The organism is Banduia mediterranea (assembly GCF_031846245.1).
Taxonomy (GTDB): domain Bacteria; phylum Pseudomonadota; class Gammaproteobacteria; order Nevskiales; family Nevskiaceae; genus Banduia; species Banduia mediterranea.
On sequence record NZ_JAVRIC010000018.1, the window covers coordinates 1 to 57,409 of the forward strand.

At 63.2% G+C, this 57,409-nt stretch carries 53 protein-coding genes, 1 tRNA gene and 1 pseudogene (1 of these 55 cut by a window edge); 40 read left to right on the forward strand and 15 right to left on the reverse strand.

What is annotated here, in order from left to right:
* Positions 1-60: 60 nt before the first annotated feature.
* Positions 61-1,068 (reverse strand): DNA-binding protein, encoded by a 1,008-nt coding sequence (locus tag RM530_RS12355; protein WP_027485184.1) that lies wholly within the window; start codon positions 1,066-1,068, stop codon positions 61-63.
* Between the two features lie 168 nt (positions 1,069-1,236).
* Between RM530_RS12355 and RM530_RS12360 the strand changes: the two genes are divergently transcribed.
* The 21 genes from RM530_RS12360 to RM530_RS12460 all read left to right on the forward strand — a co-directional run bounded on the left by RM530_RS12360 (position 1,237) and on the right by RM530_RS12460 (position 21,702).
* A complete protein-coding gene (locus RM530_RS12360) occupies positions 1,237-2,400 on the forward strand; it encodes a tyrosine-type recombinase/integrase (protein ID WP_063107725.1) in 1,164 nt (387 codons plus the stop codon).
* A complete protein-coding gene (locus RM530_RS12365; protein WP_063107726.1) occupies positions 2,397-2,705 on the forward strand; it encodes a hypothetical protein in 309 nt (102 codons plus the stop codon). The genes RM530_RS12360 and RM530_RS12365 overlap by 4 nt, the downstream gene beginning before the upstream one ends.
* A gap of 61 nt (positions 2,706-2,766) precedes the next feature.
* On the forward strand, positions 2,767-3,129 hold the full coding sequence (locus RM530_RS12370) for a hypothetical protein (protein ID WP_311365544.1): 363 nt from the start codon (positions 2,767-2,769) through the stop codon (positions 3,127-3,129).
* 58 nt (positions 3,130-3,187) lie between these two features.
* Positions 3,188-3,592 (forward strand): hypothetical protein, encoded by a 405-nt coding sequence (locus RM530_RS12375; protein ID WP_168149682.1) that lies wholly within the window; start codon positions 3,188-3,190, stop codon positions 3,590-3,592.
* A gap of 114 nt (positions 3,593-3,706) precedes the next feature.
* Entirely contained in the window at positions 3,707-5,494 is a 1,788-nt protein-coding gene (locus RM530_RS12380) for a copper resistance system multicopper oxidase (protein WP_311365545.1), read from the forward strand.
* Positions 5,491-6,774, forward strand: a complete 1,284-nt coding sequence (locus RM530_RS12385; RefSeq protein ID WP_349256234.1) for a copper resistance protein B — start codon at positions 5,491-5,493, stop codon at positions 6,772-6,774. The genes RM530_RS12380 and RM530_RS12385 overlap by 4 nt, the downstream gene beginning before the upstream one ends.
* Positions 6,775-6,785: 11 nt before the next feature.
* Positions 6,786-7,895, forward strand: a complete 1,110-nt coding sequence (locus tag RM530_RS12390) for a c-type cytochrome (protein ID WP_056763428.1) — start codon at positions 6,786-6,788, stop codon at positions 7,893-7,895.
* A gap of 26 nt (positions 7,896-7,921) precedes the next feature.
* Positions 7,922-8,449, forward strand: coding sequence for a DUF411 domain-containing protein (locus RM530_RS12395; RefSeq protein ID WP_395121386.1), 528 nt, complete (start codon positions 7,922-7,924; stop codon positions 8,447-8,449).
* 45 nt (positions 8,450-8,494) lie between these two features.
* Positions 8,495-10,843, forward strand: a complete 2,349-nt coding sequence (locus RM530_RS12400; protein WP_168149680.1) for a heavy metal translocating P-type ATPase — start codon at positions 8,495-8,497, stop codon at positions 10,841-10,843.
* 197 nt (positions 10,844-11,040) lie between these two features.
* Complete coding sequence (locus tag RM530_RS12405) at positions 11,041-11,427, forward strand: hypothetical protein (protein WP_311365548.1); 387 nt, start codon at positions 11,041-11,043, stop codon at positions 11,425-11,427.
* Positions 11,428-11,488: 61 nt separating this feature from the next.
* On the forward strand, positions 11,489-12,799 hold the full coding sequence (locus RM530_RS12410) for a TolC family protein (protein ID WP_168149678.1): 1,311 nt from the start codon (positions 11,489-11,491) through the stop codon (positions 12,797-12,799).
* A complete protein-coding gene (locus RM530_RS12415; RefSeq protein ID WP_168149677.1) occupies positions 12,796-14,094 on the forward strand; it encodes an efflux RND transporter periplasmic adaptor subunit in 1,299 nt (432 codons plus the stop codon). Before RM530_RS12410 ends, RM530_RS12415 begins: the two co-directional genes overlap by 4 nt.
* Positions 14,091-17,267 carry an efflux RND transporter permease subunit gene (locus RM530_RS12420; RefSeq protein ID WP_027485196.1) on the forward strand — a complete coding sequence of 1,059 codons (3,177 nt, stop codon included), beginning with the start codon at positions 14,091-14,093 and terminating at the stop codon, positions 17,265-17,267. Before RM530_RS12415 ends, RM530_RS12420 begins: the two co-directional genes overlap by 4 nt.
* Before the next feature lie 3 nt (positions 17,268-17,270).
* The gene (locus tag RM530_RS12425; protein WP_027485197.1) at positions 17,271-17,621 is read left to right on the forward strand and encodes a copper-binding protein; all 351 of its coding nucleotides are present in this window, start codon (positions 17,271-17,273) and stop codon (positions 17,619-17,621) included.
* A 126-nt stretch (positions 17,622-17,747) separates the two neighbouring features.
* Entirely contained in the window at positions 17,748-18,089 is a 342-nt protein-coding gene (locus tag RM530_RS12430; protein WP_168149676.1) for a hypothetical protein, read from the forward strand.
* A gap of 28 nt (positions 18,090-18,117) precedes the next feature.
* The gene (locus RM530_RS12435; protein WP_311365549.1) at positions 18,118-18,408 is read left to right on the forward strand and encodes a hypothetical protein; all 291 of its coding nucleotides are present in this window, start codon (positions 18,118-18,120) and stop codon (positions 18,406-18,408) included.
* Between the two features lie 270 nt (positions 18,409-18,678).
* Complete coding sequence (locus RM530_RS12440) at positions 18,679-18,945, forward strand: thioredoxin family protein (RefSeq protein ID WP_168149674.1); 267 nt, start codon at positions 18,679-18,681, stop codon at positions 18,943-18,945.
* Between the two features lie 90 nt (positions 18,946-19,035).
* Positions 19,036-19,458 carry a heavy metal-responsive transcriptional regulator gene (locus RM530_RS12445; protein WP_311365550.1) on the forward strand — a complete coding sequence of 141 codons (423 nt, stop codon included), beginning with the start codon at positions 19,036-19,038 and terminating at the stop codon, positions 19,456-19,458.
* 4 nt (positions 19,459-19,462) lie between these two features.
* Positions 19,463-19,723, forward strand: a complete 261-nt coding sequence (locus tag RM530_RS12450) for a thioredoxin family protein (RefSeq protein ID WP_168149664.1) — start codon at positions 19,463-19,465, stop codon at positions 19,721-19,723.
* Position 19,724: 1 nt separating this feature from the next.
* Positions 19,725-20,420 carry a cytochrome c biogenesis CcdA family protein gene (locus tag RM530_RS12455; RefSeq protein ID WP_168149663.1) on the forward strand — a complete coding sequence of 232 codons (696 nt, stop codon included), beginning with the start codon at positions 19,725-19,727 and terminating at the stop codon, positions 20,418-20,420.
* Positions 20,421-20,505: 85 nt separating this feature from the next.
* Positions 20,506-21,702, forward strand: coding sequence for an MFS transporter (locus tag RM530_RS12460; protein ID WP_168149662.1), 1,197 nt, complete (start codon positions 20,506-20,508; stop codon positions 21,700-21,702).
* Between the two features lie 265 nt (positions 21,703-21,967).
* Here the strand turns inward: RM530_RS12460 and RM530_RS12465 are convergent, their stop codons facing one another.
* Complete coding sequence (locus tag RM530_RS12465; protein ID WP_027485198.1) at positions 21,968-22,366, reverse strand: MerR family DNA-binding protein; 399 nt, start codon at positions 22,364-22,366, stop codon at positions 21,968-21,970.
* Between the two features lie 40 nt (positions 22,367-22,406).
* Between RM530_RS12465 and RM530_RS12470 the strand changes: the two genes are divergently transcribed.
* The 10 genes from RM530_RS12470 to RM530_RS12515 all read left to right on the forward strand — a co-directional run bounded on the left by RM530_RS12470 (position 22,407) and on the right by RM530_RS12515 (position 31,370).
* On the forward strand, positions 22,407-22,763 hold the full coding sequence (locus RM530_RS12470) for a mercuric transporter MerT family protein (protein ID WP_027485199.1): 357 nt from the start codon (positions 22,407-22,409) through the stop codon (positions 22,761-22,763).
* 10 nt (positions 22,764-22,773) lie between these two features.
* Positions 22,774-23,061: a heavy-metal-associated domain-containing protein gene (locus RM530_RS12475; protein WP_027485200.1), complete on the forward strand. Its 288-nt coding sequence runs from the start codon at positions 22,774-22,776 to the stop codon at positions 23,059-23,061.
* The gene (locus RM530_RS12480) at positions 23,051-23,266 is read left to right on the forward strand and encodes a GDCCVxC domain-containing (seleno)protein (protein WP_027485201.1); all 216 of its coding nucleotides are present in this window, start codon (positions 23,051-23,053) and stop codon (positions 23,264-23,266) included. Before RM530_RS12475 ends, RM530_RS12480 begins: the two co-directional genes overlap by 11 nt.
* Positions 23,267-23,433: 167 nt before the next feature.
* On the forward strand, positions 23,434-23,766 hold the full coding sequence (locus tag RM530_RS12485; RefSeq protein ID WP_349256235.1) for a hypothetical protein: 333 nt from the start codon (positions 23,434-23,436) through the stop codon (positions 23,764-23,766).
* Between the two features lie 200 nt (positions 23,767-23,966).
* On the forward strand, positions 23,967-25,157 hold the full coding sequence (locus tag RM530_RS12490) for a TolC family protein (protein ID WP_432276098.1): 1,191 nt from the start codon (positions 23,967-23,969) through the stop codon (positions 25,155-25,157).
* The gene (locus tag RM530_RS12495; RefSeq protein ID WP_168149653.1) at positions 25,154-26,251 is read left to right on the forward strand and encodes an efflux RND transporter periplasmic adaptor subunit; all 1,098 of its coding nucleotides are present in this window, start codon (positions 25,154-25,156) and stop codon (positions 26,249-26,251) included. The genes RM530_RS12490 and RM530_RS12495 overlap by 4 nt, the downstream gene beginning before the upstream one ends.
* The gene (locus tag RM530_RS12500) at positions 26,251-29,385 is read left to right on the forward strand and encodes an efflux RND transporter permease subunit (RefSeq protein WP_168149652.1); all 3,135 of its coding nucleotides are present in this window, start codon (positions 26,251-26,253) and stop codon (positions 29,383-29,385) included. Before RM530_RS12495 ends, RM530_RS12500 begins: the two co-directional genes overlap by 1 nt.
* Positions 29,382-29,711, forward strand: coding sequence for a P-II family nitrogen regulator (locus RM530_RS12505; RefSeq protein WP_168149651.1), 330 nt, complete (start codon positions 29,382-29,384; stop codon positions 29,709-29,711). The genes RM530_RS12500 and RM530_RS12505 overlap by 4 nt, the downstream gene beginning before the upstream one ends.
* Positions 29,712-29,844: 133 nt before the next feature.
* Positions 29,845-30,465 carry a cation efflux transmembrane domain-containing protein gene (locus RM530_RS12510; RefSeq protein WP_027485206.1) on the forward strand — a complete coding sequence of 207 codons (621 nt, stop codon included), beginning with the start codon at positions 29,845-29,847 and terminating at the stop codon, positions 30,463-30,465.
* Complete coding sequence (locus RM530_RS12515) at positions 30,465-31,370, forward strand: cation diffusion facilitator family transporter (RefSeq protein ID WP_043795557.1); 906 nt, start codon at positions 30,465-30,467, stop codon at positions 31,368-31,370. Before RM530_RS12510 ends, RM530_RS12515 begins: the two co-directional genes overlap by 1 nt.
* Before the next feature lie 211 nt (positions 31,371-31,581).
* On the opposite strand, the gene RM530_RS12520 is transcribed toward RM530_RS12515, so the two are convergent.
* Genes RM530_RS12520 through RM530_RS12535 form a run of 4 tightly spaced genes read right to left on the reverse strand, consistent with a single transcriptional unit; the run spans position 31,582 to position 35,442 of the window.
* Positions 31,582-32,151: a phosphatase PAP2 family protein gene (locus RM530_RS12520; protein ID WP_027485207.1), complete on the reverse strand. Its 570-nt coding sequence runs from the start codon at positions 32,149-32,151 to the stop codon at positions 31,582-31,584.
* A complete protein-coding gene (locus tag RM530_RS12525; protein ID WP_027485208.1) occupies positions 32,148-32,771 on the reverse strand; it encodes a cation efflux transmembrane domain-containing protein in 624 nt (207 codons plus the stop codon). Before RM530_RS12525 ends, RM530_RS12520 begins: the two co-directional genes overlap by 4 nt.
* 12 nt (positions 32,772-32,783) lie before the next feature.
* Positions 32,784-34,769 carry a cytochrome c/FTR1 family iron permease gene (locus RM530_RS12530; protein ID WP_051357955.1) on the reverse strand — a complete coding sequence of 662 codons (1,986 nt, stop codon included), beginning with the start codon at positions 34,767-34,769 and terminating at the stop codon, positions 32,784-32,786.
* A 43-nt stretch (positions 34,770-34,812) separates the two neighbouring features.
* Entirely contained in the window at positions 34,813-35,442 is a 630-nt protein-coding gene (locus RM530_RS12535; RefSeq protein WP_027485210.1) for a cation efflux transmembrane domain-containing protein, read from the reverse strand.
* A 65-nt stretch (positions 35,443-35,507) separates the two neighbouring features.
* Here RM530_RS12535 and RM530_RS12540 point away from each other — a divergent pair, with 65 nt between their 5' ends.
* Positions 35,508-35,894, forward strand: coding sequence for a MerR family transcriptional regulator (locus RM530_RS12540; RefSeq protein ID WP_027485211.1), 387 nt, complete (start codon positions 35,508-35,510; stop codon positions 35,892-35,894).
* Between the two features lie 18 nt (positions 35,895-35,912).
* Here RM530_RS12540 and tnpC read toward each other — a convergent pair whose 3' ends face one another.
* From tnpC to RM530_RS19015, 5 genes and pseudogenes are all read right to left on the reverse strand, one after another.
* Positions 35,913-36,281 (reverse strand): Tn3 family transposase post-transcriptional regulator TnpC, encoded by a 369-nt coding sequence (gene tnpC / locus RM530_RS12545; protein WP_068205447.1) that lies wholly within the window; start codon positions 36,279-36,281, stop codon positions 35,913-35,915.
* Positions 36,262-39,283 (reverse strand): annotated as a pseudogene (locus RM530_RS12550) (Tn3 family transposase). The gene tnpC and the pseudogene RM530_RS12550 overlap by 20 nt, the downstream one beginning before the upstream one ends.
* An 863-nt stretch (positions 39,284-40,146) precedes the next feature.
* Positions 40,147-40,770 (reverse strand): bifunctional nicotinamidase/pyrazinamidase, encoded by a 624-nt coding sequence (gene pncA, locus RM530_RS12555; RefSeq protein WP_311365554.1) that lies wholly within the window; start codon positions 40,768-40,770, stop codon positions 40,147-40,149.
* Between the two features lie 137 nt (positions 40,771-40,907).
* Positions 40,908-41,051 (reverse strand): hypothetical protein, encoded by a 144-nt coding sequence (locus tag RM530_RS19010; protein ID WP_311365555.1) that lies wholly within the window; start codon positions 41,049-41,051, stop codon positions 40,908-40,910.
* A 9-nt stretch (positions 41,052-41,060) separates the two neighbouring features.
* Positions 41,061-41,435 (reverse strand): TetR/AcrR family transcriptional regulator, encoded by a 375-nt coding sequence (locus tag RM530_RS19015; RefSeq protein ID WP_311365556.1) that lies wholly within the window; start codon positions 41,433-41,435, stop codon positions 41,061-41,063.
* A 34-nt stretch (positions 41,436-41,469) separates the two neighbouring features.
* On the opposite strand from RM530_RS19015, the gene RM530_RS12570 reads away from it, so the two are divergent.
* Entirely contained in the window at positions 41,470-43,002 is a 1,533-nt protein-coding gene (locus tag RM530_RS12570; RefSeq protein WP_311365557.1) for an alkaline phosphatase D family protein, read from the forward strand.
* Positions 43,003-43,180: 178 nt separating this feature from the next.
* Here RM530_RS12570 and fdhD read toward each other — a convergent pair whose 3' ends face one another.
* Positions 43,181-44,014 carry a formate dehydrogenase accessory sulfurtransferase FdhD gene (fdhD, locus tag RM530_RS12575; protein WP_311365558.1) on the reverse strand — a complete coding sequence of 278 codons (834 nt, stop codon included), beginning with the start codon at positions 44,012-44,014 and terminating at the stop codon, positions 43,181-43,183.
* A gap of 77 nt (positions 44,015-44,091) precedes the next feature.
* Between fdhD and fdhF the strand changes: the two genes are divergently transcribed.
* The 7 genes from fdhF to RM530_RS12610 all read left to right on the forward strand — a co-directional run bounded on the left by fdhF (position 44,092) and on the right by RM530_RS12610 (position 54,424).
* Positions 44,092-47,079, forward strand: a complete 2,988-nt coding sequence (fdhF, locus tag RM530_RS12580) for a formate dehydrogenase subunit alpha (RefSeq protein WP_311365559.1) — start codon at positions 44,092-44,094, stop codon at positions 47,077-47,079.
* A gap of 11 nt (positions 47,080-47,090) precedes the next feature.
* Positions 47,091-47,573: a helical membrane plugin domain-containing protein gene (locus RM530_RS12585; protein WP_311365560.1), complete on the forward strand. Its 483-nt coding sequence runs from the start codon at positions 47,091-47,093 to the stop codon at positions 47,571-47,573.
* A gap of 99 nt (positions 47,574-47,672) precedes the next feature.
* The gene (locus RM530_RS12590) at positions 47,673-48,539 is read left to right on the forward strand and encodes an SDR family oxidoreductase (RefSeq protein ID WP_311365561.1); all 867 of its coding nucleotides are present in this window, start codon (positions 47,673-47,675) and stop codon (positions 48,537-48,539) included.
* Between the two features lie 78 nt (positions 48,540-48,617).
* Positions 48,618-49,352 carry a cysteine hydrolase family protein gene (locus RM530_RS12595; protein ID WP_311365562.1) on the forward strand — a complete coding sequence of 245 codons (735 nt, stop codon included), beginning with the start codon at positions 48,618-48,620 and terminating at the stop codon, positions 49,350-49,352.
* A gap of 495 nt (positions 49,353-49,847) precedes the next feature.
* Positions 49,848-51,182 (forward strand): UDP-glucose dehydrogenase family protein, encoded by a 1,335-nt coding sequence (locus RM530_RS12600; RefSeq protein ID WP_311365563.1) that lies wholly within the window; start codon positions 49,848-49,850, stop codon positions 51,180-51,182.
* Between the two features lie 191 nt (positions 51,183-51,373).
* Positions 51,374-54,208, forward strand: coding sequence for a hypothetical protein (locus RM530_RS12605; RefSeq protein WP_311365564.1), 2,835 nt, complete (start codon positions 51,374-51,376; stop codon positions 54,206-54,208).
* A 141-nt stretch (positions 54,209-54,349) separates the two neighbouring features.
* Positions 54,350-54,424: transfer RNA gene (locus RM530_RS12610), tRNA-Val, on the forward strand.
* A gap of 333 nt (positions 54,425-54,757) precedes the next feature.
* Here RM530_RS12610 and purF read toward each other — a convergent pair.
* The 3 genes from purF to RM530_RS12625 form a co-directional block, all read right to left on the reverse strand.
* A complete protein-coding gene (purF, locus tag RM530_RS12615) occupies positions 54,758-56,278 on the reverse strand; it encodes an amidophosphoribosyltransferase (RefSeq protein ID WP_311365565.1) in 1,521 nt (506 codons plus the stop codon).
* Between the two features lie 3 nt (positions 56,279-56,281).
* Complete coding sequence (locus RM530_RS12620; protein ID WP_311365567.1) at positions 56,282-56,782, reverse strand: CvpA family protein; 501 nt, start codon at positions 56,780-56,782, stop codon at positions 56,282-56,284.
* Positions 56,783-56,954: 172 nt separating this feature from the next.
* Positions 56,955-57,409, reverse strand: the 3' portion of a protein-coding gene (locus RM530_RS12625) for an SPOR domain-containing protein (RefSeq protein ID WP_311365569.1). It continues 250 nt past the right edge of the window; the window shows 455 of its 705 coding nt (coding positions 251-705); its start codon lies beyond the right edge, outside the window; the stop codon is at positions 56,955-56,957.

The following is a 57,409-nucleotide window of genomic DNA, read 5'->3' on the forward strand; positions in this document are numbered from 1 at the left end:
GGGGTCGTGCCCGGATAAGGGTAAAATTGGGTCATAAGCCTCAAACAAGGCTTACGCGTCTCACTTCTTGCCCTGTTTCTTCCGAGGCGTTGCTGGCGACTTCCGTTCGTCCAGCAGCGTACTGATACGCGACTCGGCGGTGATAGCCCGAGTTTCGAGCGACTGCATCGCCGTTCCCAAACCTTCCAATTGCCCGCGAGCTGCGGCCAGTTCGATGGCCATGCGATCGCGATCCGCGACAGCCGCGGCCAATGCCCCCAAGCGGGTATCACGCTCGGCCAGTTCACGACGGTGATGTCCTGCTTCGGTGCGCAGCTCCGCCAAACTGGCTTGTTGTCGCTCCAGTCGTTCTCGCGTTTTGACCATCTGCTGTTCTGCGCGCCGCTGGCCTTCGCGAGCTGTATCGATCTCCTGCAGCATGCGGGCTTGGGCGGCCTCCAGCCGCTCGTTCGCTGTATCACGTTCGACCTGAAAAGCCGCATCCCGGCTCGCAATCACGGCTTGGAATTCTTCGGCCTGGTCAGTTTGCGCTTGACGGATGCGTTCGATCTGTTCGGCGGTGTCGGTCTGGAGTGCGATGAGTTTCTGCTGCAGTGCCTGGCCATCCTGAAGCGCTTGATTCTTCGCGGTGGCCTCGAACTCCACTCGCGTTTGCAGCGTGGTGATCTGCTGTCGAAGTGTTTCGCACTGTTCGGTCAGTGTCGTTGAGGTCGCCAATGCGTCGTCGCGCGCCTGCGTAACCGTAGCGTGCTGCTGCTCCGCATCTGCCACGGCAGCTTCCAAAGTGCTCCGCTGTTCGGCGAACACCACCTCGCCCTGTTCGACGGCCACCACCCACAGGGCACGCATGGCGTCGGCCACAGCAGCCGGGAGATCAGCACCGAGCGCATCGGCCTTCGTACGTTCGTCCTTCCACTGCTTCAGCTCGTCATTGATCGTCGTACGGCTGCCTTGCTGGATGACGGCGTAGATCTGGTCGACGGTGATTTCGTGCGGCCGCTTCGCACCGGCAACGAGTTGGGCGGCGGCTTCACGGGTACGCTGACGGGTATCGCTGACACGGCTCATGGCAAATTCCCAGTCGCTCGGAGGGTCAATTTCGAAGGATAAGAGAATGTATATCATAGTATTACGTTATATACGTAATGATTAAATCAAGAAATTTACGATAACTCCTATAATCGAAAGTCTTTTGGCAGTACGCTGTGTTTTCCGTGGCGTCGGACATCGGAAAGCATGACTGAGCCTGCAGTGAGCCTTTTGGCGTTGCCCCCAACCTTGCCAGCCGCCCTGTCGGGAGGTGCCGGCACCAACCGCGCACCGGCCAGCGTGGCGCGGCAGATCGCGGCCAACGACGACGTGGCCGCGATCGGCCTGTGGCTGGCCGAATATCACGACTCGCCGCATACCTTTCGCAGTTACCGCAAGGAGGCTGAGCGACTGTTGCTCTGGGCCACGCAGGTGCGCGGCAAGCCGGTGTCCAGCCTGACGCGAGAGGATGTGATCGCTTATGAGGCGTTTCTTGCCCAGCCACCGGCGACCTGGTGCGACGCCGGTCTCGCCCGTCGCGGTGAGCATCGGCGACTGTTCGTCGGGCCGTTGGCCGAGCGCAGCCGCCGCCAAGCCCTGGGCATCCTGGCGGGACTGTTCAATTACCTCGTGCGCGCTGGGTATCTTGCGGGCAGCCCGTTCGTCCTGCAGCGCCGACGGGCACGCCGCGGCACCCGCCGCACGATCGAACGCTACTTGGACCGTGCCCTCTGGGAAGAGGTGCTCCGCATCGTCGACGGCTGGCCACAGACAACCGCGCGGGAACGGCAGCGCTACGAACGCGTTCGCTGGGTGCTTCGTTTCCTCTATGAAACCGCCCTGCGGGCCGCCGAAGCGGCCGCTGCCGACGAAGGGGATTTCCAACCTATCCGGGGACGATGGTGGCTGCATACCGTGGGCAAAGGCGGCGTCGAGGGCACGATTCCCCTGAGCAACGGTCTCATGGAGGACTTCGCCCGCTATCGGCGCTTCCACGGGCTGCCGGCGTTGCCCGCTAGCGACGGCAAAACCCCGGCCATTCTTGGCATCGCCGGACGGTCTTCCCCGCTGACGCCCACCGCGGTCTACCAGATCGTCAAGGACAGCTTCCGGCGCGTGGCCGAGACGCTGCAACGCCAGGATGAGATCAAAGCCACGCGGGTACGTCGCGCATCGACGCATTGGCTGCGGCATACGGCCGCCACGCACCAGGCCGAGGACGGTACGCCCATCCATCATATCCAGCAGAATCTGCGTCACAGCTCCATTGGTACGACCTCGATCTACCTTCACGCCGAAGAGGATGCACGCCATGCCAGCACCACGAAAACACGCATCGAACCATCGGTGCCCCACGGAGACGCGTCATGACTGATCCCGACGATCGCTTTGGCATGCCGGACAGTGCGTTCCAGGCCGCCCGGGAAAGCCACGGCTTGAATAGCCCGGTTTTCCGTGCGGGTATGTATGTCCCGACCCGGCAGGAAGTAGCGACCCTTTCTGCCGCGAAACTCCTCCCGATCGTGATCGATTGGATGTGGGAAAGTCCGTCGGAGCTGATTCCGAATAACGATCAGGTTGCGGACCTGCGCGCCATCCTTCTGGCACGCCCCGATGCCACCCAGCTCGAGGTGCGCGAGCTCATCGTGGCCTGTGAGGATTATTTGAAAGTGTAATGGCTGGGTCCGGGCTGGAATTTCAACTTCCGTACACACGTATGGGCCCACGCTTCCACTGTTGCGTCTGGCAACTCATCGTTGGGACAGTCACATGACTATTTCACGCAAATCGCTATGTTCGACGCTTGGCGCTCTGGCGCTGGCTTTGGCCTTCAGTTGCATCGCCGTGGCCCAGGACAGCACGCCCACAAGTGGCATGGACAAGATGGGTGCGATGCACTCGGATATGAAGGGCATGCACGGCAACATGATGGGCATGCATCAGATGCCGGCGACCGTGACGGCGGCCGATGCCAAGACCGGTATGGTCGACGTGACTACCGAAGACATGGCTTTGAAGGTGCATTTTCCACCGTCCGCCATGGCCAGCCTGAAAGCCGGTGACAAGATCACGTTGCATATGGGTTTCAGCAAGCCGTGAGGCCCCTGAACCCACCTCCAGAGTTGAGGGTGTCGGATCACACGGGTAAGCTCGCCCCATGACCTTCTCGCTGCGTCTGCTCGCTCGTTCACGTCGTCTTCGGGCGATGGGTATGCTGGCGTGGCTGATGCTGGTCATCAACTCATTGGCCGCTGCACCGATGGGCATGACGGGAGGTCCTCACTCCCATCCCATGCACGCAACGGTCGCGGCGGTCAGTGAACACTGTCACCACCATGTGGCCGTCAAGGCATCCCGATCCTGTTGCGACGATCAGGCCGGTTGCTGCGGTGGCATGACGGGACACACCTGCAATTGTGCCGCGATGTGCAGTACCGCGTTGCCACCCGGACCAGCAGTTGCCCTGATCTCGACTGCGATCACCGCCCGCTACGCCTTGCCGCTGCCCAGCAGCGCGCCTTCGTTGAATACCGCCCCTCCGTTGCGACCACCGGCGGTCTGACTCTCCCTCGTTGCTAATGAGCTTTGCGTTCGATCGTCGCGTGTCGGCGATCGCAAGCAATCGGCTGTGATCGGTATCGGTAATGTTCGATATCACCTGCCTTGGAGAGATCCCATGAACTTGTTTTCCCCGCCCCCGGCGGATCTGTCGCGGCGTCGTTTCGTGCAAGGCGTGGCCATCGGCGGTGCCGTAGCCGGCCTGGGCCTGCTGCGTCCTTCGAATGCCTGGGCGCTGACCAGCCCCGGCCAGCCCACCGTGCTGAGCGGCACCGATTTCGCACTCGATATTGCCGAAACACCGGTCAACTACACCGGCGCCACGCGTCTGGCGACCACCGTCAATGGCGGCATCCCGGGTCCAATTCTGCGCTGGAAGGAAGGCACTACGGTGAACCTTCGAGTGACCAACCGGTTACGCGTGCCGACCTCGATCCATTGGCACGGCATCATCCTGCCGTTCCAGGAAGATGGGGTGCCGGGTATCAGCTTCGACGGCATCGCTCCCGGCGAAACCTTTCTCTACCAGTTCAAGGTGCGCCAGAGCGGTACCTATTGGTACCACTCGCACTCGGGCTTCCAGGAACAGACGGGTTTGTATGGCCCGTTGGTGATCGAACCGGCCAGCCCGGATCGCCATCCGACCGATCGCGATTACGTGGTGATGCTCAACGACTGGACCGATGAAAATCCCGAGCGCATCTACGCCAAGCTAAAGAAGCAGAGCGACTACTACAACTTCGCCCAGCCCACGGTGCCGGATTTCTTTCGCGATGTGCGCGAGAAGGGGCTGGGCCAGGCCTTGGCCATGCGCAAGATGTGGAACGAGATGCGCATGAACCCGACCGATTTCGGCGACGTCTCCGGCTACACCTACACCTACCTGATGAACGGTGCGGCGCCGGCGGGCAACTGGACCGGCATCTTCAAACCCGGCGAGAAGATCCGGTTGCGCTTCATCAACGGATCGGCGCAGACGATCTTCGACGTGCGCATTCCGGGCCTGAAGATGACGGTGATCTCGGCCGATGGCCAGGACGTCGAGCCGGTGTCGGTCGACGAATTTCGCATCTCGGTGGCCGAAACCTACGACGTGATGGTCGAGCCGCAGGACGAGCGCGCGTACACGCTGTTCGCCCAGTCGATCGATCGCAGCGGCTACGCTCGCGGCACGCTGGCGCCGCGCGCCGGCATGGAAGCAGACGTGCCCAAGCCCGATCCCATTCAGTGGCTGGCCATGCAGGACATGATGGGTGCGATGGCGATGGGTGATGCCGGTCACGGGAACATGCAAGGCATGTCGGGCATGAGCGGCATGCAGGGCATGCAGGGCATGGCCGGCATGGATCACGGTGCGATGCCGGGCATGGCACCTGCGCCAGCGCCTGTGGTGCGCCACGCCCGCACCGAATACGGCCCCGGCGTGGACATGCATGTGGACATGCCGCGTACCAACCTCGACGACCCGGGCATCGGCCTGCGCGACAACGGTCGACGCGTGCTGACTTACGCCGACCTGCACACCATCGGCGGACCGATCGACGCGCGCGAACCCAGCCGGGAGATCGAGCTGCACTTGACCGGCAATATGGATCGCTTCATCTGGTCGTTCGATGGCGTGAAGTTTTCCGACGCCAAGCCGGTGCATTTCAACAGCGGCGAACGGCTGCGCATCGTGCTGGTCAACGACACCATGATGAACCATCCGATCCACCTGCACGGCATGTGGAGCGAGATGGAGAATCCCGAAGGCCAGTTCCAGGTACGCAAGCACACCATCAACGTGCAGCCGGCGCAGCGCATCACCTATGCGGTGTCGGCCGACAACCCCGGTCGGTGGGCCTACCACTGCCACCTGCTGTATCACATGGAAGCGGGCATGTTCCGCGAAGTGGTGGTGTCATGAAAATGAATCGCCGCAGCACCTCAGTCGTCCCGCTGCGTTCCGCGTTGCTGGCCGCAATATTGCTGGCGTTGCCACCGGTGGTCACGGCGCAGAGTGCACCCGCGTCCAGCAGCACATCGTCGATGGACATGAGCTCCATGCCAGGCATGGATCACGGCAGCATGTCCGGTATGGCCATGCCGGCTGCTGCGAGCAGCACGGCGAAGCCGGCAACGAAACCGCCTGCCAAGAAAGCCAGGAAGAAACCCGTCGCAGCCCCGCCGACGCCGGCTTCCCACAACATGGATGGCATGAAGGGCATGGATCACAGCAGCATGCCTGGCATGGATCACCGCGCGATGTCGGACATGCCCACGCCCGCCAAACCTGCCGCATCGGCAGCACCCGCCGGCGACATGTCGGGGATGGATCACTCGTCGATGCCCGGCATGAGCCCGGAAGCGATGCAGGGGATGGACCACAGCGGCATGGCCGGTATGGATCACGGCGCGATGCCGAAGAAGGATCAAGGCGACATGACCGGCATGGGTGCGATGCCGGGCATGACGATGGGCCCGATGCAGGGCGGGAGTCCGCCAGCGAATGCGCGCAGCTCCGACTACTCCGACGGCGTCGGCTACGGCTCCATGAAAGGCATGGACATGGCCGACAACGCACCGCTGGGCAGGCTGTTGATCGACCAGTTGGAAGCCTTCCACGGCCGCGATGCCAACGGCCAGAGTTGGGAAGCCGAAGGCTGGTACGGCAACGACGAGAACAAGCTGTGGGTACGCACTGAAGGCGAGCGCAGCCGCGGCAAGCTGGAAGACGGCGACCTCGAAGCGTTTTGGAACCACAACATCGCCACGTTCTGGAGCACTCAGCTGGGTGGCCGCCAAGACTTGGGCGAAGGCCCCAAGCGCACGTGGGCGGCCTTTGGCGTGCAGGGCCTGGCACCGTACTGGTTCGAGGTGGAAGCGACGGGTTACGTCGGGGCTTCCGGTCGTACAGCCGCGCGTCTGCGCGCCGAATACGAAATGCTCTTCACCCAGCGCCTGATCCTGCAGCCGGAAGCGGAGATCAACCTGTACGGCAAGAACGATCCGCAACGCCGGATCGGTAGCGGCGTGTCCGACATTCAGTTCGGCTTGCGTCTGCGCTACGAGATCCGTCGTCAGTTCGCGCCGTACATCGGCGTGAACTGGGTGCGTCGCATCGGCACCACCGCCGACTACGCGCGGCAGGATCATCAACCCGTTCTCGACCGGCAGATCGTGGCCGGCGTTCGCATCTGGTTTTAAGGGGAAACATCATGAAACAGCACATCAAGCATCACAGCATCACCGTCGCCGTTGTTCTTGGCGTCCTTGCCATCGGTGCAGGCGTGTTCGTGTACTCCGGCCTCTACAACATCGGGGCCGACGATCACCACACCAAGCCGGTCTTCGCGGTCATGCAGACCCTGCGCGAGCGCTCCATTCATGTCCGCTCGGAAGACCTCACGGTTCCGGATCTCAACGATCCCCAGCTGATCCTGAAAGGGGCCGGCCAGTACGCGGCTATGTGTACCCAGTGCCACCTCAAGCCGGGCATGAAGGACTCGGAGCTTCGCCCCGGACTGTACCCGCAGCCACCGAATCTGTCACAGACGCGGGTCGATCCGAAGGACGCGTTCTGGATCATCAAGCACGGCATCAAGATGAGCGCGATGCCGGCATGGGGTGGCAGTCACGACGATCCCACCATCTGGAGCATGGTCGCGTTCCTGCAGAAGCTGCCGGCCATGACGCCGGAGCAATACAAGGACATGGTGGCGAAGGCGCCGCCGGATGAAGACATGGACATGGGCGACGAAGGCGGCCATAGCCACGGTGGGGCTGCTGACGAGGACGCTCACGGTGCTGCCGACATGAAAGACATGGTCATGTCCGGCGAGGCCGGTCACAGCCATGGCGCCGCTCCAGAGGATAGCCATGATCATGCGTCGACCACCGCGCCTGCAGCCGAAACCCCGCTGTCGCTGGATGGAATGAAGCCAAAGGCGGCACCAGAGGCCGAAGCTGTGGCACAGGCGTTCCACACGGCCTTGCAGCATGGCGATCGAACGGCGGTGCTTGCCCTGCTGGCACCTGATGTCACCATCAGCGAAGGCGGGCATACCCAGACGCGTGACGACTACGCGAACGGCCATCTCGGCGAGGACATCGCGTTCCTGAAGAGCGCGAGGATCACACCCGTCTCGCTCGGTTCGATGCCGATGGGCGACACCGCGATGGTCGGCAGCGAGAGCGACATCCAAGCCATGGTCAAGGGCAAGCCGACCATGTTGCGCAGCCGCGAACTGCTCAATCTCAAGAAGGACGGCAAAGACTGGAAGATCGTCTCGATCCAGTGGCAATCCGCACCGGTATCGGGAGAATGACCGTGAAGCGAATGAGCATCTCAGCCATGAATGCAAGAAACGTTTTGTTCGCAGCCATCTCCGTTGTTTCCTTCAGCGCGCTTGGTGCCTGCACCTACCCCGTCGATGCGCAGTCCAGCCAGCCATCCTCCGCGACAATCCATGCCGCAACAGCAAGCTCACCGGCCGCATCGCTTCCAGTCATGCTGGTGCACAAAAGCGCTACGTGTGGATGTTGCGGCGCGTGGGTCGACCATATGCGTGCCGCGGGCTTCAACGTCGACGTGCGCGATGTCGACGACCTCGATTCGGTGAAGAGTCAGGTCGGCATTCCGTTCGGCAAAGGGTCATGCCATACCGCCGAAGTGGGCGGCTATTTTGTCGAAGGCCATGTGCCGGCGCCGGACATCAAGCGGCTCCTGGCTGAAAAGCCCGATGCCAAGGGCCTCGTCGTGCCGGGCATGCCGGCCGGTTCGCCGGGCATGGAGATGCCCGATGGCCGCGTCCAGCCTTACGTGGTTGAGCTGGTCGGCCGCGACGGCACGACGTCCGACTTCGCCCGCCACGGACACTGACACGTCGATCAACGTCAAGCCATTGCCATCGTCATGGGAGGATGCATGAACACCCATCATCACCACACGGGCGCCGACAACCACGGACGTCACACCCAACCCGGCGCAGTGACAACCGCGATCGATCCGGTTTGTGGCATGCAGGTCGATCCACACCAGACCGCCCATCACGCCGAACATGATGGAGTAACGCATCATTTTTGTTCGGCGCGCTGCCTGGAAAGTTTCACGAGGGATCCGGCCAAATATCTGACCCGGCGACCCGATGGTGCCCCCGTGCAGGCACCGACGGGAACGATGTATGTCTGTCCGATGCATCCGCAAGTGCGCCAGGACGGTCCCGGCATCTGCCCGATCTGCGGCATGGCACTGGAGCCGGAAATGCCAGGACTGAACGATGAGGACCATCCCGAACTGCGTGATTTCAGCCACCGCTTCTGGTGGACCTTGCCGGCAACGCTGGTGGTGCTCGTACTGGCGATGTTCGGCCACCACTTCCCCCGATTGCCGGTGGACGCCCGGACCTGGATCGAGCTGGTACTGACCACGCCGGTGGTGTTGTGGGCAGGCTGGCCCTTCTTCGTTCGATGCGTGCAGTCGGTCCGCAACCTCAGTCCCAACATGTGGACCCTGATCGGCATCGGCGTCGGCGCGGCGTTCGGCTACAGCATCGTCGCCACCCTTGTACCGGACCTGTTCCCGGAGTCATTCCACGAACACGGCCGCGTGGGCGTCTACTTCGAAGCCGCCGCGGTGATCGTCTCGCTGACCTTGCTCGGCCAGCTACTCGAACTGCGTGCCCGCTCGAAGACCTCGACTGCCCTGAAAGCCCTGCTAGGGCTGGCCCCCAAGACCGCACGCCGCCTGCGCGACGATGGCGGCGAGGAGGATGTCGAACTCAGCCGCGTTCACGTCGGTGATCGCCTGCGCGTACGCCCCGGCGAAAAGGTGCCGGTGGACGGCGAAGTCATCGAGGGACACTCCCATGTCGACGAGTCGATGCTGACCGGGGAGCCCGTCCCGGTCGAAAAGGCCATCGGCTCCAGCGTGATCGGCGCGACCCTCAACGGCACCGGCAGCCTGGTGATCCGGGCGGAGAAAGTCGGCTCGGCGACCGTGCTGTCGCAGATCGTGCAACTGGTCGCACAGGCGCAACGCTCGCGCGCACCGATGCAGCGCATGGCCGACAAGGTAGCTTTCTGGTTCGTGCTCGCGGTCCTCGCGATCGCCGTCGCGACCTTCTTCGTGTGGGGACTGTTCGGCCCGGACCCGTCGTGGACGTTCGCAGTGCTCAACGCGATCTCGGTCTTGATCATCGCCTGCCCCTGCGCGCTGGGCTTGGCCACGCCGATGTCGATCATGGTGGCGACCGGCCGTGCTGCCGGGGAAGGCGTGTTGTTCCGCGATGCCGAAGCAATCGAGAACCTGCGCAAGATCGATACCCTGATCGTGGACAAGACGGGAACCTTGACCGAGGGACGTCCGGCGTTCCACACCGCGCTCGCGGCCGAAGGGTTCACCGAGCCGGAGGTGCTGCGCCTGGCGGCCAGCCTCGATCAGGGCAGCGAGCACCCACTGGCCGACGCTATCGTCGCGGAAGCCCGCCGTCGTGGCCTGACGCTGGAAACACCGGCGAGCTTCGAGTCGTCCACCGGTATTGGGGTACGCGGCCAGGTGGGAGGCGCCGCCCTGGCGATCGGCAATACCGCGCTAATGCACGAGGTCGGGGTCGATGCCTCGGTTCTTTCCATCCCGGCCGAGGAGCTGCGCCGGGCCGGCGCCAGCGTGATGTACCTGGCGGTCGATGGCGCCCTGGCCGGCCTGCTCGCGGTGGCCGACCCGATCAAGACCACCACCGCAGGAGCCATCGCATCGCTGCACGATGCGGGCCTGAAAATCGTGATGGCCACCGGCGACGGCGTCACCACGGCCCATGCGGTCGCCCGCACCCTAGACATCGACGAAGTCCATGGCGAGGTCCGTCCAAAGGACAAGATCGACCTCGTGCGACAGCTGCAAGCCAAGGGGCACCGGGTGGCGATGGCTGGCGACGGGATCAACGACGCCCCCGCGCTTGCCGGCGCCGATGTCGGCATCGCCATGGGTACCGGTACTGACGTGGCGATGTCGAGCGCGCAGGTGACGCTGGTGAAAGGCGACTTGCGCGGCATCGTGCGGGCACGCTCGATCTCCAACGACACCGTTGCCAACATGAAGCAGAACCTGGGCTTTGCGTTCCTCTACAACGCGCTGGGCGTACCGATCGCGGCCGGCGTGCTGTACCCCCTGACGGGCCTGTTGCTCAGCCCCATGATCGCCGCTTTGGCGATGAGTTTGAGCTCCGTGTCGGTGGTTGCCAACGCATTGCGGCTGGGCCAAAAGCGGCATGGCTAAGATGACCAACGTTGGCGACGCGAGTGAAGACCGCGGTGATCAAGATACCGCCGCGGAACGCGCTCGTTGCAGGGTCATGCCGAGAAATTGCCGCGGCTGTCGTGACCGGAAATGGCGGCGTGTACCCCACGTTCATTTGACCGGAATCAATTGAACCCGACGGGGGCCTCTGCTAAGATGCCCATGTGAAGCGATTCATGCGACCAACTCGACGTATCCGCTTGCGGCTCGTGCTGCTGGCGGTGCTGTCGCTGCTGTTCCAGCAGGTTGCCTTGGCGTCGTATGCCTGTTCGGCCGTGGATATGCCGGTCTCGAACGTGGGCATGGCGATGCATTGCGACGGCATGCCGATGGCGCATGGCCAGCAGAATCAGGCGCTATGTCCGGCACACTGCGCGCATCAGGCGGTGGCAACCCAGGACGCGCACGCGCCTACGGTGCCGCCCTTGGTGATGCCCGCGCTGCTCCCGGCCCCGATCGTGCTTGCGACATCGCCGGCCATCTATGCAGCGCGTGAGCACACCGCAGCGTGGCGACTATCGGGCATCCCGCCCGCGCTGCGTTTCCGCGTCCTGCTGATTTAGACCTCCCGACGTTCCACCGCGGCGGCATGGGCCACCGCGGACGATCGTTTGCGGAGGTTTTATGCGTTTTCTTCCCGCTTGGCGGCGCCTGCGCGCGTCGCGGCTTCTGGTTGTCATTTCGTTCGCGCTGATCGCGCTGCCGCTGCACGCGGCAAGCGACGACACACCTTTGAGTCTCGCTGCGGCAACGCAAATCGCAGCCGTACGCGCGCCACAAGTGCAAGCGCAGTTGCTGCGCGAACAGGCCGCACGACATGACGCTGCGCGCGCCGGGCGTTTGCCCGATCCGCAACTGACAGCGGGTATCAGCAACCTCACCGCGACCGGCCCGCAGGCTTTCAGTGCCTCGGCCGACAGCATGACCATGCGCACCATCGGTCTGATGCAGGAAATTCCCTCGCATCCCAAGCGCGAAGCCGAGAAGGCAGTCGCGAATGCCGGTGTGCAGCTTTCGGCTGCCGATGTCCTCACGGTGCGGCTCGCCGTCAAGCAGGCGACCGCCGGTGCGTGGGTACGTCTGTGGGCGGCGCAAACCGAGTGGAAACAGCTCCAGGATTTGCATGAGCAGTTCGCTCTTGCAGTCCAGCTCGCCAAAGCGAGGCTCCGTGGCGGCCCCGGCAACGCGACCGATGTGCTGGCGGCACGTGCCGCCGTCGTCGAACTCGACAACCGGATCACCGCGGTGGATGCGGAGATCGCCGCTGCGCGCGCCGCGTTGCAGCGATGGCTCGGCGACGACGCCGGTGGCGCACTGGCGGAGGCGCCTGATTTCTCGACGCTGCCTGCCCCTCCGGCGCAACTACTGCACGACCTGGATCGACAAGGCCCGCTGCTGGGCTGGGGCGCACGCGAGGACCAAGCACAAGCGCAGCTCGACTTGGCCAAGGCCGGCAAACGCCCGAACTGGAGCGTTGGCGTGGTGTACGGCAGTCGTATCCACCTTCCCGACATGATCGGCATCGAGGTCGGCGTCAGCCTACCGCTGTTCCCCGGCAACCGGCAGGACCAGGACATCAGCGCGCGCTACGCAGAGCGCGACGCGGTGAAAGACGAGCACGAGGATGCACGCCGCGCGCAGCGCGAGGCGGTTGCAGCGGGCCTTGCCGCGTGGCAAGGCTATGACAAGCAGGTCAACACCTATCGCGACCAGCTGCTGCCGTTGGCCACGGACCGTTCACGCACTGCGCTCGCGGCGTATCGCGGCGGCGGCTCGCTGCAGCCGTGGCTGGAAGCGCGTCGCGATGAAATCGACACGCGCGTGGCCTATGCGCAGGCGCTCGCCGCCTGGGGCACGGCCTGGGCGCAACTGGCTTATCTGCTCCCGGAGCAGAACCTGCCAAGCGTCATCAATTTGCCGGAGCAACTGCCATGAACCGAACCATTACCAACCGTGTTGTGGCGGCGGTTGCCGCGTTGATCCTGCTGGTCGTAGCCGGCGGCATTGGCTACTTGATTGCGCGACAGTCCACGCCCACTGCGCCGAGCAGTACCGCCGCGACGTCGCCATCGTCGGGCAAGAAAGTCTTGTACTGGTACGACACGATGGTGCCGCAGCAGCATTTCGACAAGCCGGGCCTGTCGCCGATGGGCATGCAGATGGTGCCCAAGTATGCCGATGATGGTGGACCCAAGGATGTCATCCAAATCGATCCCACCACCGTGCAAAACCTCGGCGTGCGCACGGCACTAGTCGAGCGGCGGGTGCTGGCTTCGGCCATCAGGGTGCCCGGTACGATCACCTGGGACTTGCGCCAGGCCAGCACGATCAGCGCGCGGGTTGATGCGGTAATCAGCAAGCTTGATGTGCGCGCGCCGTATACCGTGGTCGCTGCCGGCGCACCGCTGGCGCAGTTGCTGGCGCCGCAATGGAACAGTGCGTTGGCGGAATATCGCGCGCTGGAGCAGGCGCGGTCCGCCGACGCGCGCGAGCTGCGCTCCGCAGCGCGGCAACGGCTGCAGGTGTTGGGGCTGACAGCGGCGGATATTCAGTCGTCGCGTCATGGCGCGGATGCGGCGATCACACTGCACGCCCCGCAAGCGGGCGTCGTCACGACACTGGATGTGCGTGAAGGCCAGCGCGTCACTGCAGGCCAGACCCTGATGACCTTGAACGGTCTGTCCACCGTGTGGGTCGAGGCGGCACTCCCGCAGGCGGTGGCCGGCACGGTGCGCAGCGGCACGCCGGTGGGGGTCACGGTCGATGCCCTGCCGGGTCGGTCGTTCCACGGCACCGTGGAAACCTTGCTGTCGGACGTGGATGCGGTGACGCGCACCCAGCGCGCCCGCATCGTGCTCGACAATCCCGACGGTGCCTTGAGTCCGGGCATGTTCGCTACCGTGCAACTCAACCCGACTCCGGACGTGGCCGTACCGGTGGTACCGGACGACGCGCTGATCGCGACGGGCACCCACACGCGAGTCATTCTCGCCGAGGGAGATGGCCACTTTCGTGCCGTATCGGTGCGCATCGGGCGGGCGGCCGGCGGCTATACGGAAATTCTCGATGGCCTCGCGGGTGGTGAGAAAGTCGTGGTCTCCGGCCAGTTTCTGATCGATTCCGAAGCGAGCCTGTCCGGTGCGCTGGAGCGTCTGAATGACGCCCCCACCAAACCGGCGCCGGCCACGAGCGTGCCCATGCCGGGCATGCCGATGGGAGACCGACCATGATCGCCGCCCTGATTCGCGCGGCGATTGCGCATCGCGTGTTCGTGCTGTTGGCTGCACTGGCCTTGGCCCTGATGGGCATGTTCTCGGTGACGCGCACGCCGGTCGACGCGCTGCCCGACCTGTCTGACACCCAGGTGATCATCCGCACCAGTTACCCGGGCCAATCGCCGCAGGTGGTCGAGGATCAGGTCACCTATCCATTGGCCACCACCATGCTCTCGGTACCTGGCGCGACGACGGTGCGCGCCTTTTCGTTCTTCGGCGACTCCTACGTCGATGTGTTGTTCGATGACAGCACTGACTTGTACTGGGCACGTTCGCGTGTGCTGGAGTACCTGAGCCAGGCGCGGGATCGCCTGCCGGCCGGAGTCACGCCTGCCCTCGGCCCTGATGCCACGGGACTCGGCTGGATCTACGAATACGCGCTGGTGGATCGTACCGGTCAGCACGATCTTGGCCAGTTGCGTGCGCTACAGGACTGGTTCCTGCGCTATCAGCTCAAAACCGTGCCGAATGTCGCCGAGGTCGCCACTTTGGGCGGCATGGAGCGCGCCTGGCAGATCGTGCCCGATCCGCAGGCGCTGGCGGCGCGCGGCGTCACCGTGGCGCAGCTGGTCGATGCGGTACGCAGCGCGAACGGCGCCAACGGTGGCTCGGTGATCGAACAGGGCGAAGCGGAACTGATGGTACGCAGCGAAGGCTATCTGAAGAGCCGCGCGGACTTCGAGAACGTGCCGATCACCACCAACGCCGGCGGTGTGCCGGTGCTGCTGCGCGATGTGGCGACGGTGCGGCGGGGCCCGACGTTTCGCCGTGGCATTGCCGAGCTGGACGGGCAAGGTGAAGTGGTCGGCGGCATTATCGTGATGCGCACGGGCAAGAACGCGAAGGCCACCATTGCCGCCGTGAAAGCACGGCTAGCGGAACTGCAGCGCAGCCTGCCGGCCGGCGTCGAGATCGTGCCTACCTACGACCGCTCGCAGCTGATCGACGCCGCGGTGGAGAACCTGTGGAGCAAGTTGTTCGAAGAATTCCTGGTGGTGACGCTGGTCTGCGTGTTGTTTCTGGGGCACCTGCGCTCGGCGCTGGTGGCCGTGATCACGCTGCCGCTGGGCGTGTTGGTCGCCTTCATTGCACTGCATCTGCAAGGCGTCACGGCGAACCTGATGTCGCTCAGCGGTATCGCCATTGCGATCGGCGCGATGGTGGATGCGGCGATCGTGATGATCGAGAACGCGCACAAACATCTGGAACATTGGCGTGACGCGAACGACGGACGTGAACCGCAAGGTGCGCAGCGGTGGTCGCTGATTGCCGAGGCCGCCGCCGAGGTGGGGCCCGCGTTGTTCGTCAGCCTGTTGATCATCGCGCTGTCGTTCGTGCCGGTCTTCGCGCTGCAGGGGCAAGAAGGCAAGCTGTTCAAGCCGCTGGCCTTCACCAAGACCTACGCGATGGCGGCAGCGGCTGGGCTGGCGGTGACGCTGGTGCCGGTGCTGATGGGTTATTTGATCCGCGGGCGCATCCGTGCCGAGCGCGACAATCCGCTCAACCGGGGTTTGATCCATGGCTATCGGCCTCTCCTCGAAGCCGTGCTGCGCTATCCGAAAGCAACCCTGGTGCTGGCCGGTGTGCTGCTGCTCACCGCGGTCATTCCGATGACCAAGCTCGGCAGCGAGTTCATGCCCGCGATGGACGAAGGCACATTGCTGTACATGCCCACTGCACTGCCGGGGCTGTCCGCCGGCAAGGCCTCGCAGTTGCTGCAGTTGACCGATCGCATGATCAAGACCGTGCCCGAGGTTGATCATGTGTTTGGCAAGGCCGGGCGCGCCGAAACGGCCACCGATCCGGCGCCGCTGGAAATGTTCGAGACCGCGATCACCTTCAAGCCGAAGGACCAGTGGCGGCCCGGCATGACGATGGACAAGATCAAGGCGGAACTGGACAAGGCGGTGCACGTGCCGGGGCTGACCAACCTGTTCGTGCCGCCGATCCGCAACCGCATCGACATGCTCTCCACCGGCATCAAGAGCCCAATCGGCATCAAGGTGCTGGGTACCGACCTGGCTACGCTGCAGACTGTGGCCGATCGGATCGAGACGGTGGCGAAGACCGTGCCCGGTGTCAGCTCAGCGATTGCCGAGCGCCCGACCAGCGGCCGCTACGTCGACGTGCACATCCGCCGTGATGTCGCCGCGCGCTACGGGTTGACCCAGGAGCGCGTGCAGCAACTGATCGCAACCGTGGTCGGTGGCGATCCAATCGGTCAGACCGTCGAAGGGCGCGAACGTTATCCCATCGTGGTGCGCTACCCGCGTGCCGAGCGCGATTCCATTGGAGCGCTGCGGCAGTTGCCGATCGTCGCAGCCAACGGTGCGCAGATTACACTTGGCCAGATCGCTGACATTGCCGTTGAAGCAGGACCGTCCATGCTGAAAAGCGAGGGCGGGCAGCTGGCCACGTATGTCTACGTCGATACGGCCGGCAGCGATTTGGGCACGGTGGTGGCCAACCTGCAACGCGCGGTGGCGCAGCAAGTCAAATTGCCGCCGGGTACGACCGTGGCGTGGTCCGGTCAGTTCGAATACCTGGCCAGTGCCATGGAAAGACTCAAGGTGGTGGTGCCGATTGCGCTGGTGATCATTTTTCTATTGATCTATGCCGTTTTCCGACGCGTGAGCGAAGCGGCGCTGATCATGGCCAGCGTGCCGCTGGCACTGGTCGGCGGTCTGTGGTTGATCTGGTTGCTTGGTCATGCGGTGTCGGTGGCCACGATCATCGGCTTCATCGCGCTGGCCGGAGTCGCCGCTGAATTCGGCGTGGTGATGCTGCTGTATCTGCACCATGCCTGGGAGCACCAACTTGCGCTCGATCCCCACGCCGGCCCAGAAGCGCTGGACGAAGCGATTCGCGAGGGTGCCGTGCAGCGCGTGCGCCCGAAGGCAATGACTGTCGCGGTCATTCTCGCCGGTCTGTTTCCCATCCTGCTCGGCCATGGCGCCGGCTCGGAAGTGATGCAGCGCATAGCCGCCCCGATGATCGGCGGCATGGTCACGGCACCCTTGCTATCCATGCTCGTTATACCCGCGGCGTACCGCCTGCTGGTTCGTTATCGGCTGCGTAAAGCCAGCAAGACAAACGCCACACTTCACTCCAACCCACAAGGAAACTGACCCATGAAAAAGCCATGCATTACCCTCGCGATCACCGCTGCGCTGTTCACGGCTCCGGTGTTTGCCAACCCTCAGCAGATGGATCCCAACATGCCGGGCATGGCTGGGATGCATGAAGCCACACCCGCCGATGTGCAGGGCGTGGGCGTGGTCAAGGCGGTCGACACCACCAAGGGCACCCTCACGCTGCAGCATGAGGCGATTGCCGCCATCGGCTGGCCGGCCATGACGATGCCGTTCAAGGTGGCTTCGCCGGAGCTGCTGACGCACGTGAAGGTGGGCGATAAGGTGCAATTCACTTTCCATCAGGCCAGCACGGGTAGCACGGTGACGGCGATCCGTCCGGCACGTTGACAGACCACGTCGCCGGCTGGCCCCAACTGTCGAGGGTCAGCCGGCGGTCGTGAAAGCAGTACCGCCACGCACGTTATGCGTGCGCCTGGCGGTGTTTGTTGTGGTTGTCATTTTTGGAGAACGACCATGAAATCGTTTACTGCTTGTCTCAGCCTCCCGCTGCTGCTCGCGGGCCTTACCATTGGCCGCATCGCGTACGCGACCGATTCCTACACTGATGGCTGGGTTGGCCATGTGGATGGCCCGCGTTTGGATGTCTGTTATCGAGTCACGCCACTGCCAGCGGTTGGTGCGCGACTGGAGGTCCTGCGGACATCCTTCGTGGTTCCAAACAAAGGGCAGCCCCGCCAACAGTTCGCGGTGGCGGGGTATGCCACGGTAACGTCGATCATCGACGCGCATTGCGTACGTGCCGAGCTGACCCAGGGCACGGCGAAGCGGACCGATCACGCGCGGCGCGCGGACTGAGCGGACGCGACGACAAGGCCGCCAAGGCATGCTCCGCGACGGCCCAAAGCGGAGCGGCCAGGGCGTGGATACAACATCCAGCCGATGCGCTTCACCGGCGCGTCATGCCTGTCCGTCCTGCCTGCCGCCATTTCAGCAGGCATGCAACGAGGCGATCAACGGGCAGGACACGCTCACTAAGGGAAAACCCTATTACAGCGAAAGGAGAAGCGGATCCGTTCGGATCGATGAAATTCTCTCCGCGCATAAGGCACGGGCCACGCTTGAAGACAGTTTAGCTTCGATGGGCGAGTTGGTGGAATTTCGCCAGGAGCCGTAGGCCCTATCGCGCATCGTTCGGAGAGTGCCTTCCGCCATCGATGCGTGGAGCCCGCCTATCACTCAGAAGAACGTTTAGGTGTGTCTGTGGGCGCGTTGTAGTGGGTCCAGAGAAGTGATGGTACCTACGGCAGGAGCATCCAATAAAACCTCTTGACTCTGGGGTTAACTTGAAGGTTTAGCCTGTGACTATCGCGATATGGCCCGACAGCGGTTCGCCCCGCTGCCGCGCCGAGAGAGTCGAGGGCGATAGCCATTCAAGGAGCAAACCATGAACACGAAGCGCAAAGTGGAAGTATTCAGTGCCGGCTGCGCAGTCTGCGATGAGGCAGTTGCGCTGGTCGAGCGTGTGGCCTGTTCGTCCTGCGAGGTCACCGTGCACGACATGAAGGACATCAACGCCGCCAAACGGGCAAAGACCCTTGGCATTCGATCGGTGCCAGCCGTGGTCATCGATGGCAAGCTCGCGGCCTGCTGTGAAGGACGCGGGATCGACGAAGCGATCCTGCGCGTTGCGGGTCTGGGTCGGTCCTTATAACCGGTGGGTGACCAGCCGGAGCGTCGCCGAAAGGCTCCTCGGCCGGTCACCCCTTATTTCTTTGAATTGCCCATCACTATCGAGATCATCATGTTCACGATCGGCAAACTGGCCGGCCTCGCCACCATCAGCACCGAGGCCTTGCGCTACTACGAGCAGGAAGGGTTGATCGTGCCGGATGCGAAGAGCGACGCCGGCTACCGGCTCTACCGCCCGGAGTCCTTGCAACGCGTCGGCTTCATTCGTCAGGCGCAGCAATGTGGTTTCACGCTGGCCGAAATTCGCGAGCTGCTGGCATTGCGATCTGAGCAGGCCGCATGCTGCGGGGACGTGCGCCGACTTGCCGTCGAAAAAAAGTTGCAGATCGAAGGCAAGATACGGCTCATGAAATCAATGTCGAAAGCACTCGACAAACTGATCAACGATTGCAGCGAGGAAAGTCATCCCGTCGTCGAGTGCCCGATCCTCGCTGGGCTGGAAAAAGCCAACATTGCAACGACGGCCGGCCGATGACTGCATGAAGCTCGAACTTTTCTACTCGCCTGGCTGCGCCCGCTGTGCCGAGGCGCGCGCTGGCCTCAAGGTCGCTGCATTTGAGATCGTCGCGGACTTGGACTGGCGGGAACTCAATGTGCTCGATGAGCTGGACTACGCTGTGGAATTGGGCGTTCTGACGCTGCCGGCGGTCGCCATCGACGGCGAGCTTGTCTTCACATCGTTGCCCACCCGACGGCAGCTCTGTGCAGCGCTTTCCGAACGCTGCAAGGAAGTGAATTGACGTGGACGTCGACTCGCTTCGCCTCGCTCTTGAACATGCGGGTATAGCTGCCGTCGTGACCAGTTTTCTTGCGGGCCTAGTTTTCAGTTTCAACCCGGTGGCGATGGCTGCCATCCCGGTCTCGCTGGCCTATGTGACCAAAGCCCGCACGAGCCGGCAGGCGTTCGTCTTCGCCGCCATGTTCATTCTCGGGATGATCGTGATCCATGTCGTGCTCGGCCTCGTCGCCGGGTTCGGCGGCTTGGGCGTGCAGAAGCTGCTGGATCGCAAGTGGGGCGTGCTGATCGGTCCGGTGCTGATCGTACTCGGACTGATGTGGCCGGGATGGCTACGCATTCCGCTGCCTGCATTCACCTTCAAAGTGAAGCGCCCGAACAGTTCCTTCGGCGCGTTCCTTCTGGGCATCCCTTTTTCAATCGCGATCTGCCCGATATGCACGCCGGCGTTGGCCGTGCTGTTGGGGGTGGTAGCAAGTCTCGGATCGCCCTGGTTTGGCGCACTGCTGTTGCTGGCCTTTGCATTGGGGCGTGCCGTACCGCTGGCCGTGGGTGCGTGGTCGCTGGGCTGGCTGGAGAACCTCCGGTTCGTCTCGGCCTACCGTCGTGTCTTCGAAATTGCCGGTGCGGCGACCCTCATCGCTACGGGGCTGTACATGCTCAATGCGTACTTCTTCTGGTTACCGGCTTTGGCGAGCTGAATTGACGTCAAGGACACGAGCTTCCCGTAGAGCGAACCAGACAGCCCATCTCGAATGATTTGATTGCGCACATAGGCGAAACCTGATGCTGACCACAAGCGACGAACGCGAACGCCTGCTCAGGGCGCTTGCGCTGGCAACCTTTATCATCTTTTTTCAGGCTTACATGGTGGCGCCGATCATTCCGGTGCTGTCGACGAGCTTTGGAACGTCCATCCAAGCGATTGGCGTGATTGTTCCCGCTTACCTCATCCCTTACGGCGTGGCGACGCTGGTCTTTGGTCTCCTTGCGGATCGAATCGGCATTCAGCGTCTCATCTTTGCGTCGCTGGCTATGTTCGCGGTGCTTACGGCACTCACCGCAGGCGCGCAATCGATCGCGCAGCTGACCCTGTGGCGTACCCTGACCGGCCTGGGTGCCAGTGGCGTCGTGCCGCTCGCCGTGGTGCTCATCGGCAGCCTGTATCCGTACGAACAACGTGGACGGCCCCTCGGCTGGCTGTTCGGAGCAATGGCCGGTGGCATGGCTTTCGGCTCGACTTTCGGTGCCGTGCTGGAGCCTCTGCTTGGTTGGCGCGGCCTCTTTGTTTTGGTCGCCTTGGCCGCCGTGGGTGTGTTCGTGGTGCTGCTGCTCCGCCGTTCACTTATTTCGTCGAGGAGGAAGGCTGTTCCCGAGACGATGGGAGAGCTATTCCTCGGATATCGCGATCTCATCGGCACTCCGCGGGGGCAGCGCACTTATGGCTATGTTTTCGTCAATTCGATTTTTCACTCTGGCGTCTTCACGTGGCTCGGTGTCTATTTCGAGCAGCGTTACGGTCTTGGCCCGGTAGGGATTGGTGTAGCCCTGCTCGGCTACGGGATTCCTGGTTTCTTGTTCGGCCCGCTGATCGGCCGGGCCGCCGACCGCTGGGGGCGCGCCAGGTTGTTGCCCATCGGGCTTGGGTTGGGTGCCCTAGGTGCAGCTACCCTGATTTTCAACGGTCCCCTGATACTCGCGATTGTGGCCGTGACCGTCCTTTCTCTCGGCTACGACATGACGCAGCCCCTCTTCGGGGGCATCGTCACCGCGCTTGGAGGAAAGCGCCCGGGACAGGCGATGGGCTTGAACGTCTTCGCACTATTCGCTGGATTCGGCGTGGGTAGCCTCCTGTTCGGCGAGGCGCTTCGGCTTGGGTTCGGGATGGCGCTTGGCATCTTCGTCATGGTTCAAGCGCTGGCGACCGCGCTGTCCATCGGATGGTTCAGCGCGGAGGTTCCAGTCAACAGAGTCAACAGCTAGCCCGCCAGCGCAAAACCCACGGATATGGATCGAATACATATCCTTGATCACTGGTCTGTTGGCGGGGCCGCGTCGCTTAAACGGCTGCTCCAGCGGGGGAGTAGAGATTGGGAAGCCACGGTTCGGTGCCATCTGGCTCGTAACAGAGTGCCAAGATACTTTCTTCTTCGCTTTTCTATTCCTCATCGGCCCACTGGCACGTGTCCGAAGTTTCATTTCAGAGGTTCGCACCACGCCGTACGCAGACGTCACAGGCCGATAAGCGCTACGTCTGATGCAAAAAATTCAAGGTCGGGCAATGCTCCCCACGCGGCGCATGCGCGCAGTCGTCGGCGAGCTGCATAAGTTCCGTTTCCAGCCGCTTCAGATCCTCCAGCTTGCGGCGCACATCGAGGAGTTTGTGTTCGGTCATTCGACGCGTCTGCTCGCAGGCTCGTTTGCCCTTGAGGTGGAGAAGTCCGGCAATCTCGTCCAGCGTGAAACCCATGGTCTTGGCGCGTCGAATGAACTGAAGACGCGCCAGATCCTGGTGTTCATAGCGACGCACACCGCCCAACGGGCGCTCGGGCTCACGCAGCAGGCCCACCCGCTGGTAGTAGCGCACGGTCTCGATGTGGACGTCGGCGGCCAGGGCCAGCCGGCCGATGGTGAGGGCGGAAGTCATGCTTGACTCCGTAGTTGGGTACGGAAGTTAGTATGCGCTCATGAATACGTTACCAGCCAAATCGTCGCTACCCGCCGTGATCGTCGCGCTGCTCGCGGCGATCGGGGCATCCGTGTGTTGCGTGGTACCGCTGGTGCTGGTGTTGCTGGGCATCAGCGGGGCGTGGATCGCCTATCTCACGGCGCTCGATCCCTGGCGTCCATGGTTCATCGCGGCCACTTTGCTTAGCCTTGGTCTCGCGTTCTGGACGCTGTATGGGCCATGGTCGCGTTGCCGCACCGAGGGCACCTGCGTCGAGCCGACGGTCTTGCGGCGGCGGCGGTTTTGGCTGTGGACAGCCACCGTGCTGACCGTGCCGTTGTTGCTGTTTCCCTATTTCATTGGCTGGTTTTTGTAGGAGACGAACGATGCGTCAGTGGCTATTCGTAATGGTCGCCATCTTGGGGCTGGGCATGGCTCATGCGGCAACACCCACCACGGCCGTGCTGCATGCGGCGAACATGACGTGCCCGAGCTGCAGTGTGACGATCAAGAAAGCCTTGAGCCGCATAGCGGGTGTCACGAGCTCGAAGGTCGATCTCAAGGCCGAGACTGTCACTGTGACGTTCGATGCCGATCGCACGACGGAGTCGACACTGGCGCGCACGGTTACCGAGGCGGGTTTTCCGGCTACGGCGCAAAACCATGGCGGTTGAGCCCATCCTGCAGAGCACGCTGACGTGCCCGCATTGCGACCATCAGGCCACCGAGACCATGCCGACCGACGCCTGCCAGTTCTTCTACGACTGTGAGGGCTGCGGCGAATTGCTCCGGCCCAAGGCGGGCGACTGCTGCGTGTTCTGCTCGTACGGCAGCGTGCCGTGTCCGCCGATCCAGCAACAGAAGTCGTGCTGCGGGTAGACCATCCTTCATAGGGGTCAAACGGTGCCGGTAGGGGGTTGTCTGAATTCATCACGACCGGCGCCCAAGTGAAATTGTCTAACAGCGTGGCTGTCGTATAGAATCATGGGATGTATCGGTCTGCGCCATCACTGCTGACTCGCCTGCGCCGCCACCGCGGATTGTGGGTGTTGGCCGTGGCCGTGTTGCTGATCAAACTGGTCAGCGGATCGATCTGCGTGGCCGATGGACCGGGAGCGCGATTCGCGTCGGCGACCGCTGCTGCCCCGACCACCCTGTTGGCGGACACCGCCGTCAGTTCGGTATCGGCTGACGATGCGAACTCCTGTCTTCTGGGTGAAGGGCGCAGTTGCCACTGTGCCTGTGCCCATTCGGTGACGTTCCCCGTCAGCGCATCGCTTCCCATCGCCATGATGGAAGCACGCTTCGCACCGCTCACCCTCCATTCGGGATTCACGCCGGCCACGACCGGCCCGCTGCTGCGCCCTCCGATCGCCTGAAACCGCTCCGTTACGCGACGCCACCGCCGGTGCAGTTCGTCGCTTCGTGACCGTTTTCAGGAGATCGCTTCATGTCTGTTTTTCGTTCGGTGCCCATCGGCGCCGTGTGTCTGTTGTACGCGGCGATGCTCAGTGCCGCGCCCGTATCCCCTTTCTCCCCACCGGTAGCTCCCCTGCCGACATCGTTGTCGACGTCGCCCTTGCAGGATGCGGTGCGCCGTATCTGGCAAGCCAGTCCCGAGGTGCAGGCCGCGCGCGCGGATCTGGATGCTGCCCAGGCCCGTGCGCGTGCCGCTGCGCAGCCGCTGTACAACCCCTCGCTGTCGCTTGATGCGGAGAATGCCGACGCCAATCGGCGCACGGCCGGCATCAGCCTGCCGCTGGATCTGTCCGGCAAACGCCGCGCTCGCGCCAGCCAGGGCGAGGCCGACCTGCTGGCGGCCGAAGCTGGCTACAACCTGCTGCGTCGCGATGTGGCCACCCGCTGGCTGAAAGCCTGGTCGACGGCCGCACTCGCAGCCCGACAGAGCGAACTGGGGCAACGCCGCCTGGCGCTGATGAAGCGCTTCGATGACTTGGCCGCACAGCGGTTGAAGGTGGGCGACATCAGCAGCCCCGAGCGCGATTTGGCCGGCCTGGCCTTGGGCGAGTCGCAGGTGCAACAAGCCACGCTCGCGAGCAACGAAGCGGCGGCCCGTGCCGAGTTGCTGGCCATCAGTGGCGATCAGCTGACCGCGCTGCCACCGTTGCCAGCCGGCATGCCACCAGTGGTGGGCAGCGTCACGCCGTTGCCTGTCGATGAGCTGCCCGAACTGCGACAGTCCCGTGCCCAGCAAGCCAGCGCCGAGGCAGGCGTGCAAGTCGCCCGTCGCGCCCGCATCCCCGATCCCACGCTGAGCCTGACCGGTGGACAGGTGCGCAGCGGACCGCGCACCGATCAGGTGATTGGCCTGAGCGTATCCATTCCCTTGCCGGTGCTCAACACCGGTCGTGCGGAAGTGGAGGCCGCCCGTGCGGAAGCCGATGCGGCCGCCGCCGGCGTGCGCTCGCGCCAGTTTGTCCTGCGTGCGGGGTTGCAGGAAGTGCAAGCGCGCTATGCCGCCTTGCGCAACGCCGCCGAGGCGTTCCGCGGCGGTCGCGCCGCCGCGTTCGAGGATCGCACGGCATTGCTGGAGAAGCTCTGGCGCGCTGGCGAAATCAGCACCTCCGATTACCTCGTACAGCTCAAGCAGAGCCTGGACACTGCGTTGTCCGGCCAGGAACTGGAAAGCCAGACCTGGCAGACCTGGTTCGACTACCTCACCGCTGCGGGCCGTCTCACTGACTGGCTCGATGGCCGCACTCAGGGCGGCCCTACTCAGGACAGCCTTAATCAGGATATCCCCCGATGAATCTCTCTCTTCTGAAACGCAGCCTGCTGGGCGTGGTGCTGCTGGCGGCACTGGCCGGCCCCGTCATGGCGCAGGAACCGGCACCCGCTAATCCGCTCGCGCTGGATGCCAAGGCGATCAAGGACGCTGGCATTGTCCTCGACAAGGCCGCCCCGCGTGCCTTGACCGATGAACTGAAAGCCCCCGGCGAAGTGAAAGCCGATGCGTATTCCACCGTACTGGTGTCGCCGCGCGTGGAATCGCAGGTGCTGGCTCGCAAGGCCAAGCTTGGCGACGTGGTGAATGCCGGCGCGCCGCTGGTGGTGCTTTCCAGCGTGCAGGTGGCCGAGACACAGGGTGCGTTGATCGTGGCCGAACAGGACTGGCAACGGATCGCCTCGCTCGGGCCACAGGCGGTTTCGGCACGGCGCTACAACGAAGCGAAAGTGCAGCGCGATCAGGCGCGCGCTAAGCTGCGCGCCTACGGGCTGTCCGACGACCAGATCGGCGGCTTGCTGCGCAAGGGGTCGGCCGGTGCGGATGGCAGCTTCGAGTTGCTCGCGCCGGCCGCCGGTCGCGTCACCACCGACGAGTTTCTGGTCGGTGAGCGGGTGGAGCCCGGCCGCACCTTGTTCACCTTGGTCAAGGAAGATTCGGTCTGGGTCGTGGCGCAAATGACACCGGCCGACGCCGAACGGGTCAAGCCCGATGCCCAGGCCCGCATCCTCGTGCACGACACCGCGATCCCCGGCAAGGTCGTGCAGCGCTCGCATCAGACCGATGAGCGCACGCGCACGGTGCCGGTGCGCATCGAGGTCGACAATCGCAAGGATCTGTTGCATCCGGGTGAATTGGTCGAGGCGCGCATCGCCGCCGGCAGCGTGGTGCAAAAGCTGGCGGTGCCCGCCGAAGCGATCGTGCTGCTGCAGAACCAGCCGACCGTGTTTATCGCCAAGGGCAAGGGCGAGTTCGAGCCGGCCCCCGTGATGGTCGGCGACACGCGTGATGGCTGGACCGTAGTCACCCTGGGCCTCAAGGCCGGCGACACCTATGTGCGGAGGGGAGCCTTCGCCCTGAAGGCACGCTTGTTGCGCTCGCAGCTGGGAGAAGAATGATGCTGGAACGTCTGGTTGAATTCTCCCTGCGTTACAAGGTGCTGGTGCTGATCCTTTTCGTGGTGATCGGCTTTCTCGGCTTCCAGGCGGTGCGTCAGCTGCCCATCGACGCGTTTCCCGACGTCACGCCGGTGCAGGTCAACGTCTACACCGAAGCCTCGGGGCTGGCGGCGGAGGATGTCGAGCAACTGCTCACCACCCCGGTGGAGTCGGCACTCGCCGGTTTGCCCAAGGTGGAACAGATTCGCTCGGTGAGCCTGTTCGGTTTGTCGTATGTGTCGGTCTATTTCGACGACAGCATGGACATCTACTTCGCCCGTCAGCTGGTCAATGAACGGTTGCAACAGGTCGGCGATCGCCTGCCGGCGGGTTATGGCAAGCCCGAAATGGGACCGAACACCTCCGGTCTCGGCCAGGTGTTCTGGTACACCGTCGAACGCGCCGACGACCAGCTCAAGGGTGCCACCGCCGGTACGGCGCCGAACGACATGGACCTGCGCACGCTGCAGGACTGGACCATCCGTCTGATCCTGCGCACCGCTCCCGGCGTCGATGACGTCACCTCCTGGGGTGGGCAGGAGAAGCAGTTCCAGGTGCGCATCGATCCGATGAAGCTGATCGCGCACAAGCTCGGGTTCAAGCAGGTGATCGAGGCGCTGCAGGCGAACAACGCGCAGGTCGGCGGCAACTTCGTCGACGTCGGGCGCGAACAGTATCTGGTGCGTGGACTGGGGCTGATCCAGAACGCGAAGGATCTGGGCAACATCGTGCTCAAGACCGAAGACGGCACGCCGGTCTACGTGCGTGACGTCGCCACGATCACCGAAGCAGGTGCGCCCCGCACCGGTGCCGTGACCCGCGATGGCAAGGAAGTGGTGATGGGCCAAGCGCTGGCGCGCATTGGCGAGAACGCCAAGAGCGTGGTCGATGCGGTCAAGGCCAAGCTCGACACGGTCAAGCAGGCGCTGCCACCCGGCGTCGTGGTCAAGCCGGTGTACGAGCGTACCGAGCTGGTCAACGCCGCCGTGGAGACCGCGGTGCGGGCGTTGATCGAGGGCTCGATCCTGGTGGCACTGGTACTGTTCCTGTTCCTGGGCGAGTTTCGCAGCGCGCTGGTGGTGGTGGTGGCGTTGCCGTTGGCGATGCTGATTGCCTTCATCTGCATGAATCAGGTGGGGCTGTCGGCCAATCTGATGTCGCTGGCGGGCCTGGCGATCGGTATCGGCATGATGGTGGATGGCGCCGTGGTGATGGTGGAAAACGCCTACCGCATCATGGCCGAGCGCAAGGCGCATGGCGGCCCGGTCGATCGCACGTCCGCGGTGCTGGCCGCGGCGCGCGAGGTGGCCAATCCAATGGCGTTCGCGATCCTGATCATCATCGTGGTGTTCCTGCCGCTGTTCAGCCTGCAAGGGCTGGAAGGCAAGATGTTCAAGCCGATGGCGTTCAATATCAGCTTCGCGATGGCCGGCTCGCTGATTCTCGCCTTGACGTTGATACCGGTGCTCGCCGCGCTGGTGTTGAAGCCGAAGGAAGAGAAGGACACCTGGCTGGTGGCATTCCTGAAACGCCACTACGCCACGGTGCTCGCCTGGGCGCTGGCGCGCCGCAAGCTAGTGCTGGGCATCGCCGCCGGAGCCTTGGTCGGCAGCCTCGCGCTGTTCCCGTTCCTCGGCAAGGAGTTCATGCCTAACCTGAAGGAAGGCGCCATCATGTGGCGCATTACCTCGATTCCCTCGGCGTCGCTGGATGAGTCGATCAATATCTCCAAACAGGTGTCGGCGCTGATCAAGCAGAAATTCCCGGAGGTGGACACCACTCTGGCGATGATCGGGCGCGCTGAAAAGGGCGAGACCGCCGACGTGAACTACATGGAGGTATACACGCCGCTGAAGCCGAAGGATCAATGGCGCAAAGGCGAAACGCTGGACAGCATCGAGGAGGCGATGCAGAAGGAATTGTCGGCGGCCTTGCCCACTGCCGTGGTGAGCTATACCCAACCCATCCAGATGCGCATCGAGGAATTGATCTCCGGCGTGCGTGCCACCCTGGCCCTGAAGATCTACGGCGAGGACCTGGGCGAGCTGGACCGGCTCAGCAGCCGCATTAAGGACGCGCTGGCCGGGGTGCCTGGTGTAGCAGACCTGGCGTTGGAGGCAAACATCGGCAAGCCACAAATTCGCATCAAGGTGGATCGCGACGCGCTGGCCCGCTACGGCCTCAACGCCGACGACGTGCTGACCGTGGTGAAGAACGGCATCGGCGGCGAGCCCGTGACCACGCAGCTCGATGGCGTGAAACGCTTCGACATCACAGTCCGGCTGGACGATGCCGACAAGGCATCCTTGCCGGCGATCCAGCGCATCCCGATCCGCACCGCCAGTGGCGCACTGGTACAGCTGTCGCAGGTGGCCGAGGTCAGTGACGCCGAGGGTTACTCGTTCATCCGTCGTGAGCAGTTGCAACGCTACGCCGTGATCCAGATGGACGTGCGTGGTCGCGACATCGACGGCTTCGTCAAGGAGGCGAATGCCGCGATCTTCAAAAAGGTGCATCTGCCCACCGGCTACTACAGCGAATGGGGTGGCGCATTCGAGAACCAGCAGCGGGCCTTGAAACGGTTGTCGCTAATCGTGCCGGCGACAATCTTCTTCATCTTCGTGCTGCTCTACACCGCGTTCAACTCGGTGAAGTACGCCGCGCTGATCCTGGCCAACGTACCGTTCGCCACCATCGGCGGCATCGTCGGACTGGCCATCACCGGGCAATACCTGTCGGTGCCCTCGGCGATCGGCTTTATCGCGGTGTTCGGCGTGGCGATGTTGAACGGCATCGTGCTGGTGAGCTTCCTGAACGAGCAACGCGAGAAAGGGCTTTCGGTTCGGGAGGCGGTGGTTCGCGGCACGGCGTTGCGCATGCGACCGGTGATGATGACCGCCAGCGTCGCGATCCTGGGCCTGGTTCCGATGCTGCTCTCCAGCGGTGTGGGTGCGGAGACCCAGCGACCGCTCGCCACCGTGGTAGTGGGCGGCCTGATTACCTCGACCCTGCTGACGCTGGTACTGCTGCCGGTGCTCTATGACTGGATCGAAGAACGCGCCGCGCGGCGCCTGGCCAAGGAGACCACCCCATGAAAGAAGTAAAGGCATTCATCCACCGCGGCCGCGTCGTCGACGTCATTCACGCCCTGGAGGACGCTGGGTTCGGCTACCTGTCCGTCAGTGACGTCAAGGGCTTGTTGACGGCGCTCAGTGCGCAAGAACAGGTCTATTCGATGGAACTGGGCGAACGCGTAACCCGACAGATCAAGCTGGAGGTGTTCTGCGAAGACGACCAGGTGGATCGAGCCGTACAACTGATTCGCCTGCACGGACGCACCGGCCAGAGTGTTGCGGGCTGGGTCTACCAGAGCACGGTGGATCGGGCGTGGCCGATCGACGGGCGTGTGGATAACGACTAATCGGGGCAGCGGGAGTACTCACGTCGCTGCATCGGTGTCATTTCATAACACGGCGGCGGCCGCGTAGAGTGGTCGCCGCCATGAGGGATTCCAATACCTGAAGCATGCATCCAATCCATCGGGTTACCGGCTCATGTCTGATACGTGTTGTGCCACCACCATCGATATTGCCGCGTTGCAGGCGCGGCAGCGTCGGGTGTTGATGATCGTTCTGGCGATCAACCTCGCTACTTTCACGATGATGCTGGCCGCGGCGATCTACAGCGGTTCGTCGTCGCTGCTGTCCGGCGGGTTGGACAATCTTGGGGATGCGCTCACCTACCTCTTGAGCCTTGCGGTTGTTGGTGCCAGTGACCGCGCGAAGGCCCGGGTGGCGCTGTTCAAGGGCGCACTGATTCTTGGTGCGGCGCTTGCAGTCGCCATCCAGATTGGCTGGCGTCTCCTGCATCCTGGCGTGCCGATCTTCGAGGCGATCGGTATCGCCGCCTTGCTGAACCTGGTCGCCAATGCCGCATGCCTGCGCCTGCTGCTGCCTTACCGCAAAGGCGACGTCAACATGGCCTCGGCCTGGGAATGCTCGCGCAATGACGTGTTCGAAGGTGTCGCCGTGCTGGCAGCGGCCGCCGGCGTCGGCTTCTTCGGCGCCGGCTGGCCCGATCTGCTGGTTGCGTCGGCGTTGTTGTTGATGTTTCTGCGCTCGGCATGGCGGGTGTTCCGCATGGCGTGGCGAAGCTACGTGAGTGGAGACAACTGATGAATGCCGGGCACGATCATGTGGGTACGGAGATCAGGCACGAGACGCCGCTGTGGTGGGCACTCGGCCTGACCAGTATGTTTCTTGTCGCCGAGATCATCGGCGGTCTGCTTACCAACAGCTTGGCCTTGTTGTCGGACGCGGCACACATGGCGACCGATGTGATCGCGCTGACGATCTCGCTGACCGCCGTGCGCCTGGCACGACGTCCCCCCGATGCGAAACGCACCTATGGTTACGCGCGCATGGAAGCCATCGGCGCACTCGTCAATGGTGGCTTGCTGTTCCTCGTCGCCGGCTACATCTTGTGGGAGGCGGTGCGGCGTTTCAGCGAACCGCCGTCGGTGGCCTCCACCGGCATGCTGGTGATCGCGGTGCTCGGGCTGGTGATCAACCTCATCTCGATGCGATTGCTCAAGGCCGGCAGCGGTGAAAACCTCAACGTGAAAGGCGCCTATCTGGAAGTTTGGGCCGACATGATCGGTTCGGTCGGCGTAATCATCGGCGCGTTGATCATCAAGTTCACCGGCTTTTACATTGCCGATCCAATCATCGCCGTGTTGATTGGTCTGTGGGTGCTGCCGCGGACATGGACATTGCTGCGAGAGGCCGGGAATGTCCTGATGGAGGGGACGCCTCGTGGCGTCGATACTGAACGGGTCCGCGCCGAAATGCTGGCCACTCCGGGCGTGGCTGCGCTGCACGATGTGCACGTATGGGCGCTCAGCAGCACGCGTTCGGCGATGGCGGCGCATGTGATCATGGATGGCGACGCATCAGACGCAGAAGCGCTGCGGCTCCGGCTGGCGCAGATGCTGGAGGCGCGCTTTGACATCCATCACGTGACGCTGCAGGTCGAAACAACGTCGTGCGGGCTGGGGTGCGAGGAGCCGCAAAAGGTTTGACCTCACACAGTCGCTTTGCCAAACCGCGAGCCCGGTGCCGCTTCCACGCGATGACTCCCCGTCGGCGTGGCGTGGCTGCGGCGGGAACCGTCGTCCTGTCTCAAGCCTGCGCACGTCATTGTGCGTGCGATGCCGATGAACCTGGGCGATCGCGTGCGCCGCTGGCGACGCTGGCCACGGTGGAAGGCCGACAGTATGCGCGGCTACGTGGTCACCGCCGTTGGACGGCGTGGGGCTGGCTCGCAACCCCAGCCCAGCCACTCAGCATGGCCAGCCCACCTATCGCGAGGGCTCCCAGCATATCGCCGGGATAATGCACGCCCAGGTAGATGCGTGCCCATGCCATGAGCAGACCAAGCAGTGCGATCCCGATGCCCCAAACTCGGCTGCGTTGATTCAGCAACAGTATGCCGGCGACGACCCACTGCACGGTCAGGTGGTCGCTGGGAAAGCTGCCGGTCGCCGCATGGGAGACCCATGCTTGGCCGACACCGGCCACGAAGGGGCGCGCTCGATCCCAGACAGCGCCGATGACCAGATTCAGGAGTAGTGCCACGGCAGCGACACCCACCGCTTTCAGGGCGATCGAGCGCATCGACCACCGAGGAAACATCAGCATCGTCCCAAGGAGAGCAGCGGTCAGGATCAACGGCCCATCGGCCAGACCGCGCGCCAGATGCAGCATCGCGGGCGACGGCGGTGTAGACGGATGGATGGCGTGGAACAGTCGAAGGTCAACGGCATACACCACCGGGCCAAGCCCCAATGCCGGAGCGGTCATGGTTTGACGATCGATTCGCTGGCGGCAACCCGCGCTTCCTTCGCTTCGCGCAGAATGCCCAGCGCCTCCTTCAGTACATAGCAGGCGATGGCCGTACCGATCACCAGATCAGGCACCGCGCTGTGCCATAGAAGCACCAGCACACCGGAGACGATGACCGCCAAGTTCGCGAGGACATCGACCCGGGTAAATAGCCAAGTCGCTCGCAAATGCACCTCACCATGACGAAAGCGTTCCAGCAAGCGCAGCACCGTGGTGTTGACGACGAGAGCCACCAAGGCGATGCCCGTCATCCATAAGCCCTCGGGGTGGCTTCCCATCACAAGGCGCCACACGACACCGAGCAAGACGCCTAGCCCCAGCACCAAAAGCAGTGTTCCGCTCAGTTGTGCCGCCGAGGCCTTGAAGCTCGCGCTGCGCGCCCACGCCAGCAGGGCGATGCCGTAGGCACTCGCATCGGCCAGCATATCCAGCGAGTCGGCGATCAATCCCATCGACTGGGCGATCAGCCCCGCGACGATGCCGACCACGAACATCGTGGCATTGAGCCCCAAGGCGACGCGCAGAATTCGGCGTTCCGCTTCATTGGTCGCTTGCACGTGGCAGCCGCAGTCGCTCATGTCTTGTCGCCTTCAGTCTGCATCGGGGAGCACTTCCCGAGTCGTTGGAGGTGACGGGAGTCGTTGACGGCCACGACGGATATTGAACACGAATCCGACAGCCAGCAGCACCAAAATCGCCAACTGGGCCAACAAGGATTGCCAGGTCGGATAGATGCCCAGCAATTCGATATGCGGCACTGGCGCCACGCTCACCGCGACCCAGCCGGCCTCCTGCAGGGCGGCGATACCTTTGCCAGTCAGCACGATGGCGAGCACGGCGATCAGCGCCGAACTGGCGGAGAAGAATGTGCCGATCGGCAGCCGCCGGCTGGTGCGCAGCAGCACCCAGGCGATTAGCCCCAGCACCGCGGCACCGGCGGCGATGCCGCTGAGCAGCCACACTTCCTGGCCGTCGTTCCACAACGCAGCGTAGAACAGGATGCTCTCGAACACCTCGCGGTACACCGAGATGAAGGCCAGTCCGAACAGGAACCACGCCGAACGTCGGTTGAGCGCGGCCGCCATCTTTTCCTTTAGATACGCCTGCCAGCGACCACCGATGCTCTTCTGGTGCATCCACAGACCGACCCCGAGCAACACGAACGCCGCAAACAGCGACGACAGTCCCTCGGTCAATTCACGACCGGCACCGCTGATGGAGATCGCATAGCTGGCGATCGCCCAGGTGATGCCACCGGCCACGAGCGCAAGGATCCAGCCCGCATGCACGTAGCGCAGCGCTTCGGGTCGCGCGGCCTTGCGTAGAAAAGCGAGCAGTGCGACCACGACCAGCAGGGCTTCCAGACCCTCGCGAACCAGGATGGTGAAGGCACCCAAGAAGATGGCGGCCGCATCGCTCGCCGCATCGGCGGTGACTTCCTGTGCGCGTACCAACAGACCATCAATGGCATCGGCCTGTTTCACCACCGACTCCACGGGAGTGTTACCCGACAATGCGCTGCGATAGGCACCCATCGACGTTTCGAGCTGGGCGCGCAGCGCGCTGTCACGTGCATTGAGTTGCGGTTCGACCGGTTCCACGCCATCGAGGTAGGCGGATAGCGCCAGCTGGGTGGCTTGCGTCTTCGCACCAGCACGGTAAGCCGTCAGGCTCGCCGCCAGTCGCGCCCGTGCCAGGGGGATGCCGGCCAAGGCCTGCTGCTGGATGACGTCAGGGTGAGCTCGCAAGTAACCCACGATCGTCCGAGCACGCTCTGCACCAAGAGTAGGTGTCAGCTGCGCAACACGCGCACGCGACAGCTCCTTCAGATCCGCGATCTGCGCTCGCGCGGCAGTGTCGTGTTGCCAGGTATCGGCACCGGCGACCGCTTCCTTGGCGTAAGCCAGCGAACCCACGTAGTACGCCAGCGCCCAGCGGTCATCGGAAGAGAGTTGCTGCGCGTAGCTCGCCATCGGCGTGCCTGCCACGCCCTGGCTGATCACCTCATACAACGACAGCGCGCTGCGTTGATCGGCCCGCGTCTGATCGGTGAAGTTCACCGGTCGGGGCGATAGCAGCAGGCCAGCGGGCCCGTCACCGTGTCCGGTGGCGCCATGACAAGCGGCGCACTGGTTTTGATAGAGCGTTGCCCCGCGCGCCAGATCGGGAGCGCGTTCCGGTGCGGTCGGCACCGGGTACGCCTGCAGCAACGCATCGGCCAGTGCATGCGCCTGCGTCGCCACCTGCGCGGGTGTCGCCTTGGCCTCGACCGAGGCCACCAACGTATCGGCTTGTTGCAATAGTGCCGGTGTGGCGACGGTCGGTGGCAACGCGGCGATACGCGATCGCGCTGTCGCCGTGAACTCCCGCATCTCGGCGTACTCGGACGTGCTGATCACAGCGCCATCCTTCACCGCGCCCGCGTAATCGGTCGCCAGGTAGTCGAGCATCTGCCAGGTCTGCGGGACGGCGGAAGGGATGTCCTCGGCCTGTGCCGGCAGCGCGCCTATGCCCCACACCAGAAGGGCGGCCACGGCGACGTGGTGCAAGATATTGCGAATGCGTGTCGTTATCATTGTTGAAGTATAGCCAGAGAGGGATTCGGTGGCAGCATGGCGTTCACTGGACGTGCGAGGGGTGCAAACGAAACTGCGGCCACGCGGATCTCAGGACCTCGACACCGGTTCGCGCGAAAAGCAACGCCAGCAAGGCGCCAAAAGCCAGATCGAGCCATGTCCAGCCGCTCCAGGCCATGAGTGCCGTGGTCAGCAAAACGCCGGCATTGCCGATGACGTCATTGCGCGAGCACAGCCAGACCGAGCGCATGTTGATGTCGTGCGAACGAAATCGGGTCAGCAACGCGAGGCAGGTGAGATTGGCGATGAGCGCGACACCGGCGGCGATCGCCATCACACCTGTCAAGGGCTCGGCACCCGTCACCAGCTTGCGGCCGACTTCGGCGATCACGATCCCCGCGAACAGCAGCTGGATGCCGCCTTTCACCAGAGCGGACCCCGCCCGCCACCGCAGGGCCTGTCCCACGGCCCAGAGACTGAGCGCATACACCAACGCATCGCCGAGACTGTCCAGGGAGTCTCCCTGCAGCGCGGTCGAATCAGCCCAAAGCCCCGCGCCGAATTCGCCCACGAAGATCGCCACGTTGATGAATAAGACCGTCCATAACACGCGACGCTGGGCCGCAGAGCGAGCCAACGCTTGACCGGTTGATTCACAGTCGCAACATGCCATCACTTGAACTCTTATGCGGTGTGCGGCGTAGACTAAAGTCCGTAGCTACTACGGAGTCAACCACCGTGCGCATTAGCGATCTGGCGAAAGCCACCGGCTGTCATCTGGAAACCGTACGCTACTACGAGCGCATCGGGTTGCTGCCGCCGCCGGAGCGGTCGACTGCGGGATACCGCAACTATCGCGATAGCGACGTCGAGCGTTTGCAGTTCATTGTGCGCAGCCGCGCGCTGGGTTTTAGCCTCGAAGAAATCCGTAGCCTACTCACGCTTGCCTCACGCACGGAACTGTCGTGCAAGCAGGTCGATGGCGTGGCACGAACGCATCTGGCACAGGTGGAAGCCAAGCAGCGCGAATTGGCGGCGCTGGCCGCCGAGCTGCGGGGCATGATCGAAACGTGCCATCACGACACGCGAGCAACCTGCACCATCTTGCAATCGCTGGCAGGGTAGATGGTCTGCATTCCTCCATTAGCCATCGTCAGGGGTCAGCGTCAGAAGTGGCCGTATCCGTTGTCGGATGGTCAGGAGCAAGGCGCTCATGCTCTCCAGCTCGGCCTCAATGTCTGCCGCCAACTCGGTGATGGTTTCATCGACGCTCGTCGCGGATAAGGCTCCCCCGTTGATCAGGGTGTGCGCCATCCCATGCAACCGGAGAAGATCGGCGCGTAATTCGTCCGGATCGACCAGGACCGCGCGAACGGTGTCGAGATCATCGACCGCACGCAACAGGTGAGTCGTATCAAAGGTCGCGCGCAATTTTTGAAGTCCTATGACGTCGACACCCCCGCGGGGCGACGCGGCGTCGATCCGCCCCGTGCTATTCGATCGCTGGGTCATTCGCTTGCTCCGTTGCTAGGGTCGTCGCCCGCGCGGCTTTGGCGGCATCCTTGAACAGGCGGTCACGAATCCACGGTTCGGGCGGTCGCTTCAAGTCAAGGCGATAGTCACCAAACCGTTTGACGCCGCCGGTCAGATAGGGTGAGAAAAAGGCCACGTCGTGTCCCGACACCGCGAGACCTTCATCAGCAAGCTTTTGAAGGGCGCGCATCATGTCCACGGTGTTCTGCAAGATCACGGCCGAGGCGATCAGATCGTTATACCGAAGACGCTTCTGTTGCTCGTCTGGATCGTTCTCGGCGATCACGTCGCCGCCGAACGAAAAGAACTTCGCGAAGCCGTTGTACGACTCGATCTTATTGGTCTCGGCCGTGACCTCTTGGCGCAAGGGCAAACTACCGATCCAGTTCAACAAAAAAGACGGTGCGGTGGGCGCGCCCGAGCTCCTGCGCCGCCAGAAAAAGGCGGTTGCGTTGGCTGCTCGCACCGAGCCGGCGCAGAAGCATCGGGGAGGCGATCCTGCCCGCCTGGATCGAGATAGCAATCTGCAGGAGATCCTTCCAGTGGGTCTCGATCAACGTCCAGTCGATTGCGCCATGAAAGAGCGAGTCGATGTGCTTGTAGTGGGTCTGCTTGTCGGCACGGAAGAAATCGAGATCCTTCCAGTTGCGTATCCGCGGCAACAGATTGATACCGAGCAGGTACGTGAACGCAAACACGGTGGCCGACTGGCCCTGCGTGTCCGAGTACACGGTGTCGGGTTCGACCGACAGCTTGGCTTGCATCAGGCCTTCGATGACGTAGACGGCCTCCCAGATACCCGGCGGGATAAAGTGCCGAAAGGTCGCGATGTAGTTATTCGCGACATGACGATAGGCCACCGCACCCATCTTGCGGTACCGAAAGTGATAGCCCGCCAACAAGTTCTGATCGTAGAAGTCATATTGCGTGCCATCGGCCGCGACGCTCTTGCCGTCACCCCAGAGCCGCGGAAGATCGAGGCGCAGATAGAGCTCAGCCAGTTCGCGAGTGGCGGCTTCGAGCTTTTCGACGGTGACGTGCCGGCGGTTGACCCGCGAAATCATATGCGGGCTGACCTCGCCGACGAAATGGCGCGCGGCTTGGTTGGGCCCCAGGTTGCACCCCATAGCGAAGACCGTTTGCAGATAACGCTCGGTGGCCTGTTTGATCTTCGGCTCGTGCCCCGATATCGGGCCAAAATGCCGCGTGAAGTGCGTCCAGTGCTCGATGTTGGCCAGAATATCCAGGAGGTTCCGCGTGGGGAGTTCACGGCCGAGTGCACTCTGCAGGGCAATCACCGACGCCGGGATATCCCGCGCCTGGACGCGACGCAGCACCGGCTCGCCATCGGCACCGATCGCCACATCTCCCTTGAGTTCGGGAAACGCGGCGTCGATGCGTGCCGCCGTGTCGGTCAACCGTTGTTTCAGCTCGCTGACGCATGCCGCCGCTGAGGGTGGAATATCGACCTTGGCGCAAAAATCGGCGAGGCGCGCTTCGCACTCCGCCCATGGCAGCAAGTGCTCTCGGACGTCGGCGAAGGCCTCCGATCCCACCACACAGGTATCACCGGATTTGAGCTCGCTGGCCAGGTGCGAGAAAACACACATTTCGAGGTAGCGACGATTGACGGACGGGCCATCGTCAGAGCGCATGATGAGCTTGCGCCACCGTTCCGAGCAAAATTGCAGATTCACCGCGTCGGAAACCCATTCGGCTTTGCGACCTTCGTTGGCCAGCACGATGGCCAACGCTTCCATGAGCGATTGGTTCTGCGTCGACGAGACGAAATCAAGCGTGCGCGCAAGCCGCATCAACACTGCACGATGACTGCTGAAGAAACGCCAGAGCAATGGCAGGTGATTGCTACCGCCCGATAGACGAATCGCCGCACAGTCTTCGCGTAACCCCTCCAAATTGCCGTCCGGCGTCAGCAGTGCGCGGATGCGACGTCCGGCAGCAGGGTCTTCCTTTTCCTCCGCGAGGATCGCCAGGACATCGTCCAGTTTCGCGACGAGCTGTTCGGCCATCGCACGTTGGTGCATCTGAATCGCGGTGAGTTCTTCCTTGGCGCGTTTGTGCAGCGTACTCACGCGGCGAATGAACATTTCCGCGAGATCGTCGCGTGCGCGAACCCGCATGCGGTGAATCAGTGCGAGCATCAGGGCGTATCGCCGGCTAGGTACTGTGCGTTTGAGGTCATCCGCATCGAGCAAAGCGGCTTGGTGGGCGAGGTGCCGGATCTTGTTCACGGGGGCATCGCGGAGTGAATCATCCACGTCGCCCAGTGTCTTCAGCCACGCCAACTGATCGAGAACGGCTTCGAGGTGCTTTTTGGTCGCCCGCTTGGGGATGGCCTTGATCGCCTGGAAAGCCGACTGCCGCTGGGCGAAGTCGGTGGCCAACAGACTGTCCAAAAAATCCCGACGTTCGGTCGTCAGACCCGCGCTGACGCTGTCATACAGGCGCTCTTGCGCAGTCACGGCCGCGGCTTCGGCGATCCTGTCCAGCGTGGAGAACGCCGGCAGCTCGTACCGGCGATAGATCAGCTCTTCGATCGTTGCATTGATGACGTCAACACGCTGGTCCATGACTTCGGACGCTTCATACGCTGCACGCACGGCAATGCGTTGTGCTTCCTTGCCGTAGTAGCGTTGGATGTCGAGATAGGTACGGACGGCCGCGAAATGCCGATAGAGGGTCTTGGAGCCCCGATAGTCAGCCGCCGTGGCTGGCTTCAGGTTCAACACCGTCCGAATGTGGCCGATGATCTCAGCCGGCACGCTCTCCAAGGCAGGAAAGTAATGCAACTGCTGAAACGTCTTGAGCAGCACGATCAAGCCCAAGCGGCCCGCATCGCTACGAGCAAAGCCCGAAGCCCATTCCACTTCGTCCGCATCGGGGGTGTAATACCGGAGCAGGTCGCGTGTCGTGATCACACGAGGAAACCGCGGGTACGCGGTGCGCTCAAGATTCGCCATGGCCACCATCCGAGAGAGAGGGCGGCTTTGAGCTTAACGAACGATGGTGACCAAGACCAACCGCGAACACGATTTTGTTGCAGTGTCACACAGTTGCAGCACGCTATGACCCAATTTTACCCGTATCCGGGCACGACCCCAACCTCTCACAAGCCCTCTTCATCAACGCCATCAGCTTCGATCACCTCATTTCACTCAAGGGGCTTTGAGAACTTAACAGCCCTGGTGAAAATCCTGCGGCGGAACTGGGCGCGCATCGGCGCAGACCGCTTAATGTCCGCGCCCGACATAGGTGCGGACATTAGCTCGATACCGCAGCCGTTGGGCCGGAGCGGACAACCGAGAAACGGCTAATGGAGCGCTTGGTTGAGGAGAAGAATAGACGGGCGGCGGATGCCAGTTTGGCAAAACGGACGGTCAGTCGTCTCGAACGTGAACTGGACGGGGCACGACTCAAAGTTGATCAGCAAGCCAACGCTTTGGCGACTCAAGAAGCAATAAAGCTGGAAGTCGAGCGTCTGCGCGACGCCGCTCTCGCGGAGCGGGTTGGCGGAGATGCGACTAAGAGGCGGCGAAGCCGTCGATAGTCATGATGGAGCTCTCGAGCCGAGAAGCTCCAGATCAGGTCGTTCTTCCGGGCGCATGCCGCCGACCAGATTTGTTGCTCCACCAAAGCAAAAAATCATGTCGGTGCGAGCGTCGAATCATGTCGCTGCGAGCTGCAAATCGTGTCAACAGGCAAACTTTCCATTTCGCTGCGCCTCAAACTCCCGATACGAACATAAAACTTAACATAATATCTATTATGCGTAATAATTCAGGGACCCCGTGGCTTGGCGCCAGCTTAAGTGCGTGAGCTTGAATCAAAGCGTTTCGCTGTGAGCGAACTTCACTCCGGCCTCCCGCATGTGGCGGATTGCGGTGGCCAGTGAGCCTTCCAGGTCGATGGCGCGACATGCGTCTTCGATTAGCGTGACCTCATAACCCAGGCGCGCTGCGTCAAGGGCGGAATCGCCGACGCAGTAGTCGGTGGCCAGCCCGGCCAGGACGATCGAATCGACGCCGCGCTCGTGCAGGTACCCATGCAGGCCGGTGGACGTCCGGCGATCGTTCTCGAAGAACGCAGAATACGAATCGATGTGCGGACGAAAGCCCTTGCGCACGATCATTTGCGCTTTATCGATATCGAGGTCTTCATGAAAGTCGGCGCCGTCCGTGTCCTGCACGCAGTGCATCGGCCACAGCAGCTGGGTGCCGTATGGCATGTCCAGGGTTGAAAATGGTTCGCAATCTCCATGATTGGCTGCGAATGACTGGTGATCGCGTGGGTGCCAGTCCTGGGTGAATACGCAGACCTCGAAGGCTGGCAGCAGTCGATTGATGACGGGCACCACGAGGTCGCCGTTGTTCACGGCCAAGGCGCCGCCGGGACAGAAATCGTTCTGTACGTCGATGACCAGGATCGCGGTCCTGTTCGTCAGATCCATGAGCAGCCCTCCGGAACAAGCGATGTACCAAGCCTCAATGGTAGCGAGCCGCATCCGCGCTTGAAAACGCAGTAATACCAACTATTTTCCGGGTGTATCTGCCGCCAGCCCGTTCGCGATGAATTGCCGAGTGGACCTCAGGGAGTGGACCTCAGGATTTCACTGGAGAGCGCCTCGCTGTCCACGGCACGTGCCAGCACCACGGCGCCGACCAACGCCGCCAGCAAACCCATCGCCTGCTGGCGCCTGCTGGCGCGACTCGCCAGCACTTTCATCTTCATCGGCAGCCGCTATGTCCGAAGCGTGGCGGCGGCGCGGCCCTGTTCCGACTGCCTGCCCAGTTCCCCACCCAGTGATTCGCCAGCTTCGCTGCGCGCGGCGGTGATCACTTCGGCGATCAGCTCGTCCTTTGAGGCAAAGTGCGCATAGAACCCGCCGTGCGTGAGGCCGGCCGCACGCATAAGGTCGGCCACGCCAATGCCGTTGAGGCCGTGTTGGCGAAATTCGCGGGCCGCGGTGCGGCCCCATCCGGAACGATTCCTGCCTGCGACAGAAGCGTTCACGCCTTTGCAGCGTCCCTGCCCCACAGTTGCATCGCTGCCAATCAGTCCGGAAGCCCGAATGTCAGACTTGGATTCAATTACGCTGAAACGTCTGGAACGCATCCGCGGGATGCCACAATCACAAAGGCGAAGGGCGTTGCTGAAGACGATATTCGCAGCGGCGCTTGCCCCTTGGAATCTGCCCAGCGCTGGCGCCGCGAGCCGCGAGGTGTTGTTTACCGACTATCCCTTCAAGTTGGGCGTGGCCTCCGGGTTCCCCTCGGAATCCGGCATGAGCTTGTGGACGCGGCTGTGCCCGGACCCGATGAATGACGGCGGCATGGGCGTGATGCAGGTGCCGATGGACTGGGAAGTGGCCAGCGACGAGGCCTTCTCGAAGGTGGTGCAACGCGGCACCTGGTACGCGATGGCCGGGCTCGGCCACAGTGCCCATGTTCCGGTTACCGGGCTCGAACCGGATCGTTGGTATTTCTACCGTTTCATCGCCGGCGGGGAGACCAGCCCGGTGGGCCGCACGCGCACCCTGCCCTCACCGGGCGCGGCGATGTCGCAATTGCGCTTCGGGCTTGCCTCCTGCCAACACTTCGAGATGGGCTACTTCTCGGCCTATCGGCACATGCAGGCCGATGCCCCCGACCTGGTGCTGTTCGTGGGCGATTACATCTACGAATACAACGCCGCCGCCGGGCGGGTTCGGCGGCACGCGCACGCCGAGCCCTACCGTCTGGAGGAGTACCGTGCGCGCTACGCCCAGTACGGCGTGGACTCCGACCTGCAGACGATGCGCCAGTCCGCCCCCTGGGCGATGACCGTGGACGACCACGAAGTCATGAACGATTGGGCCGATGATGTAGGCGAAGGCTTGGACCCCAGCTTTGTGGCGCGTCGCGCCGCCGGCTTGCAGGCCTACTTCGAAAACATGCCGTTGCCGATGTCCGCGCTGCTCAAGAACGGACGTCTGGCACTCAATCGCAGTTTGCAGGCCGGCTCGCTCGCCGGCTTTCACATCCTGGATGATCGCCAGTATCGATCGCCGATCGCCTGCTCACGTCCGGGCATGGGCGGCAGTGTGTTCGCCGCCAAGGATCAGGACTGCCCGGAACGGCTCGACCTGAAGCGCACGATGCTGGGAGCAGACCAGGAAGATTGGCTGGACCGCCAGCTGGCGCAGAGCCGGACTCGCTGGAATTTCGTGGTGCAGCAGACGCTGCTGTCTCCCCTGCCTTCGCCGGGAACGGACGGTCCCGTCTGGTCCACGGACGGCTGGGACGGCTACCCGGCCGCACGCGAACGCCTGCTGACAACCCTGCAGAAGCGCAGGCCGGGCAATCCGGTGATTCTCGGCGGCGACATCCACGCCACGGTCGCCTCGGACGTTAAAGCCGACTTCAGCGATCCGGACTCGCGAATCATCGCCAGTGAGTTCGCCGGCACCTCGCTGACCTCCCCGGGCATGCCGGCTTCGGTCTTCAATCCCAAACTCGAAGCCAATCCGCATGTGCACTACGGCGATTGCGAACGCCGTGGCTATCTGCTGTTCGACCTCAAACCCGACGGTCTCGACGTGGCCGTGCGCAATACCAGCACGGTCGCCGAGCGCGACAGCGACTGCCTCACCGCGGCACGCTTTCATGTGGCGGCCAACGCGCCGGGAATCCGGCGCGCCTGAGCAGACTGATGTGGTTCGCCCGCGAGCGCTCCGCGCTCGACCGGCGGATGCTTGCTGCTTTCGACGGATCGGGGTACGGGACATGCGGCGTCTTGTGCATTTGGCGTGCCCGGCGACATCGACGCCAGTCGCAGTCCGGATGCCGCCAATGATTCCTGCAAGTTGCAACCGAGCGTACTCAGCCGGCCCGGTGGTAGATCGTCATACGATCCTCGCGGGCGAAACCCACCAGGTTGACACCGGCCTGTTCGGCAATACGAACAGCCATCGCCGTGGGGCCGGAGATCGCCGCGACGGTCGTACAGCCGAGTTGAGCGGCCTTGTGCACCAGTTCGTAGGAGGCGCGCGAGGTGACCAGCAGCACGCAGGGACGCAGCCCATGCCGGATGGCGGCGCCGAGCACCTTGTCGACCGCATTGTGGCGACCGACGTCCTCGCGCGCGATGAGGGCGCCGCCAGCGACCAGCAGACCGGCCGCGTGCACCGCGCCGCTGGCAGCATTGAGTGCTTGCTGGCGGTGCAACAGCGAGAAAGCATCGAGCAAGGTCTGGCGTTGCGGCGGTGGCGTACTCGCGACCGTGCGTACCGGCCGAATCGCTGCTTCCAGATCCGCCGTGCCGCAAAGCCCGCAGCCGGTCCGACCGCCCAGTTTTCGGTCCCGCCCTGCGATGGTGGCAAAGCGATGTTGCGGAATCAGCATCTGCAGTGAAATCCCGCTCGCCAGATGCAGGCAGTCGACGAGTTCAATCTCACGCGCCTCGCCGACCAAGCCCTCGGACAGGCTGAAGCCGACAGCGAAGTCGCCGAGATCTTTCGGGGTGGCCATCATCACGGCGTGCGAGCTGCCGTTGTACACCAGAGCCACCGGAACTTCCTCGGCCAGTGACTCGATCGATTCCGAATAGCCGCAGGAATCCTCCCGGACGGCCGGCACTCTCGCCAGCGCCTCTGTCGAACCCGACTCATTGGCGGCCTGCCACCAATCCGGGAAACGGCGAAGGGATTCAGTCACATTTCAGTCTCGACAACTAGGGTGCTTCGAAAGCCTGGACGGCCATCGCTTAACCAGGGATTGCCAAGGAAGTCATCATGAAAGACCCAGCACGCTGCACGATCGAACTCGACGGTCGGCCGCTGCAAGGTAAAACCGGCGAGCGACTCGTCGAACTGATGAACTCGAATGGGGTGGATTTGCCGCAGGTCTGCTACCACCAGGCACTCGGCCCGCTGCAGACCTGCGACACCTGCTGGGTCGACGTCGACGGACAGCTCAAACGCAGTTGCGCGACGACGGTGAACGACGGCATGAAGGTCACAAGTCTCGACGACGCGAGCCGGGCCGCACGCGAAGAAGGCATGGACCGCCTGCTCGCCAAGCACGAGTTGTACTGCACCACCTGCGAGAACAACACCGGCGACTGCAAGCTGCACAACACCTTCGCCGATATGGATATTGCGATCCAGCGCTATCCATATGCACGCAAGCCCTACGAAAAGGATGCGTCCGGTCCGTTCTATACCTACGACCCCGACCAGTGCATTTTGTGCGGACAGTGCGTCGAGGCCTGCCAGAATGTCGAGGTCAACGAAACGCTGAGCATCGACTATTCCTCGCCCGACCCGCGCGTGCTCTGGGACGGCGGCAAGCCGATCGGCGAGTCGAGCTGCGTCGAGTGCGGGCACTGCGTGACGGTCTGTCCGTGCAACGCCTTGCTCGAAAAATCGATGCAGCCGGACGCCGGACCGTTCACCGCGATGCCGCAGCGTCTCAAGCGACCAATGATCGACCTCATCAAGTCGCTGGAGGAAACGGTCGGTGCGCCGCCGATCACCGCACTGTCGAAAATGGACGTGCAGTTGCGACAGGCGGAGATCAAGAAGACCAAAACCGTGTGCACCTACTGTGGCGTCGGCTGCTCGTTCGAGATGTGGACGCGCGACCGGCATCTGCTGCGCGTGCAGCCGACGATCGACGCTCCCGCCAACGGCATTTCGACCTGTGTGAAAGGCCGCTTTGCCTGGGACTTCATCAACAGCAAGGAGCGTCTGACACGGCCGCTGATCCGCGAGGCGGGTCCGGATGGCGCCCGTTTTCGCGAAGCCTCCTGGGACGAGGCGCTGAACCTCGTTGCGCGGCGCTTGGTCGAAATCCGCGACACGCACGGCCCGGACAGCATCGGCTTCATCGGATCGAGCAAGGCCAGCAACGAGGAAGCCTATCTGACGCAGAAGATCGCGCGCCTGATCATCGGCACCAACAGCGTCGACAATTCCTCGCGCTACTGCCAGAACCCGGCGACCAAGGGTCTGTTCCGCACCGTCGGTTACGGCGGAGACGCCGGCTCGATCAAGGATATCGAAAGCGCCGATCTGGTCGTCCTGGTCGGCAGCAATATCGGCGAAAACCACCCAGTGATCGCCTCCAAGGTCAAACGCGCGCACAAGCTGCGCGGCCAGAAGCTGCTCGTGATCGATCCGCGCAAGCATGAAATGGCGGAACGCGCGGACATCTATCTGCGCAACCGGCCGAGTTCCGACCTCGCGCTGGTCTGCGCGCTGACGCGCTACATCCTCGACCACGGCCTCGCCGACGAGAAATTCCTCGCCGAGAAGGTCAACAACGTGGACGCCTATCGCGAATCGCTGGCGCCGTTCACCCTGGAGATGGCCGAAAACCTGTCCGGCGTGCCCCAGGATCAGCTGATCGAAGCCGCGCAGATGATCGGCCGCGCCGGCAGCGTCTGCCTGCTGTGGGCTATGGGCATCACCCAGCACAGCCAGGGTGCGGACACCAGCACCGCGCTGTCGAACCTGTTGCTGGTGACCGGCAATTACGGTCGACCCGGCACCGGCGGCTACCCGATGCGCGGCCACAACAATGTGCAGGGCGCCAGCGACTTCGGCTGCCTCAAGAACATCTATCCCGGTTACGAGTACGTGGATCAGCCTGCGGTGCGCGAGAAATGGGCCAAGGCCTGGGGCGTGCCGCCGGAGGCCCTGTCGGACCACTTCGGGCTCGACAATTTCGAGATGGTGGCCGAAGCCGGCAAGGGCAAGCTCAAGGCGATGTACGTGATCGGTGAAGAAACCGCGGTTTCGGATTCCAATGCCGCGAGCACGCAACACGGCTTCGAGAACATCGACTTTCTGGTGGTGCAGGACATCTTTCTGAGTCGCACCGCACAGTTCGCGGACGTGGTGCTGCCGGCCTGTCCCAGCACCGAAAAGGATGGCACGTTCACCAACACCGAACGCCGTATCCAGCGCTTCCATCAGGTCATGCCGCCGCTCGGCGACAGCCGCCCGGACTGGCAGATCCTCAGCGAGCTGGCCGCCCGCATGGGCCACGACTGGGGCTACACGCACCCGTCGCAGATCATGGACGAGGTCGCCGGCATCGCGGACCTGTTCGCTGGCGTCAGCTACGAGCGGCTCGAGGGTTGGAAGTCGCTGCAATGGCCTGTGGCCGAGGATGGTACGGATACTCCCCTGCTGTACACCGACGGCTTCCAGTTCCCGGACGGCAAAGCCAGACTGCACCCGGTGCAATGGCAGGCGCCGGCCGAGGATGCCGATTCCGAATACGACCTGATGCTCGACAACGGGCGCATGCTGGAACACTTCCAGTCCACCAACCAGAGTGGCCGGGACGGCGGCACCAAGCCGATGTCGCCGGACTGGTTCGTCGAAATCGGTCCACAGCTGGCCGCCGAACGCGGGCTCGAGGACGGCAGCTGGGTGCGTGTGGTGTCGCGGCGCGGCGCACTGGAGCTGCGTGTGGTGGTCACCGACCGCGTCGCTGGCAATACGGTGTTCATGCCGATCCACCACGTCAAACCGAACATGAACCGGCTCACCGGTGAGCACCACGATCCGGTGGTCAATACGCCGGCCTACAAGGAGACCGCCGTTCGTATCGAAAAGCTCGACCGGCCCGCGGGCGACCCTGCCCTGCCATACCACAATTTCCGATATGGGCACCGCACTCCGAATACCGGCCCGGAGGCCGAGCAGAAATGGCGACGCCCCGACTACGCCGAACCGCCGACGCCGCTGTCGCGGCCTCAGAAGCAGTAGGAGCGAATCGAATGGCCAGACCCCTTCAGTACACGCCGCCTGCGCCGACGATCGAACCGGGGGCGCGTGAGGAACTCGATCGGTTGCTGGAGTCCCTGCATCGCCACGGAGTCTTGCGCCTCGCCAATGATCTGGTCAGCGCGAACGCCGATCTCATGGAGATACTGGTACGCGGCCTCAGCCAGCCGGGCTCGCTCAATGCGATACAGAACCTGTGTGCGGTATTGATGAGCCTTTCGCAGATTGAACCCGCAAACATGTACAAGCTCACCTCCGCAATCCGCGACGCGGTGCAACGCCTGAGCCACTTCGATTCGACGGAACAGCACGACGCCGCCCCCGGCGTGACCGGCGCCTATCGCTTGCTGCACGACGAAGCCCTTTGGAGCGCAGCCGCTCCGCTGGTGGAGGCGCTGAAGGCATTCTCGGACGGACTTGGCCGCGACGTCGACAAACCGATATCGAGCTTCAGCGGGAAACAGACCCAGGGCTGAGCGTCACCGCGCTGTGAGCCGGACGCTATCCGGACGGCCCGACATCCGATCCGCAGCTAGCGGCGCCGATGATTCATCCCGGTTATCAAGGAGCTATCGATGCAAGAGCAACCCACACCCCCGTTTTCCGATCAGGGCATTTCACCGCCGGGACGCGAGCACGCGATGGCGCCACGTCCCCGATACGCCGCACCCGAGTACCGGGCGGCCGGCAAGCTGAAGAACAAGGTGGCATTGATCACCGGCGGAGACTCCGGCATCGGCCGGGCCGTGGCGGTGCTGTTCGCTCGCGAAGGCGCGGACATGGCCCTGGCCTATCTGCCACAGGAGCAGAAAGACGCAGAGGAAACCGCTGCGGCGATCGAGCGGGCCGGCCGGCGTGTCCTGCTGCTGCCAGGCGACCTCTCGGTGGCCGATTGCTGCCGGGTAACCGTGGCGCGCACCGTGGAGCATTTCGGCAAGCTCGATATCCTCGTCAACAATGCGGCCTATCAGCAACACAGGGACGGGCTCCACGAGATCGATGAGGCGCAGTGGGAGCATACGTTTCGCACGAACATCTTTGCGCACTTCCACCTTGCCAAGGCCGCCATCGACCATCTGCCGCGCGGGGGCGCGATCATCAATACCGGCTCGGAAACCGGCCTGGAAGGCTCCAAGGGGCTACTGGACTACTCGGCCACCAAGGGCGCCATTCATGCATTCACAAAATCCCTTGCGCAAAATCTCATTTCGCAGGGCATCCGCGTGAACTGTGTGGCCCCCGGGCCGGTATGGACGCCGCTGAATCCGGCGGAGCGTAGTGCCGAAAGCACGGCACATTTCGGTGGAGGAACGCCGATCGGCCGCCCTGCCCAACCGGAGGAAGTGGCGCCGGCTTACGTGTTTCTCGCCTCCGACGCAGACTCTGGCTACATCTCCGGGCACGTGCTGCCGGTGATGGGCGGGCAAACGATCGCCGGATGAGTCCCTTGCGCAAACCGTCATCGCGCAAGAGCCCGGCACGTCTACTGATGGTCCGTAACCCCGCGAATGCGAATGAACATGAATCCGCTCGGTAAGCACCGCCGGGCTGGCGACCCTGTTGAGCCCGAACGGACGGCCTTGATTCTGATCGATGTGATCAACGACATGGATTCGCCCGACCTCGGTCGCGAGTTCCTCGACGCAGCCGGCATCGCGGCCCGCCAGATTCGTGAACTGAAACGCCGAGCCAAAGCCGCCGGCATCCCGACGATCTACGCCAACGACAACTTCGGAAACTGGCGCGCGGAGTTTTCGGAAGTCATTGCGCATTGCACACGGCCCGGCGTTCCTGGAAAGCCGATCTCGGAGCTTCTGTTGCCGCAAGAAGATGACTACTTCGTGCTCAAACCGCGACATTCCGGTTTCTTCGGAACGGCCCTCGAACTGTTGCTGCAGCACCTGAAGAAGGACACGCTGATTCTTGCCGGCTTTGCCGGTGACGTCTGCGTCCTGTTCACCGCCCACGACGCCTATATGCGCGAATACGACTTGTTCGTGCCGCGCGATTGTGTTGCCAGCTCCGAACCGGCTGCAAACGAGCAGGCGCTTCGGTTCATGAGCGATGTCGCCAAGGCGGATACCCGAGCCAGCAATACATTCGAATTTCCGGAGACCTCGAACCAGACGGCGCCTCCGCAGCAGTTCGAGGTATTGAATGAACGGGACGCGCAGGCGGCTGCGCCCGACGCAGCTTCCCTGTGTGGCGAGGAAGACCCCGGTGCAGCCCTGGAATACCTCAAGGACCGCAGCTAGCCCGAATTTTCATAAAAGCGGGTGAATCTCGTTTATCCATTTGATATAATTTGAATTATTCAAATGAGGCCACGAGCCTGCCTGCGCGCAAGCCGGGGAAACAGCACTCGGCGCGTGCTCGAAGCACCCAAGACCTGCGATCATGACCGCCGGCAGCGCTTCGCTGGATCGGACTGGCGCAGAAATCGGCTCGGTCGAGCGCCGGTCAGCTGGCGGAGGGTGCCGAGCGGGGCGCGGGGGGGCGGATTATGAAACATCCGGGTTAGGGGGCAGTGGCGGACAAAGGTCATCCCCTATTTGCGGGTCTCTTTGCCGCTTTTCATGATCAAATTCACAAATCGCCGCTGCATGGCTATGCTCCAGCCGTTCTGGTCCGGCAACGTAGTGCTGAGGTCGGCCGAGGTCGCCCACGGCAGAGGCTGTCGTCCGGCATGTTGGCCCTTTATCCGCGATGCGCTCTCCACGTTCGGCTTATTTTGAGAGAAATTTCACGCCGTGAATATCACTATCTTTGGTTCTGGTTATGTAGGACTGGTTACTGCAGCCTGTTTTGCCGAGGTGGGCAACCATGTTGTCTGTGTAGATGTTGACGCGCGAAAGGTAGCCACTCTGCAAAGCGGCAAGTGCCCGTTCTATGAGCCTGGGCTGGATGGCTTGTTGACCTCCGGAATCGAAGCCGGACGGCTGCGTTTTACGACGGATGCGGCGGATGCTGTCCGGCATGGGACCTATCAGCTCATCGCGGTGGGTACGCCGCCGGGCGAGGACGGGTCTGCGGACCTTCAGTACGTCCTGCAGGTGGCACGCACCATTGCGGCGCATCTTGATGACTACCGTGTGATCATCAACAAGTCCACGGTGCCCGTGGGAACGGCGGACAAAGTCCGCTCGGCGGTTTCGGAGGTCTTGGCGCAACGCGGCGTGTCGCAGGACTACGATGTGGTGTCCAACCCCGAATTCCTGAAGGAAGGCGCTGCGGTCGGTGACTTCCGAAAACCGGACCGGATCATCGTGGGTGCGGATACAGACCGCCCGGCGGAGCTGATGCGGTCTTTGTACGAGCCGTTCAATCGCAATCACGATCGTGTGCTGTTGATGGATGTGCGTTCGGCGGAGCTGACCAAGTACGCGGCCAACGCGATGCTGGCGACCAAGATCAGCTTCATGAACGAAGTTGCGAACATCGCGGAGCGTGTGGGTGCGGACGTGGAACTGGTGCGCCGCGGCATGGGCTCCGACCCGCGCATCGGCTTTCATTTCATCTACCCCGGCTGCGGCTATGGCGGCTCCTGCTTCCCGAAGGACGTGAAGGCCTTGGCGCATCTGGCGCGAGAAACCGGCTTTGCGCCGCGGCTGCTGGATTCGGTTGAAGCGGTCAATCATGATCAGAAACGTTTTCTGCACGCGAAGATGCGGGCCCACTTCGGCTCGCTGGCCGGCAGGACGATTGCGCTTTGGGGGCTGGCATTCAAGCCCAATACCGACGATATGCGGGAAGCGCCCAGCCGGGAGTTGATGGAGGCGATTTGGGCGGACGGCGGTGCCGTGCGTGCCTACGACCCTGTGGCGATGGAAGAGACGCGCAAGATTTATGGCGACCGGCCGGATCTGACGCTGGTGGAATCGGCGGAGGAAGCCTGCGAAGGGGCCGACGCCTTGGCATTGGTGACGGAGTGGAAACCGTTCCAGAGCCCCAATTTTGAGTTGATCGCGTCTTTGTTGAAGGAGAAGGTTCTGTTCGACGGGCGCAATCTGTACAACCCGGAGACGCTGCGCGATTTGGGGTTTCGGCATTACGCGATCGGGCGCGCTGCACGTGTGGCGGTTTGAGGCTGCTGCGTGGGTACGGCCTTACGGCCTTTGCCCGCCCTTGTATCTACGGTAGCTTGTTGAAGGAGAAGGTTCTGTTCGACGGGCGCAATCTGTACAACCCGGAGACGCTGCGCGTGTGGCGGTGAGCGCGTCGGCCATACCGCCGATTGCCCGTACAATTTCACCGATCCCATAAGCTGAGGGTATGGATGAAGGTCCTGACTTATTCGGGGCTCGACCCGAGCCGTGTGCAGAAGTCTTACGAAAAAGTCCGCGCCGCGATCGAACGCGGCGACCTGCGCAGCGCGCAGGTGAAGAAACTGGCAGTGTCGCCGTATTACCGGGCCAAGCTGGACGCGACCAATCGGCTGTTGCTGATGTTTGTGCGCTATGGCGATGAGACGGTGTGCCTGGCACTGGAGGTGATCGCCAATCACGCGTATGAGAAGTCGCGCTTTCTGCGCGGCGCGGTGGTGGACGAGGCGAAAATCGAGGATGCGGCTGATTCGCAGATCGCGGCGGAGGCGGCGCCGGTCCGCTATCTGCATCCGGGACGCAGTGAGTTCCACCTGCTGGACAAGGTGATTTCCTTCGACGATACGCAGGAGTCGATCTACCGGCTGCCGCCGCCGCTGGTACTGGTGGGCTCCGCGGGTTCCGGCAAGACGGCGCTGACCCTGGAGAAGCTGCGCAGTATCGAGGGCAGCCTGCTGTATGTGACGCAGTCGCCGTGGCTGGCGCAGAGTGCGCGGGCGCTTTATTTCGCCAACGGCTACGAGAACGAGGCCCAGGAGCCCTTGTTCCTGTCCTACCGCGAGTTTCTGGAAACGCTGAAGGTGCCGGAAGGCCGCGAAGTGGGTTTTGCGGCCTTTCGCGACTGGTTCGCGCGGCATCACCAGCAGTACCGTTTTACCGATGCCCATCAGTGCTTCGAGGAGTTCCGCGGGGTGATCGGCAGCCAGCCGGAGGGGGTGCTGTCCGCCGAGGCGTATCAGACGCTGGGGCCGCGGCAGTCGATCTTCGCCGCCGAGCAGCGTGCGGCGGTGTATGCGCTGTTCGGCAAGTATCAGCGCTGGCTGGCGGAGAACGGGCTGTACGACAGCAACCTGGTGGCCGGCCAGTGGCAGGCGCTGGCCACACCTGCGTATGACTTCGTGGTGATCGACGAGGTGCAGGATCTGACCAATGTGCAGCTGGCACTGGTGTTGCGCACGCTGCGCCAGCCGGGCCAGTTTCTGCTGTGCGGCGATTCCAACCAGATCGTCCACCCGAACTTTTTTTCCTGGGCGGCGGTGAAGAGCCTGTTCTGGCGGGACGCGGCCCTGGCGGAACGGCAGTCCTTGCATGTGCTGGGCGTGAACTACCGCAATGTCCGCGCGGTGACTCGCGTGGCCAACGATCTGCTGAAGATCAAGCATGCGCGCTTCGGTTCCATCGACCGGGAAAGCAATCATCTGGTGGAGCCGGTGGCCGGCGAGGAAGGCGAGGTCCGTGTGCTGCCGGACAAGGATGCGGTGAAACGCGATCTGGATGCGCGCACGCGGGCGTCCACGCTGTTCGCGGTACTGGTGCTGAGGGACGAGGACAAGTCCGCGGCGCGGGCCTTTTTCCGGACGCCGCTGGTGTTTTCGGTGCACGAGGCCAAGGGGCTGGAGTATCCGAACATCATTTTGTATCGCTTCGTCTCCGGCCAGCGCCAGGCGTATGCGGAAATCTGCGCGAGCGTGGACCGGGCGGACCTTGCACGGGAAACGCTGGAGTACCGCCGCGCGAAAGACAAGAACGACAAGTCTCTGGAGATCTGGAAGTTCTATGTCAATGCGCTGTATGTGGCGCTGACGCGCGCCGTGGAGCGGGTGTGGATGATCGAGAGCGATCTACAGCATCCGTTGCTGGCGCTGCTGGGTATCCGGGAAGACGGGGAGACGGTGGACGTGCAGGCACGGTCTTCCAGCCGCGAGGACTGGGAACGGGAGGCGTACCGGCTGGAGCAGCAGGGCAAGCAGGAACAGGCGGAGGCGATCCGGCAGGATGTGCTCAAGGTGCGCGCGGTGCCGTGGCCGGTGTGGAACGAGGCGGGCATCGAGGCGCTCGCCGAGCGCGCGCTGGACCCGAGCAATGTTTCCAGCAAGCTGCGTCAGCAGGTGCTGGATTTTTCGCTGTGGCACCGGCAGGAGCGCTATCTGCTGCGCCTGGCGACAGAGTTGCGCTGGAAGCCCGCGGCGCAGTTGGTGGCACGGGCGCCGCAAGGCGATCTGGACCGGGCCATGGATGCCTTGACCGTTCGCCTGATGGCGCCCTGCGCGAAAAAGAACGTGAAGGACGTTTTGGGTCACTGCGACCAATACGGCGTGGACCACCGCACCACGGTGGACGCGACGCCGCTGATGCTGGCGGCCCGCGCCGGCAATGTGGCCCTGGTGGAAGCGCTGCTCGAACGCGGGGCGGATATCGAGCAGCGCGATCTGTTCGGTCATACGGCGGCCTTGCATGCGCTGGACCGCGCCGCCACGGACGCGGAGTACGCCGCCGGCCCGTTCGCGGCGATTCATGAACGGGTGGCGCCGGCGTTCATCGATGTGGAAGCCGACGGCCGGCTGGTGAGGCTGTATGCGCACCAGGGCGAATACTTCCTGCTGCAGCGAATGCTGGCCAGCATCAAGACGCTGGCTTCGCAGTTGGTGGCAGGTCCGGAGTTTCCGATCGAACGGCGCCACGCGATCAATGCGGGGTGGCTGATGCGCAACGTGGAGCAGCTGCCGCACAGCGTGCTGCGCGCGGAGCGCCGCAAGCGGACCTGGTTCAACGCCGTGCTGGCGCGCGCCGAGGTGAGCAGCAGCTACGTCCCGGCGCGCCGACTCTGGCGCCGCTTGCGCAACGGCTATTACCTGCCCAACCCGCAGCTGCGGCTGCGCGTGCGCACGGCGGACCGGGACGAGACCTGGCTGCCGGTGTATGAGGTTCTCAACCTGAGCCGGGTCGTCGCCGGCAATGCCTATGGGCCTGCCGGGAATCGGTATGAGGAGATGCTGGATCATCGGTGAGCCGGCCGGGAGCGTGGTTCATGGCGCTTCCGCGCACGGCAGGTTTCAGACCAGATGGCCGCATGATTGAATACTCGGACAGCCAAGCCATGAAACCGCGCTTGACAGGGGGCTTCCGTTAGCCTAATTTCCGCGCCCTTCGGGCGGTTAGCTCAGCGGTAGAGCACTGCCTTCACACGGCAGGGGTCACTGGTTCAATCCCAGTACCGCCCACCAAGACAATCCGTTGTTTTTAAAGTAAAAATTTAAAAGCAACGGTTTTTGTCCTCCCCCCGAATCCCGAGCTTGCCACACATTTGCCACAACGCGTGGCAACTGGGGGCAGGAATGGCGACGTTTCGCAAACCGGGATCAAGCTGGGAGGCGCAGGTCCGCCGACGCGGATTGCCAGAGGTCACGAAGTCATTTGCCCGCAAAGCGGACGCCGAGGCCTGGGCTTCTGGCGTCGAACCAGAAATCGCTCGCGGCGTCTTCCAGGACCGCAGCTTGGCGGCACGGTTCACGCTCGACGAACTGCTGGCTCGCGACACAGATGAAGTCAGCCGGGCTTCAACCGGTGGCGGCGTTGTGCAGTTCGATCACGCTCTGGCCGGCACTGCGACGTGCTTCCTTGGCGGCGTCGGAGCGGAACAGTTCGAGCTGGCTGAGGTAATCCGGGCCGATGTCCTGGGTTACGTACTGGCCGTCGAACACCGAGCAGTCGAAACGGGCGATATCGGGATTGCCCTCCTGCACCGCGTCGATCAGGTCCTGCAGATCCTGGTAGATCACGCGGTCGGCGCCGAGCAGGCGTTCGAGCTCGCCGTGGTCGCGCCCGTGCGCGATCAGTTCGGTGGAGGTCGGCATGTCGATGCCGTAGACGTTGGGGAAGCGCACCGGCGGCGCGGCGGAGGCGAAGTAGACCTTCCTGGCGCCGGCTTCGCGTGCCATTTGGATGATTTCCTGCGAGGTGGTGCCGCGCACGATGGAATCGTCCACCAGCAGTACGTTCTTGCCCTTGAACTCGATGTCCACGGGGTTGAGTTTCTGGCGCACGCTTTTCTTGCGCTGCGCCTGCCCCGGCATGATGAAGGTGCGGCCGATGTAGCGGTTCTTGATGAAGCCTTCCCGGTAGGTCACCCCCAGCCTGACGGCCAGCTCGGCTCCGGCGACGCGCGAGGTGTCCGGGATCGGGATCACCACGTCGATGTCGTGGTCCGGCCAGTCCCGCAGGATTTTGTCGGCGAGCTTTTCGCCCATGCGCAGGCGCGCCTTGTAGACGTAGATGTCGTCGATCACCGAGTCCGGTCGCGCGAGGTAGACGTGCTCGAAGATGCACGGCGCGTGTTCTGGATTGGCTGCGCACTGGCGGACATGGATCTGCCCGTCCAGGGTGATGTAGACCGCCTCGCCGGGCTTGATGTCGCTGACCAGATCGAAGCCGAGCACGTCGAGCGCCACCGATTCGGAGGCGATCATGTAGTCCCAACCGGCCTCGCTCTTGCGACGGCCGTAGACCACCGGACGGATGCCGTTGGGGTCGCGAAAGCCGACGATGCCGTAGCCGGTGATCATCGCCACGCAGGCGTAGGCGCCACGCGCGCGGCGGTGCAGGCCCGCAACGGCCTCGAACACGTCGGTGGGCACCAGCCGCGTGCCGGCCAGTTCCCCGAGTTCGTGGGCGAAGATGTTGAGCAGGACTTCCGAATCCGAATCGGTGTTGATGTGGCGGCGGTCCTCGGCGTAGAGGTCGGCCTTGAGCGCCTCGGTATTGGTGAGGTTGCCGTTGTGCGCCAGCGAAATGCCGAACGGCGTGTTGGTGTACAGGGGCTGCGCTTCGGCGGAGGTGGAGACGCCGGCCGTGGGATAGCGCACATGGCCGATGCCGCAATTGCCGCGCAGGCGCGCCATGTGTTCGTCGGTATAGAACACGTCTCGCACCAGGCCCATGGCCTTGCGCAGGAACAGCCTGGAGCCGTCCATGGTGATGATGCCGGCGGCGTCCTGTCCGCGGTGCTGCAATACGGTCAGGGCGTCAAACAGATCCTGGTTGACGGGCGAGTGGGAAACGATACCGGCGATGCCGCACATGGCTTAACTCACTTTTGCAGTTTGAGCCTGGGGAACTGCGCGCAACTGGTCCATCCAGCTTTGCGGAATCTGTTCGCGCGCCCATTCGGCGAGCGGTTCGACCTGGGGGATCAGCATGGACTGACTCCACCACGGGTCCTCGCGCAGCGCCGTGGCGCCCGCGAGCATGACCAGGCCGACCACCACCACCAGGCCACGCAGCAGCCCGAAGCCGGCGCCGAGCGCGCGGTCGGGTCCCGAGAAAGGGGTTTCACGAATGAATTTGGAGATCACGTGGGTGATCAGGGCACCGATCAACAGAACGCCGAGGAACAGGCTGGCGTACGACACGATCACGCGTACCGACGGCGTCTCGATGTATTGGGTCAGCCAATGGGCCAAGTCGCCCGCGAAAGCGAATGCGATCCAGAAGGCCAGAATCCAGGTGGTCAGATTGAACGCCTCGCGGGTGAACCCGCGGAAAATGCCAACGAGAGCCGAAACGGCCAGGATGGCGAGGATCACGAAATCAACCCAGTTCATGGCCTTCCTGAGAGCCGGTGCCGACGCGGCGCGATTGTAACAGCTTCGTCATGAGAGTCCCGGCGAATTCGCCTGTTCGTTCACTATTGATACACCCGACAACCCTAGCAGCCGCTATCCGATCTGGGCAGCTTGTCGATGAGTGCAAATCGTCTCATTCGCCAGAGACGATGGCGGTCTGTCCGTAGCCCGAACCGGCCAGGGCTCGTTGAGCCGCCGCCGCCTCGTCGCGTGTGCCGTAGGCACCGACGCGCACGCGGAAGATCGGTCTGCCGGCCGATTCGCTCTGCTGAATCATGCCGCGATAGCCCAGAGACTCCAGTGCGTTCAACAAGGCATGTGCACGCTCCCACTCCGACAGCGCCACGACCTGCACCCAGTAGCTGCCGCCGGCGACCGGGGTCGGTGTCTGCGGCGCCGGCGGCTTTTCGACCGGCACCGGTTCGGGCTTGGGCTCGGGCTTTGCGGCCGGCGGCGGCACTTCCTTCGGTTTCGGCTTGGACTTGACGGGTTCCTCGATCGGTTCTGGCTCCGGTTCGGCCTCAGGCGGCTGGGATCTCGGGTTCGGGGCCATCGGCGGATTCGCGCGTGTCGGCCGGAACTCCTCGG

What these genes read in the sequence shown, in the direction of transcription:
- RM530_RS12380 (WP_311365545.1), top strand. Translation starts at nt 3,707, where the DNA reads ATGAACTTGTTTTCCCCGCCCCCGGCGGATCTGTCGCGGCGTCGTTTC.
- RM530_RS12500 (WP_168149652.1), top strand. Translation starts at nt 26,251, where the DNA reads ATGCTGGAACGTCTGGTTGAATTCTCCCTGCGTTACAAGGTGCTGGTG.
- RM530_RS12535 (WP_027485210.1), bottom strand. Translation starts at nt 35,442, where the DNA reads ATGGCATGTTGCGACTGTGAATCAACCGGTCAAGCGTTGGCTCGCTCT.
- RM530_RS12510 (WP_027485206.1), top strand. Translation starts at nt 29,845, where the DNA reads ATGTCTGATACGTGTTGTGCCACCACCATCGATATTGCCGCGTTGCAG.
- RM530_RS12515 (WP_043795557.1), top strand. Translation starts at nt 30,465, where the DNA reads ATGAATGCCGGGCACGATCATGTGGGTACGGAGATCAGGCACGAGACG.
- RM530_RS12470 (WP_027485199.1), top strand. Translation starts at nt 22,407, where the DNA reads ATGAATACGTTACCAGCCAAATCGTCGCTACCCGCCGTGATCGTCGCG.
- RM530_RS12405 (WP_311365548.1), top strand. Translation starts at nt 11,041, where the DNA reads ATGCGACCAACTCGACGTATCCGCTTGCGGCTCGTGCTGCTGGCGGTG.
- RM530_RS12450 (WP_168149664.1), top strand. Translation starts at nt 19,463, where the DNA reads ATGAAGCTCGAACTTTTCTACTCGCCTGGCTGCGCCCGCTGTGCCGAG.
- fdhF (WP_311365559.1), top strand. Translation starts at nt 44,092, where the DNA reads ATGAAAGACCCAGCACGCTGCACGATCGAACTCGACGGTCGGCCGCTG.
- RM530_RS12530 (WP_051357955.1), bottom strand. Translation starts at nt 34,769, where the DNA reads ATGATAACGACACGCATTCGCAATATCTTGCACCACGTCGCCGTGGCC.
- purF (WP_311365565.1), bottom strand. Translation starts at nt 56,278, where the DNA reads ATGTGCGGCATCGCCGGTATCGTTTCCCACTCGCCCGTCAACCAGGAT.
- RM530_RS12520 (WP_027485207.1), bottom strand. Translation starts at nt 32,151, where the DNA reads ATGACCGCTCCGGCATTGGGGCTTGGCCCGGTGGTGTATGCCGTTGAC.
- RM530_RS12375 (WP_168149682.1), top strand. Translation starts at nt 3,188, where the DNA reads ATGACCTTCTCGCTGCGTCTGCTCGCTCGTTCACGTCGTCTTCGGGCG.
- RM530_RS19015 (WP_311365556.1), bottom strand. Translation starts at nt 41,435, where the DNA reads ATGCGTTCCAGACGTTTCAGCGTAATTGAATCCAAGTCTGACATTCGG.
- RM530_RS12400 (WP_168149680.1), top strand. Translation starts at nt 8,495, where the DNA reads ATGAACACCCATCATCACCACACGGGCGCCGACAACCACGGACGTCAC.
- RM530_RS12415 (WP_168149677.1), top strand. Translation starts at nt 12,796, where the DNA reads ATGAACCGAACCATTACCAACCGTGTTGTGGCGGCGGTTGCCGCGTTG.
- RM530_RS12495 (WP_168149653.1), top strand. Translation starts at nt 25,154, where the DNA reads ATGAATCTCTCTCTTCTGAAACGCAGCCTGCTGGGCGTGGTGCTGCTG.
- tnpC (WP_068205447.1), bottom strand. Translation starts at nt 36,281, where the DNA reads ATGACCCAGCGATCGAATAGCACGGGGCGGATCGACGCCGCGTCGCCC.
- RM530_RS12360 (WP_063107725.1), top strand. Translation starts at nt 1,237, where the DNA reads ATGACTGAGCCTGCAGTGAGCCTTTTGGCGTTGCCCCCAACCTTGCCA.
- RM530_RS12385 (WP_349256234.1), top strand. Translation starts at nt 5,491, where the DNA reads ATGAAAATGAATCGCCGCAGCACCTCAGTCGTCCCGCTGCGTTCCGCG.
- RM530_RS12460 (WP_168149662.1), top strand. Translation starts at nt 20,506, where the DNA reads ATGCTGACCACAAGCGACGAACGCGAACGCCTGCTCAGGGCGCTTGCG.
- RM530_RS12390 (WP_056763428.1), top strand. Translation starts at nt 6,786, where the DNA reads ATGAAACAGCACATCAAGCATCACAGCATCACCGTCGCCGTTGTTCTT.
- RM530_RS12585 (WP_311365560.1), top strand. Translation starts at nt 47,091, where the DNA reads ATGGCCAGACCCCTTCAGTACACGCCGCCTGCGCCGACGATCGAACCG.
- RM530_RS12475 (WP_027485200.1), top strand. Translation starts at nt 22,774, where the DNA reads ATGCGTCAGTGGCTATTCGTAATGGTCGCCATCTTGGGGCTGGGCATG.
- RM530_RS12590 (WP_311365561.1), top strand. Translation starts at nt 47,673, where the DNA reads ATGCAAGAGCAACCCACACCCCCGTTTTCCGATCAGGGCATTTCACCG.
- RM530_RS12445 (WP_311365550.1), top strand. Translation starts at nt 19,036, where the DNA reads ATGTTCACGATCGGCAAACTGGCCGGCCTCGCCACCATCAGCACCGAG.
- RM530_RS12525 (WP_027485208.1), bottom strand. Translation starts at nt 32,771, where the DNA reads ATGAGCGACTGCGGCTGCCACGTGCAAGCGACCAATGAAGCGGAACGC.
- RM530_RS12480 (WP_027485201.1), top strand. Translation starts at nt 23,051, where the DNA reads ATGGCGGTTGAGCCCATCCTGCAGAGCACGCTGACGTGCCCGCATTGC.
- RM530_RS12605 (WP_311365564.1), top strand. Translation starts at nt 51,374, where the DNA reads ATGAAGGTCCTGACTTATTCGGGGCTCGACCCGAGCCGTGTGCAGAAG.
- RM530_RS12410 (WP_168149678.1), top strand. Translation starts at nt 11,489, where the DNA reads ATGCGTTTTCTTCCCGCTTGGCGGCGCCTGCGCGCGTCGCGGCTTCTG.
- RM530_RS19010 (WP_311365555.1), bottom strand. Translation starts at nt 41,051, where the DNA reads ATGAAGATGAAAGTGCTGGCGAGTCGCGCCAGCAGGCGCCAGCAGGCG.
- RM530_RS12365 (WP_063107726.1), top strand. Translation starts at nt 2,397, where the DNA reads ATGACTGATCCCGACGATCGCTTTGGCATGCCGGACAGTGCGTTCCAG.
- RM530_RS12595 (WP_311365562.1), top strand. Translation starts at nt 48,618, where the DNA reads ATGAATCCGCTCGGTAAGCACCGCCGGGCTGGCGACCCTGTTGAGCCC.
- RM530_RS12435 (WP_311365549.1), top strand. Translation starts at nt 18,118, where the DNA reads ATGCTCCGCGACGGCCCAAAGCGGAGCGGCCAGGGCGTGGATACAACA.
- pncA (WP_311365554.1), bottom strand. Translation starts at nt 40,770, where the DNA reads ATGGATCTGACGAACAGGACCGCGATCCTGGTCATCGACGTACAGAAC.
- RM530_RS12430 (WP_168149676.1), top strand. Translation starts at nt 17,748, where the DNA reads ATGAAATCGTTTACTGCTTGTCTCAGCCTCCCGCTGCTGCTCGCGGGC.
- RM530_RS12395 (WP_395121386.1), top strand. Translation starts at nt 7,922, where the DNA reads ATGAATGCAAGAAACGTTTTGTTCGCAGCCATCTCCGTTGTTTCCTTC.
- RM530_RS12465 (WP_027485198.1), bottom strand. Translation starts at nt 22,366, where the DNA reads ATGACTTCCGCCCTCACCATCGGCCGGCTGGCCCTGGCCGCCGACGTC.
- RM530_RS12420 (WP_027485196.1), top strand. Translation starts at nt 14,091, where the DNA reads ATGATCGCCGCCCTGATTCGCGCGGCGATTGCGCATCGCGTGTTCGTG.
- RM530_RS12425 (WP_027485197.1), top strand. Translation starts at nt 17,271, where the DNA reads ATGAAAAAGCCATGCATTACCCTCGCGATCACCGCTGCGCTGTTCACG.
- RM530_RS12355 (WP_027485184.1), bottom strand. Translation starts at nt 1,068, where the DNA reads ATGAGCCGTGTCAGCGATACCCGTCAGCGTACCCGTGAAGCCGCCGCC.
- RM530_RS12505 (WP_168149651.1), top strand. Translation starts at nt 29,382, where the DNA reads ATGAAAGAAGTAAAGGCATTCATCCACCGCGGCCGCGTCGTCGACGTC.
- RM530_RS12440 (WP_168149674.1), top strand. Translation starts at nt 18,679, where the DNA reads ATGAACACGAAGCGCAAAGTGGAAGTATTCAGTGCCGGCTGCGCAGTC.